This is a genomic window from Mesorhizobium sp. P160219 (genome assembly GCF_057786095.1).
The window spans coordinates 6608430-6664332 of sequence record NZ_JBYNWG010000001.1 but is presented as its reverse complement, the minus strand read 5'-3'; the positions used below and the strand labels follow the sequence as shown (position 1 = coordinate 6664332).

At 63.5% G+C, this 55903-nt stretch carries 55 protein-coding genes and 1 pseudogene (1 of these 56 running past the window's edge); 24 read left to right on the top strand and 32 right to left on the bottom strand.

All coding sequences use genetic code 11. From position 1 onward, the window contains the following. Positions 1–122: 122 nt before the first annotated feature. Positions 123–662 carry an invasion associated locus B family protein gene (locus AC3EMP_RS32295; RefSeq protein ID WP_023672953.1) on the top strand — a complete coding sequence of 180 codons (540 nt, stop codon included), beginning with the start codon at positions 123–125 and terminating at the stop codon, positions 660–662. A 55-nt stretch (positions 663–717) separates the two neighbouring features. On the opposite strand, the gene AC3EMP_RS32290 is transcribed toward AC3EMP_RS32295, so the two are convergent. The 9 genes from AC3EMP_RS32290 to AC3EMP_RS32250 all read right to left on the bottom strand — a co-directional run bounded on the left by AC3EMP_RS32290 (position 718) and on the right by AC3EMP_RS32250 (position 8799). Next, positions 718–2226, bottom strand: coding sequence for an aldehyde dehydrogenase family protein (locus tag AC3EMP_RS32290; protein ID WP_023686659.1), 1509 nt, complete (start codon positions 2224–2226; stop codon positions 718–720). A gap of 20 nt (positions 2227–2246) precedes the next feature. Further along, a complete protein-coding gene (locus AC3EMP_RS32285) occupies positions 2247–2591 on the bottom strand; it encodes a cupin domain-containing protein (RefSeq protein ID WP_023672951.1) in 345 nt (114 codons plus the stop codon). Positions 2592–2614: 23 nt separating this feature from the next. Further along, a complete protein-coding gene (locus AC3EMP_RS32280; protein ID WP_023672950.1) occupies positions 2615–2956 on the bottom strand; it encodes a cupin domain-containing protein in 342 nt (113 codons plus the stop codon). Between the two features lie 21 nt (positions 2957–2977). Beyond that, on the bottom strand, positions 2978–3328 hold the full coding sequence (locus tag AC3EMP_RS32275) for a cupin domain-containing protein (protein WP_023672949.1): 351 nt from the start codon (positions 3326–3328) through the stop codon (positions 2978–2980). Then, positions 3325–4599 (bottom strand): glycosyltransferase, encoded by a 1275-nt coding sequence (locus AC3EMP_RS32270; RefSeq protein ID WP_023704269.1) that lies wholly within the window; start codon positions 4597–4599, stop codon positions 3325–3327. Before AC3EMP_RS32270 ends, AC3EMP_RS32275 begins: the two co-directional genes overlap by 4 nt. A 9-nt stretch (positions 4600–4608) precedes the next feature. Beyond that, on the bottom strand, positions 4609–5682 hold the full coding sequence (locus AC3EMP_RS32265) for an ABC transporter ATP-binding protein (protein ID WP_023707561.1): 1074 nt from the start codon (positions 5680–5682) through the stop codon (positions 4609–4611). Then, complete coding sequence (locus tag AC3EMP_RS32260) at positions 5679–6470, bottom strand: ABC transporter permease (RefSeq protein WP_352597419.1); 792 nt, start codon at positions 6468–6470, stop codon at positions 5679–5681. Before AC3EMP_RS32260 ends, AC3EMP_RS32265 begins: the two co-directional genes overlap by 4 nt. A gap of 186 nt (positions 6471–6656) precedes the next feature. Next, entirely contained in the window at positions 6657–7499 is an 843-nt protein-coding gene (locus AC3EMP_RS32255) for an ABC transporter permease (protein WP_031244712.1), read from the bottom strand. A 235-nt stretch (positions 7500–7734) separates the two neighbouring features. After that, complete coding sequence (locus AC3EMP_RS32250; RefSeq protein WP_352711790.1) at positions 7735–8799, bottom strand: polyamine ABC transporter substrate-binding protein; 1065 nt, start codon at positions 8797–8799, stop codon at positions 7735–7737. Between the two features lie 235 nt (positions 8800–9034). Between AC3EMP_RS32250 and AC3EMP_RS32245 the strand changes: the two genes are divergently transcribed. From AC3EMP_RS32245 to ggt, 5 genes are read left to right on the top strand one after another with little or no spacing between them, the layout of a single operon-like run. Beyond that, on the top strand, positions 9035–9973 hold the full coding sequence (locus tag AC3EMP_RS32245; RefSeq protein ID WP_023685712.1) for a GntR family transcriptional regulator: 939 nt from the start codon (positions 9035–9037) through the stop codon (positions 9971–9973). A 10-nt stretch (positions 9974–9983) separates the two neighbouring features. Further along, positions 9984–11267, top strand: coding sequence for a glycosyltransferase (locus tag AC3EMP_RS32240; protein ID WP_023685713.1), 1284 nt, complete (start codon positions 9984–9986; stop codon positions 11265–11267). A 6-nt stretch (positions 11268–11273) separates the two neighbouring features. After that, positions 11274–12656, top strand: a complete 1383-nt coding sequence (locus AC3EMP_RS32235; protein WP_023686654.1) for a glutamine synthetase family protein — start codon at positions 11274–11276, stop codon at positions 12654–12656. A 2-nt stretch (positions 12657–12658) separates the two neighbouring features. Next, entirely contained in the window at positions 12659–13960 is a 1302-nt protein-coding gene (locus tag AC3EMP_RS32230) for an NAD(P)/FAD-dependent oxidoreductase (RefSeq protein ID WP_352711786.1), read from the top strand. A 41-nt stretch (positions 13961–14001) separates the two neighbouring features. Further along, positions 14002–15588: a gamma-glutamyltransferase gene (ggt, locus tag AC3EMP_RS32225; RefSeq protein ID WP_352711784.1), complete on the top strand. Its 1587-nt coding sequence runs from the start codon at positions 14002–14004 to the stop codon at positions 15586–15588. A gap of 22 nt (positions 15589–15610) precedes the next feature. Here the strand turns inward: ggt and AC3EMP_RS32220 are convergent, their stop codons facing one another. From AC3EMP_RS32220 to AC3EMP_RS32200, 5 genes are all read right to left on the bottom strand, one after another. Then, positions 15611–15775 carry a hypothetical protein gene (locus AC3EMP_RS32220; RefSeq protein ID WP_023672938.1) on the bottom strand — a complete coding sequence of 55 codons (165 nt, stop codon included), beginning with the start codon at positions 15773–15775 and terminating at the stop codon, positions 15611–15613. Continuing rightward, complete coding sequence (locus AC3EMP_RS32215) at positions 15772–16827, bottom strand: ABC transporter ATP-binding protein (RefSeq protein ID WP_352498261.1); 1056 nt, start codon at positions 16825–16827, stop codon at positions 15772–15774. The genes AC3EMP_RS32220 and AC3EMP_RS32215 overlap by 4 nt, the downstream gene beginning before the upstream one ends. 12 nt (positions 16828–16839) lie before the next feature. Beyond that, entirely contained in the window at positions 16840–17673 is an 834-nt protein-coding gene (locus AC3EMP_RS32210) for a carbohydrate ABC transporter permease (protein WP_352521611.1), read from the bottom strand. Between the two features lie 10 nt (positions 17674–17683). After that, positions 17684–18613: a carbohydrate ABC transporter permease gene (locus AC3EMP_RS32205; protein WP_155921510.1), complete on the bottom strand. Its 930-nt coding sequence runs from the start codon at positions 18611–18613 to the stop codon at positions 17684–17686. A 67-nt stretch (positions 18614–18680) separates the two neighbouring features. After that, on the bottom strand, positions 18681–19994 hold the full coding sequence (locus AC3EMP_RS32200; RefSeq protein ID WP_352711780.1) for an ABC transporter substrate-binding protein: 1314 nt from the start codon (positions 19992–19994) through the stop codon (positions 18681–18683). Between the two features lie 237 nt (positions 19995–20231). Between AC3EMP_RS32200 and AC3EMP_RS32195 the strand changes: the two genes are divergently transcribed. The 5 genes from AC3EMP_RS32195 to AC3EMP_RS32175 are packed head-to-tail and all read left to right on the top strand — an operon-like array spanning position 20232 to position 25269. Further along, entirely contained in the window at positions 20232–20909 is a 678-nt protein-coding gene (locus AC3EMP_RS32195) for a beta/alpha barrel domain-containing protein (protein WP_352711778.1), read from the top strand. Further along, the gene (locus AC3EMP_RS32190) at positions 20909–22366 is read left to right on the top strand and encodes a xylulokinase (protein WP_352711776.1); all 1458 of its coding nucleotides are present in this window, start codon (positions 20909–20911) and stop codon (positions 22364–22366) included. The genes AC3EMP_RS32195 and AC3EMP_RS32190 overlap by 1 nt, the downstream gene beginning before the upstream one ends. 14 nt (positions 22367–22380) lie before the next feature. After that, complete coding sequence (locus tag AC3EMP_RS32185) at positions 22381–23673, top strand: iron-containing alcohol dehydrogenase (RefSeq protein WP_352711773.1); 1293 nt, start codon at positions 22381–22383, stop codon at positions 23671–23673. Between the two features lie 7 nt (positions 23674–23680). Then, a complete protein-coding gene (locus tag AC3EMP_RS32180) occupies positions 23681–24484 on the top strand; it encodes an HAD-IIB family hydrolase (protein ID WP_352711823.1) in 804 nt (267 codons plus the stop codon). Positions 24485–24486: 2 nt separating this feature from the next. Beyond that, positions 24487–25269: a DeoR/GlpR family DNA-binding transcription regulator gene (locus AC3EMP_RS32175; protein WP_023686645.1), complete on the top strand. Its 783-nt coding sequence runs from the start codon at positions 24487–24489 to the stop codon at positions 25267–25269. A gap of 10 nt (positions 25270–25279) precedes the next feature. Here AC3EMP_RS32175 and AC3EMP_RS32170 read toward each other — a convergent pair whose 3' ends face one another. The 6 genes from AC3EMP_RS32170 to AC3EMP_RS32145 all read right to left on the bottom strand — a co-directional run bounded on the left by AC3EMP_RS32170 (position 25280) and on the right by AC3EMP_RS32145 (position 31087). Next, entirely contained in the window at positions 25280–25789 is a 510-nt protein-coding gene (locus AC3EMP_RS32170) for an L-2-amino-thiazoline-4-carboxylic acid hydrolase (protein ID WP_023686644.1), read from the bottom strand. Continuing rightward, positions 25786–26571, bottom strand: coding sequence for an ATP-binding cassette domain-containing protein (locus tag AC3EMP_RS32165; RefSeq protein ID WP_023832985.1), 786 nt, complete (start codon positions 26569–26571; stop codon positions 25786–25788). Before AC3EMP_RS32165 ends, AC3EMP_RS32170 begins: the two co-directional genes overlap by 4 nt. Continuing rightward, on the bottom strand, positions 26568–27563 hold the full coding sequence (locus tag AC3EMP_RS32160) for an ABC transporter ATP-binding protein (protein ID WP_352711769.1): 996 nt from the start codon (positions 27561–27563) through the stop codon (positions 26568–26570). The genes AC3EMP_RS32165 and AC3EMP_RS32160 overlap by 4 nt, the downstream gene beginning before the upstream one ends. Further along, on the bottom strand, positions 27560–28390 hold the full coding sequence (locus AC3EMP_RS32155) for an ABC transporter permease (protein WP_023735154.1): 831 nt from the start codon (positions 28388–28390) through the stop codon (positions 27560–27562). Before AC3EMP_RS32155 ends, AC3EMP_RS32160 begins: the two co-directional genes overlap by 4 nt. After that, positions 28387–29373: an ABC transporter permease gene (locus AC3EMP_RS32150; protein WP_352711820.1), complete on the bottom strand. Its 987-nt coding sequence runs from the start codon at positions 29371–29373 to the stop codon at positions 28387–28389. The genes AC3EMP_RS32155 and AC3EMP_RS32150 overlap by 4 nt, the downstream gene beginning before the upstream one ends. Positions 29374–29482: 109 nt before the next feature. After that, the gene (locus tag AC3EMP_RS32145; RefSeq protein ID WP_488494718.1) at positions 29483–31087 is read right to left on the bottom strand and encodes an ABC transporter substrate-binding protein; all 1605 of its coding nucleotides are present in this window, start codon (positions 31085–31087) and stop codon (positions 29483–29485) included. A gap of 364 nt (positions 31088–31451) precedes the next feature. Between AC3EMP_RS32145 and AC3EMP_RS32140 the strand changes: the two genes are divergently transcribed. Continuing rightward, positions 31452–32642, top strand: coding sequence for a M24 family metallopeptidase (locus tag AC3EMP_RS32140; protein ID WP_352597411.1), 1191 nt, complete (start codon positions 31452–31454; stop codon positions 32640–32642). A gap of 171 nt (positions 32643–32813) precedes the next feature. Here AC3EMP_RS32140 and AC3EMP_RS32135 read toward each other — a convergent pair whose 3' ends face one another. From AC3EMP_RS32135 to AC3EMP_RS32125, 3 genes are read right to left on the bottom strand one after another with little or no spacing between them, the layout of a single operon-like run. Continuing rightward, positions 32814–33230, bottom strand: coding sequence for a cupin domain-containing protein (locus tag AC3EMP_RS32135; RefSeq protein WP_023698983.1), 417 nt, complete (start codon positions 33228–33230; stop codon positions 32814–32816). A 4-nt stretch (positions 33231–33234) separates the two neighbouring features. Then, on the bottom strand, positions 33235–34089 hold the full coding sequence (locus AC3EMP_RS32130; RefSeq protein ID WP_023712290.1) for a phosphoenolpyruvate hydrolase family protein: 855 nt from the start codon (positions 34087–34089) through the stop codon (positions 33235–33237). Positions 34090–34102: 13 nt separating this feature from the next. Beyond that, the gene (locus AC3EMP_RS32125) at positions 34103–35296 is read right to left on the bottom strand and encodes a Tm-1-like ATP-binding domain-containing protein (RefSeq protein WP_352597410.1); all 1194 of its coding nucleotides are present in this window, start codon (positions 35294–35296) and stop codon (positions 34103–34105) included. A 111-nt stretch (positions 35297–35407) separates the two neighbouring features. Here AC3EMP_RS32125 and AC3EMP_RS32120 point away from each other — a divergent pair, with 111 nt between their 5' ends. The 8 genes and pseudogenes from AC3EMP_RS32120 to AC3EMP_RS32085 form a co-directional block, all read left to right on the top strand. Further along, positions 35408–36091: a TetR/AcrR family transcriptional regulator gene (locus AC3EMP_RS32120; RefSeq protein ID WP_023828301.1), complete on the top strand. Its 684-nt coding sequence runs from the start codon at positions 35408–35410 to the stop codon at positions 36089–36091. A gap of 302 nt (positions 36092–36393) precedes the next feature. Continuing rightward, positions 36394–37506 (top strand): ABC transporter ATP-binding protein, encoded by a 1113-nt coding sequence (locus tag AC3EMP_RS32115; RefSeq protein WP_031237758.1) that lies wholly within the window; start codon positions 36394–36396, stop codon positions 37504–37506. 46 nt (positions 37507–37552) lie between these two features. Beyond that, positions 37553–38986: an ABC transporter substrate-binding protein gene (locus tag AC3EMP_RS32110; RefSeq protein WP_023728574.1), complete on the top strand. Its 1434-nt coding sequence runs from the start codon at positions 37553–37555 to the stop codon at positions 38984–38986. A gap of 80 nt (positions 38987–39066) precedes the next feature. Further along, positions 39067–40128, top strand: a complete 1062-nt coding sequence (locus tag AC3EMP_RS32105; protein ID WP_023835039.1) for a carbohydrate ABC transporter permease — start codon at positions 39067–39069, stop codon at positions 40126–40128. A 3-nt stretch (positions 40129–40131) separates the two neighbouring features. After that, entirely contained in the window at positions 40132–41070 is a 939-nt protein-coding gene (locus AC3EMP_RS32100) for a carbohydrate ABC transporter permease (RefSeq protein WP_023728572.1), read from the top strand. Between the two features lies 1 nt (position 41071). Then, the gene (locus tag AC3EMP_RS32095; RefSeq protein WP_023733630.1) at positions 41072–42160 is read left to right on the top strand and encodes an ABC transporter ATP-binding protein; all 1089 of its coding nucleotides are present in this window, start codon (positions 41072–41074) and stop codon (positions 42158–42160) included. Continuing rightward, positions 42157–42597 carry a hypothetical protein gene (locus AC3EMP_RS32090; RefSeq protein WP_023728570.1) on the top strand — a complete coding sequence of 147 codons (441 nt, stop codon included), beginning with the start codon at positions 42157–42159 and terminating at the stop codon, positions 42595–42597. The genes AC3EMP_RS32095 and AC3EMP_RS32090 overlap by 4 nt, the downstream gene beginning before the upstream one ends. A gap of 113 nt (positions 42598–42710) precedes the next feature. After that, a pseudogene (locus AC3EMP_RS32085) lies at positions 42711–43468 on the top strand (ABC transporter ATP-binding protein); the annotation flags it as partial. A 27-nt stretch (positions 43469–43495) separates the two neighbouring features. Here AC3EMP_RS32085 and AC3EMP_RS32080 read toward each other — a convergent pair. Together AC3EMP_RS32080 and AC3EMP_RS32075 are read right to left on the bottom strand one after the other, a co-directional pair. Then, entirely contained in the window at positions 43496–43906 is a 411-nt protein-coding gene (locus tag AC3EMP_RS32080) for a DUF4437 domain-containing protein (RefSeq protein ID WP_352711818.1), read from the bottom strand. Between the two features lie 217 nt (positions 43907–44123). After that, a complete protein-coding gene (locus AC3EMP_RS32075; RefSeq protein WP_023669842.1) occupies positions 44124–44471 on the bottom strand; it encodes a GFA family protein in 348 nt (115 codons plus the stop codon). Between the two features lie 116 nt (positions 44472–44587). Between AC3EMP_RS32075 and AC3EMP_RS32070 the strand changes: the two genes are divergently transcribed. Then, positions 44588–45883, top strand: a complete 1296-nt coding sequence (locus AC3EMP_RS32070) for an amidase (RefSeq protein WP_023728568.1) — start codon at positions 44588–44590, stop codon at positions 45881–45883. Positions 45884–45905: 22 nt separating this feature from the next. Here AC3EMP_RS32070 and AC3EMP_RS32065 read toward each other — a convergent pair whose 3' ends face one another. The 5 genes from AC3EMP_RS32065 to AC3EMP_RS32045 form a co-directional block, all read right to left on the bottom strand. Next, complete coding sequence (locus AC3EMP_RS32065) at positions 45906–46283, bottom strand: hypothetical protein (protein WP_023692018.1); 378 nt, start codon at positions 46281–46283, stop codon at positions 45906–45908. 3 nt (positions 46284–46286) lie between these two features. Next, complete coding sequence (locus AC3EMP_RS32060) at positions 46287–47267, bottom strand: NAD(P)-dependent oxidoreductase (protein WP_023737511.1); 981 nt, start codon at positions 47265–47267, stop codon at positions 46287–46289. Between the two features lie 79 nt (positions 47268–47346). Further along, on the bottom strand, positions 47347–48063 hold the full coding sequence (locus AC3EMP_RS32055; protein ID WP_023683008.1) for a FadR/GntR family transcriptional regulator: 717 nt from the start codon (positions 48061–48063) through the stop codon (positions 47347–47349). A gap of 2 nt (positions 48064–48065) precedes the next feature. Beyond that, positions 48066–49235, bottom strand: a complete 1170-nt coding sequence (locus AC3EMP_RS32050; RefSeq protein WP_023747013.1) for a mandelate racemase/muconate lactonizing enzyme family protein — start codon at positions 49233–49235, stop codon at positions 48066–48068. A gap of 9 nt (positions 49236–49244) precedes the next feature. Beyond that, positions 49245–50132: a sugar phosphate isomerase/epimerase family protein gene (locus tag AC3EMP_RS32045; RefSeq protein WP_352711762.1), complete on the bottom strand. Its 888-nt coding sequence runs from the start codon at positions 50130–50132 to the stop codon at positions 49245–49247. A 399-nt stretch (positions 50133–50531) separates the two neighbouring features. On the opposite strand from AC3EMP_RS32045, the gene AC3EMP_RS32040 reads away from it, so the two are divergent. From AC3EMP_RS32040 to AC3EMP_RS32030, 3 genes are all read left to right on the top strand, one after another. Further along, positions 50532–51587: a sugar phosphate isomerase/epimerase family protein gene (locus AC3EMP_RS32040; protein WP_023747014.1), complete on the top strand. Its 1056-nt coding sequence runs from the start codon at positions 50532–50534 to the stop codon at positions 51585–51587. 18 nt (positions 51588–51605) lie between these two features. Further along, entirely contained in the window at positions 51606–52793 is a 1188-nt protein-coding gene (locus AC3EMP_RS32035; protein WP_023747015.1) for a Gfo/Idh/MocA family protein, read from the top strand. A 123-nt stretch (positions 52794–52916) separates the two neighbouring features. Then, positions 52917–53768, top strand: coding sequence for a sugar phosphate isomerase/epimerase family protein (locus AC3EMP_RS32030; protein ID WP_023669833.1), 852 nt, complete (start codon positions 52917–52919; stop codon positions 53766–53768). A gap of 80 nt (positions 53769–53848) precedes the next feature. Here the strand turns inward: AC3EMP_RS32030 and phnE (AC3EMP_RS32025) are convergent, their stop codons facing one another. Both phnE (AC3EMP_RS32025) and phnE (AC3EMP_RS32020) read right to left on the bottom strand, forming a co-directional pair. Further along, positions 53849–55216: a phosphonate ABC transporter, permease protein PhnE gene (phnE, locus tag AC3EMP_RS32025; RefSeq protein WP_352711758.1), complete on the bottom strand. Its 1368-nt coding sequence runs from the start codon at positions 55214–55216 to the stop codon at positions 53849–53851. After that, positions 55217–55903: the 3' portion of a phosphonate ABC transporter, permease protein PhnE gene (phnE, locus tag AC3EMP_RS32020; RefSeq protein WP_023669831.1), read on the bottom strand. Its footprint extends 270 nt past the window's final position; 687 of the gene's 957 nt are visible here — the last part of the coding sequence; its start codon lies beyond the right edge, outside the window — the gene reads right to left on this strand; its stop codon occupies positions 55217–55219. It abuts the gene before it with no gap.

Sequence of the window (55903 nt, the reverse complement as noted above, 5' to 3'; positions counted from 1 at the left end):
TGACAATTCAGCAACAGTAATTTAGCCCGAGCTCATGTACCGTATTGGCTTCCCCGCCAGGCTCGGCTGTTGTATCAACGCGCTCGGCGAAACCCTGACACGACGAGGATCGGGTGGCTTCATTGCTGAGAACCGTTTGTGGCCGGGCCGCCTGGGTCGGCGCGCTATGGCTGGTCGTGACGGCAGGGTCGGCGCTTGCCGAAGAGCCGAAGTCAACCACATCTGCCGAGACCAAGCCTGCAGAAGGCAATCCGTGGGCGCTAAACTGCGCCAGCGGATCGGCCGGCATCGAGCTTCAATGCCAGGTCTCCCAAAACCTTACCGAGGCCAAGACGGGGCAGCGCGTTCTTACCGTTACGGTTCGCCGCGACAACGGCAATGGCAACCTCGCCATGCTGCTGGCCTTGCCGCACGGGCTGTTCCTGCCTTCCGGCGCCTCGTACCAGATCGACCAGGGGCAGAAGACGACCATCGCCATCCAGACCAGCGACCAGAACGGCGCCTATGCCGCGACCCCTTTGTCGGCGGACCTCGTCAAGGCGATGAAATCGGGAACCAACCTGAACATCGGCATGGAGTCGGTGACGCGCAAGCCGGTGACCATTCCGGTCTCGCTTGCCGGATTCACTGCCGCGATCGACAAGCTTCAAGCGTTGAAATAGCCGGCCTATCTCGGCAGATGCGTAAGCATCAGCTTACGTTATGGACTGGCCGGGCTCACACGTGCTTGCGGCCGCCTGTCTCGCGGAACCAGCTGTCGGGGTAAGGATACCACCAGTCCTGGATCGCCGGTCTGTGGTCGATGATGACCATCTTGGAGCGTCGGAAGGCGTCGAGTCCCTGGCGTCCCAGCTCGCGGCCAAGGCCTGATGCCTTCCAGCCGCCGAAGGGCAAGGCGTCATTGTCGATCAGCGGGTTGTTGACCCAGACCATGCCGGCCTCGAGCCGCTCGGCCGCCTCATGCGCCTCGGCGAGGTCGGTGGTGAACACCGAGGCGCCGAGGCCGAACGGGCTGTCATTGGCAAGCCGGATCGCCTCGTCGAAATCCTTGACGCGGCAGATCGCGGCGACCGGTCCGAAACACTCTTCGCGCACGATCGCCATATCGGGGGTGACGCCGGTCAGGATCGTTGGCTCGTAGAACCAGCCAGTGTTGTGCGCCGGCGGAATGCGCCCGCCGGCAACGGCTATAGCGCCGTTGCTGATAGCATCATCGACCAGCCGCATCACTTTCGCCCGGGCGGCTTCGCTGACCAGCGGGCCGATCTCGGTCTTGTCCATGCCATTGCCGATGCGCAGCGCCCGCGTCTTCTCGGCGAACAGCTCGACGAAGCGATCGTGAACCGAGTCGACGACAAAGAAGCGTTCGGCCGAGGTGCAGACCTGGCCGGTCAGGTGGAAGGCGGCGGTGACGCTGCCGGCTGCCGCCACGTCGAGCGGCGCGTGCTCGCTGATGATCAGCGGATCGCTGCCGCCGGCTTCGATGACGCAAGGCTTCATGCGCTCGGCGCAGGCGACTGCCACGGCTTTGCCGGCGGCGACCGAGCCGGTGAAGGCGACAGCGTGGGTGCGCTCGGAGGCGATCAGCGCCTGCGCGGTGGCGGCCGTGCCAGGCAGGCAGGCGACCAGCCCTTCCGGCAGTGAACGGAACACCGTCATGTAGTCCAGCGTCGACAGCGTCGTCGCTTCGGCCGGCTTGATGACGCAGCCGTTGCCGGCGGCAAGCGAGGCCGCAACGGTCCAGCACATCAGCAGGATCGGGAAGTTGTAAGGCATGATGTGCACGGAGACGCCATACGGCTCGTAGCGCGCATACTGGAACGACCCGGCCTGCGTCGTACCGGCGATCTTGCCGGCGTCGTCGCGCGCCATCTCGGCATAGTAGCGGAAGATCGGCGCGCAATTGGCGATCTCGCCGATCGCTTCGGGATAGGGCTTGCCCATCTCGCGCACCATCAGCTCGGCGCAGCGCGTGAAGTCCGCCGCCTCGATGGCGTTGGCGACCGCATGCAGATGCTTTGCCCGGCTCTTGGCATCGAGCTGCTTCCAGGCGGCTTGTGCCGTGGTTGCGGCACACAGCACCGCATCGACCTCACCGTCCGTTGCGGCGGAGATCGAGCCGACGGTCTCCAGCGTCGCCGGATCGATCACCGGTTTTGCCGTGCCGGTCATCGGCCGGTAGTCCGGATTGACGAAGAAAGCCGGCCGTTCAGCGGAGAATTGCATGGTCGTCCTTTCAGGTCCGCTCAGCGGATCATGTAGACCTTCTTGATGGTCTCATGGACGGTGCAGACGCCTTTCCAATTCTGAGGAAAGAACGCCGCCGTGTCCGGCTCGATCTGGATGACCTCGCCCGATTCGTGCACATAGGTGCAGCGGCCCTCGAGGAAGTGGCAGAACTCGTCGCGGGTGACATGGCAGTGCCATTTGCCGGGGGTGCAGACCCACAGGCCGCATTCCGAACGGCCCTCCGGCCCCTTGTAGAGCAGCTTGCCCGAGGTGTGGGACACGCCCTCGATCATGGTCGGGATGACGCCCCAGTCGACGAGGTCGGTGATGGCAAGCGGGGATTGCATGATGGGCGTGGTCATGGCGATTTCCTTTAAAAAAGTGCTCAGCGGCACATGAAGGCCTTGGTCAGTGTTTGCGTGATGGTGGAGGTGCCGGCCCAGCCGGCGGGGAAGAACACCAGCATGCCGGCCTCGACCGGGATCTCTTCGCCATTCTCGCGGACATAGGTCCCGCGGCCCGACAGGAAATGGCAGAACTCGTCGGCGGCAAAGGTAACCTTGCGGCTGCCTGGCGTGCACGACCACAGGCCGCATTCGCTTGAGCCGTCCGGGTTCTGCGAGAGGATCCTGCCCGAGGCGCGCGGCGAGCCGGCAAGCGTGTTGCTGCCCCCGCCCCAGTCCTCCAGTTTCACGGTCGAGGCCTTTGGCCAGTGCGGTGTCGGCATATTGGGAAGCTCCGTTGCTGTTCAAGCCAGCATGTAGACGTTGCGCATGGTCTCATGCACGGTGCATTCGCCTGTCCAGCCGGCAGGGAACATGACCACGGTCCCGGCTGCGACTTCTACCACCTCCCCGGCATCCGACCGGTACGTCGCGCGGCCGGCGACGAAATGGCACAATTCGTCGCGCGGAATCGAGAGCCGCCAGCGGCCGGGCGTGCACACCCAGATGCCGGATTCCGGCTGGTTGTTGGGTCCTTTGTGGACAAGCCTGCCGGTCGAGTGCGACGCGCCGTCCAGCGCGTCGGACTGGGCGCCCCAGTCGACGAGGTCGGTGCGGGTGGAGGCTTGGTAGAGATGCGGGGCGGAGGAGGTCACAGCAGCGCCTCCAGCAGCCCGGCTGCCTTCTCAGGCCCGTTCTGGGCCTGCATCTGCGCCGAGGTCTTCGCCAGCCTGATCTTCATCTTGGGGTCAGTCAGGCAGGCTTCGATCCTGCTGATCAGCTGGGCGTCGCTCCAGTCGTAGCGCGGCATGCCGAAGCCGTGGCCGGTTTCCTGGACGCGGGTGGCGTTGTCGTGGCCGTCCCAGACATAGGGCATGATGATGGCCGGCTTGCCGAAATAGAGGCACTCTGTGAACGAGTTGTTGCCGCCATGGTGGATTACGGCATCGACCTGCGGGATAACTGAAGGCTGCGGAAACCAGCTCTCCACGATGACGTTGTCCGGCACATCCGTGTACTGGTCCTTGTAGCCGCCGACATTGACCAGCGCGCGGTAACGGGTCTTGCCCAGTGTTGCGATTATGCGCTTCAACAAATCGACATCGCCGGCGCCGAGGCTGCCGAAGGAGACATAGAGCAGCGGCCCGTCATTGTTCTCGGGGAAGGTTGGCACGGTATAGGGCTTTTCCTGCCGCACGCAGCCTTCCAGATACTGGAACTTTGCCGGGTCGAGCGGATGGCGGCGCTTGAACTTTGCCGCTTCGGGATAGAGCAGCAGATTGAGATAGGGCGAGGCCTCGAAGAATTGGCCGACGGGGTAGGGCGCTTCATTGTTTGCGGTGAGGAAGGCGTTGAAGTCGTCGTGGATCGGCTTGATCACCGCATTGAAATGATCGCGATAGCGCTGGTGGCCGACATGGTCGTTCTCGCCGCAACCGGAGAGATGCGGCGGGATGTCCTCATCCTCGATCTCGTTTTCCGAGCAGGAGATGACGCGCACCCAAGGCTTGCCGAACTGTTTGATGGCCGGAAACAGGATCACATTGTCGACGCAAATGACATCAGGCTTGATGGCGGCCAGGACTCGCGGCAAATCCTTCTGCGCCCATTTGGCGCTGTCGACGATCGCGGTCCAGCAATCCTTCACGTAATTGTCGACCTGATCGTAGGGCGATTTGCGGAAGTTCGGGATGTGGCCGTTGATGAAGTCTTCCCAGAATTTCGCCATCTGCTCGGGCGGCATCGGCTCCGACAGGTTCACCGGATGCGCTTCGAAGCCGTAACCCTTGTAGACATCGACAAAGCCGGGGTCGGACAGGAACACTGCCTTATGGCCGCGCGCCTCGACGGCTTGCGCGATGCCGACCGAATTGAGCGCCGGGCCGTAGGCCGCTTCGGGAAAAAACGCGATCGTCTTCTGCGCCATCAAGCTCTCCTATTCCTGAAAAATTCTGACATCGGCGGCGTCCCAGCCGAGTTCGACCTGATCGCCCGACGAGACCGGCCGGCGGTCGGCGGCATCGGCGGTGACGCGCACCAGAAATGGTTTTGGCGACAGAGGCGTGCGGACATGCAGCTGCAGGTCGAGCCCGTGATAGGCCAGCGCCTCAACCGTGCCGGCGGTGCGGTTGGCGGTCTCGGCTGACGGGAACAGCCGGATGCGCTCGGGTCGCACCGAAGCGACAGCGGAAGCGCCGGGTGTGAGCTTGGCGGGAACCTTGCCGGTGATGCGCGCGCCGTTCGCGGCGATCACGCCATCCGCAGACACCTTGCCCGGTACGAAATTCATCACGCCGATGAAGTCGGCGACGAAACGGTCGGCGGGATGCTCGTAGATCGCATGCGGCGCGTCGCATTGCAGCAACTGGCCGTCCTTGAGCACCGCCATGCGGTCGGCCATGACGAGTGACTCTTCCTGGTCGTGGGTGACGATGACGAAGGTGATGCCGACTTCGTGCTGCAGGCGCTTCAGCTCCAACTGCATGGCGCCGCGCAGTTTCTTGTCGAGCGCCCCGAGCGGTTCGTCGAGCAGCAGCAACCGAGGCCGTTTGACCAGCGCGCGGGCGAGCGCGACGCGCTGCTTCTGGCCACCCGACAATTGCTCAGGCTTACGGTCGGCGAAGGGGACAAGCTCGGTGGTGGCCAGAATGGCCTCGACGCGGGAACGGATTTCAGCTTTCGGCAAGCGCTCCATCTCCAACCCGTAGGAGACATTGGCGCGCACGCTCATATGCGGGAACAGCGCGTAGGACTGGAACATCAGATTGACCGGCCGCTTGTTGGGCGGGGTCCGGGCGATGTCCTTGCCATCGAGCAGTATGCGGCCGTCGGTTGGCGTCTCGAAGCCGGCCAGCATGCGCAGCAGCGTGGTCTTGCCGCAGCCGGAGGGTCCAAGCAGCGCGAAGAACTCGTTTTCGCGGATGTCGAGCGAGATGCCGTCGACGGCGGTGACCCGGCCGAACTTCTTCGAAACGTTATCAATGGCCAGCAGCGTGCGCGGTTCGCTCATTGGCCGATGATCCCACGGTTGAGCCGCTGCGACAGGGTCAGCGCGGTGATGGATACCGCCATGACGATCGTCGCCAGCACGTTGATCTCCGGCGTGATGCCGAAGCGGATCATGGCGTAGATCTGCATCGGCAGCGTCGTCGAGGCGCGGCCGGCACCGGCGGTGAAGAAGGCGATGATGAACTCGTCGACCGAGAGCGTGAAGGCAAGCAGAGCGCCGGCGACCACTGCCGGCGCGATGACCGGCAATGTCACACGCCGGAAGGTGGTCAGAGCCGAGGCGCCGAGGTCGGCGGAGGCCTCGACGATCGACCAGTCGAAACTCTTTAGCCTTGCGCGCACCACCGAGCAGACGAAGGCGAGGTTGAAGACGACATGGGCGAGGATGATGGTGTGCAGGCCCATGGTCAGGTTTAGCATGGAGAAGAACGACAGCAGAGCGATCGCCAGGACGATGTCGGGGATGATCATCGGTGCGAAGATCAGCGCCTCGAGACCCCTGCCGTATTGCCGGCGCATCTCGATGCCGATGGCCAGCAGCGTGCCGAGCAGCGTGGCGATGGCCGTGGAGACCAACGCCACGATCAGCGTGTTGAGCGCAGCGGAAAGGATGGCGGAATTGCCGGCCAGCGAGGCATACCATTTCAGCGAAAAGCCCGACCATGCCGTCGGCAATCCGCCTTCGTTGAAGGACAGCGCCACCAGCACGGCGATCGGGATGTAGAGGAAGGCGAAGACGAGGGTGAGGATCGTCCGCATGCCGAGCGTACGGGTGAAGGAATGGGTCATCGCCGGCCTCCGACAATTGGAACGCAAGCGAACGACCAGAGTCCTTCTTCCCGTTCACGGGGAGAAGATGCCGGCAGGCAGATGAGGGGCAGCGCTGAGCGTCGCAAAGGTTGACGCCGCCCCTCATCCGCCCCTTCGGGGCACCTTCTCCCGGTGAACGGGGAGAAGGCAAGAATTGCGCAGCGCTCAGCCATCGGCGTCGCCCCTTGCCTCAGTCGCACGCCCCGCGGCGCGGTCGGCGGCGAGCGCCTGCGCCATCAGCACCAGAAGCATGATGGCGATCAGCGCCATGGCGAGCGCTGCGCCGAACGGCCAGTCATTAGCAGTCAGGAACTGGTCGTAGACCAGGTTGCCGATCATCTGGAAGCGGCCGCCACCGAGCAGCGCCGGGGTGACAAAATTGCCGATCGACAGCACGAAGACGAAGACAGCACCCGCAGCGATGCCGGGCACGGTCAGCGGCAGGATGACACGTCGGAAGGTGGTGGCAGCGGAGGCGCCGAGATCGCGCGATGCCTCGGCCAGTTCCGGGTTGAGGCGCGACAGCGGCGCGTAGCAGGCGAGGATGACGAAGGGCAGATAGTTGTAGACGAGGCCTGCGATGACCGCGCCTTCGGTATAGAGCATCGAGGGCGACTCGCCGGTGTAGCCGAACCAGCGCAAGAGCTGGGTGATCAGCCCTTCGCGGTTCAGCAGCACGATCCAGGCATAGGTGCGGATCAGGTAATTGGACCAGAACGGCAGCACGGCGAAGAACAGGAACACCGGCTGCCACCGGCGTGGTGCGGCGGCAATTGCATAGGCCGCGGCATAGCCGATCACGACTGCGATGAGCGTCGCGGTACCGGCGGTACGTGCTGAGTTGAGGAAGATGCCGGCATAGAGTGGGTCGAAGACCAGCCCGAAATTCTCCAGCGTGAAGGTGTAGTCGATGCCGCCATAGATGCCGCGCCGGAAGAAGGCGAGCGCCAGCACCAGCGCGCATGGCACCACCATCAGCGCGGTCAGCCAGACCAGCGCCGGGGCCATCAGCAGAGAGGAACGGGAGGTCCGCGTCACGCCGCACCCCCCTCTGCCCTGCCGGGCATCTCCCCCTCAAGGGGGGAGATTAGCAGTTCCAACCTCTCGCTTGCTTTCAAACATCGAAGATCGGCGAAAGCGACGCCACAGCCGATCTCCCCCCTTGAGGGGGAGATGACCGGCAGGCCAGAGGGGGGCGTGAAGGAACGCAAGCTTGCTTCCAGCAATCGAAGTGGCAGGCCGCTTACTGCGCGGCCTTGATCTCGCTGACGATCTTGGAATAGTCGCGCTGGGCTTCGCCGACGTCACGCAACTGCTCGAACTTGACGAGATCGGCCACCGGCATCGCCATGTTGGGGAATTTGGCCAGGAAGTCGGCCGGCAGGCTTTCCATCGCCGGCTTGTTCGGCACCTTGTAGTCGATGTTCTGCGCCGCCCAGGCGTGGTTCTTGGCGTCGAGCATGAAGTTGATGAACTTGAAGGCGTCGTCCTTGTGCTCGGACGCCTTCATCACCACCATCGTGTCGACCCACAGGTCCGAACCTTCTTTAGGGATGACGTATTTGATCTCCGGCTTGTCGGCGATGCCGTAATTGCACCAGCCGTCCCAGGCCTGCGCCATCAGCGCCTCGCCGGAAACCAGCTTGGAATAGAAGGTGGTGTCGTCATAGGCGAGCAGGGTCTTCTTGGCGGAGATCAAGAGGTCCTTGACCTCGGCCATCTTGGCCGGGTCGGTCTCGTTGACCGAATAGCCCTTGTCGAGCTGCCCGGCGGCCAGCAGCCAGCGATCGGTCGCCAGCATGGTGGTCTTGCCCTTCATCTCGTCGGAAGGGGCGAGCAGGTCGCTCCAGCTCGTGGGCGCCGTCTTGACAAGGTCAGAGCGGTAGCAGAGGCCCGTCGTGCCCCAGGTGTAGGGCACGGAGAAAGCGTTGCCGGCATCGTGCGGCAGCTTGGTCGCTTCGGGATAGAGGTTGGCGAGGTTGGGGATCTTGGTATGGTCGATCGGCTCGGTCAGGCCAAGTTTGTTTAATACTTCGGCGAAGGGCGAGGAGACGAAGACCACGTCATAGCCCTTGCCGCCGGCGGCAATCAGCTTGCCCATGATCTCTTCATTGGTGGCGTGCACCACCACTTCGCCGGCAACGCCGGAGGCGGTCTTGAAAGCGGCCATGGCGTCGGGTGCCATGTACCCATCCCAGTTCGAAATAACGAGGTCGGCTGCGGCAGCCGGCACCGAGAGCGTCAGGGCGAGACCGAGAGCGATTGAGGATGTATTGAGCGCACGGCGCCGCAGGCTGGTAGCGGTCATGGCAGTCTCCCATTCGGTTTGATCGTCGAAATCATTTGCCGGACCAAGGCCGGCGACGCGCGCGCCTGCCTCGATCCTGTTCCCTCGGTCTTTTCTCGCCGATTGTACCGACAGTACTATTGCAGAAAAAAGTACGTCAATCCATAATCTGTCAACCGACGGAGGAATTTGGCCGATTGTCCCTGTTCCGGCGATCAGCCAGACCAATGCGCCACATTCGCATTCGAGAAAAGTCATGCAAGCCGTAGCCAGACGACCTCGCACCAACCATCTCGATCTGGCGCAACGCATCCTGGATGTGGCGCGGCAGCGTGGCTTCGAGCCTGGCGCCCGCCTGCCCGAACAGCAGATCGCCTCGCTGTGCAATGTCTCGCGCACGCCCGTACGCGCGGCACTCGGCCTGCTCGCGGAACGGGGCGTGGTGCGCTGGGAGGCCGACAGCGGTTATCATCTGACGGTCGACCTCGCCGCCCAGCCCGCCATTGCCGCCGAACTACCCAGTGCGGAGGAAGACGAGCTCGCCGAAGCCATCCTGCGCGACCGCTCGGCGCGACGGTTGGACCAGACGGTGACCATCGCGGGGCTGATGCGACGCTACGACGCTGATCGCAAGACGGTACTAAAAGCACTTAACAAACTGACCGACGAGAATCTTCTGGATCGTGCGCCTGGGCAATCCTGGTTGTTTCGCCGCGCGCCGGACGATCCGGAGGCGCAAGGCGAAAGCTACGAGTTCCGCCTGGTGCTGGAGCCGGCGGCCATCCTGACGCCAGGCTTTCGGCTGGACGGGGCGCGGGCAGCAATGTTGCGGCAAGGCATGGAAGCGCTTGCAGCGCTGCCGGACGAGACATTCGACACGCGCGAGTTCCAGCGGCTGGACATGGATTTTCATGGCATGATCGCCGAGGGCTGCGCCAACCGTTTTGTGTCGGATGCATTGGCCGATCATCTCCGCCTGCGCCGGCTGCCGGGCATCTATTCCGGCGTCAACGTGTTTCGGCTGCGGCAATCGTTGCGCGAACACTCGGGCATACTCGACTATCTTGAAAGCCGGCAGTATGAGGTGGCTGCCGATCTGCTTCGCATCCACCTGCGGCTCTCCCGCAGCCAGCGACCGCAAGCAGCCAGCCGCGGAGCTCCCGCACTGTTCGGCATGATCAGCCGGCCGGATTGAAGAGGAATAATTGACGCGTAAAGCCAGCCCGACCATCGCGCTGTTTCCCGAAGCCAGTTTCGGCGCCGCGTTGAATTGCGTCGGTATCGCACAGGCATTGCGCGCACGGGGCGCTCGCCCCGTCTTCATCTGCCATGCCGGCTTCTCCGGCGTCTTTACCGACTATGGCTTCCAGGAATACCATCTGCCGACGGATGAGCCGCTGAGCGACAGCGAGCGGCAGAGCTATTGGCAGGCCTTCGTGCGCCGGCACCTGCCGCATTTCCGGCTGAGCCCGATCGACCAGCTCGAGACCTATGTCGCGCCGACCTGGCAAGCGATCGTCGACACCGCCGTCAACGCCGAGGCGCCGCTGCGCCAATTGCTGGCGCGGCTGAAGCCGGATGTGGTGGTGCTCGACAACGTCATCATGTTCCCGGCGATCGCCGCCGCCGGCTGCCCGTGGGTGCGCGTCGTCTCCTGTGCCGAGACGGAACTGCCGGATGCCGAGGTGCCGCCCTATCTCTCGGGGATGGGTGCCGACGACCCGCAACGTGCGGCGTTCGAAGCGCGCTATCTCGCGGCCTCCGCACCCGCGCATGAGCGCTTCAACCGTTTTCGCGCGGATGCCGGCCTGGCGCCGTTGCCCAAGGGCCTGTTCCTCGAGACATCACCCGACCTCAATCTGCTGCTGACGCCAGCGATCGTACGGCGTGAGCGGGCCGAGCCGCTCGACCCCAAACGCTTCGTTTATCTCGAAGGCTGCGTGCGCTCGGAAGGGCCGTTCGAGGTGCCGGTGTTTCCGCGCAATGGCGGGCCGCTGGTCTATGTCAGCTTCGGCAGTCTCGGCGCGATGGATGTCGGGCTGATCGAACGCATGCTCGCCGTCTTCGACCGGCTGCCGGCGCGCTTCATCGTCAATGCCGGCGGCCTGCGCGACGCCTATCGCGCGGTGCCGGACAATGTCTATCTCGACGCCTGGTTTCCGCAGCCTTCGGTGGTGGCGAAGTCGGACCTGTTCATCCACCATGGCGGCAACAACAGCTTTTGCGAGGCGCTGCGCTTCGGCGTGCCGTCGCTGATCATGCCCTATTGCTGGGACGGTCACGACAATGCGCAACGCGCGGGAGAGACAGGTGTCGGCGACCATATCGGCCGCGACGCCTGGACGGAAGGGGGATTGGAGAGAGCCATTCTCGGCCTGCTGGCCGACGATGCGATGCGCGCCCGCCTCAGGGACAATGCTGCCAAGATGGCGCTGACCCCTGGAACGGATGTGGCCGCGCAAGCCATACTCTCTCTCATAGGTACGTGAACCAAAATGCAGGACAAAAATACCAACACCGCTCTCTTCACCGGCAACGATCCCAAGGCCTGGCTCGCCCAGCACGGCATCACGGAGGTCGAGTGCCTGGTGCCCGACATGAATGGCGTGCTGCGCGGCAAGGCGCTGCCGACGGTGAAATTCCTCAAGGCGCTGGAAGACCGCGCACTCTACCTGCCGAGCAGCGCTTTCCTGGTCAGCATCGATGGCCGCTACTCCGGTTCCATCGACGAAGGCTTTGCCTATCAAGACCCGGATATGCGCATGGTGCCTGATATGTCGACGCTGTGCCTGGCGCCGGGCGGTGGCGTCGGCAAAGCCTATGTCTTCGCCGACGCCTTCCACATGCAAGGCAAGCCCTGGATGGCCTCGCCACGACATGTGCTGCGCGCCGTGCTCGATCTCTACCGGAAGCGCGGTTGGCGCGCGGTGGTGGCGCCGGAAATCGAATTCTATCTGACCGCGCCCAATCCGAATCCCGACCAGCCGCTGACGGCACCGGTTGGCGCCAATGGCCGCGCCGAGGGCTCGCAGCATCCCTATGACATGGTGGCGCTGGAAGAATTCGAGCCGGTGATAAGGCGCGTCTATGATTATGCCGCAGCCGCCGGCCTGCCGCTCGACACGCTGATCCATGAGTCCGGCACCGCGCAGCTGGAGATCAATCTCTTGCACGGCGACGCGGTGCCGCTCGCCGACCAGGTGCTGCTGTTCAAGCGGCTGACTCGCCAGGCGGCGCAGCAGAGCGGCATGCACGCGACCTTCATGGCCAAGCCGATCGCGGCGCAGGCGGGAAGCTCGATGCATCTGCACATGTCTGTCGTCGATGAAACGACAGGCGCCGAGCTGTTTGCCGACAGAGATGATGCAGACACCGAAATGTTCGGCCATTTCATCGGCGGCCTGCAGAGATATGTGCCCGAGATCATGCCGCTGTTCGCACCCAACGTGAACTCGTTCCGCCGCATCCGGCCGAACCACAGCGCACCGGCCAACATCGAATGGTCGCATGACAACCGCTCTTGCGGCCTGCGCGTGCCGGCAGGTGGCCGCGCCGCCCGGCGGGTAGAGAACCGCTTGCCGGGAGCGGATTGCAATCCCTATCTGGCGATCGCCGGTTCGCTGCTTGCCGGCTATCTCGGCGTCGAGCAGAAGCTGGCGCGCTCGGCTGAGGCCTCGGGCAATGCCTACAGGATCAAAAGCACGCTGCCGAAAACGATGGAGGAGGCGCTTGATCGTTTCATTGCTTGCGAGCCGGTGCGGGCATTGCTCGGCGAGGATTTTTTCCAGACCTATCTGCGCGTCAAGAGCGTCGAACTCGACCTGTTCCAGAGCGTGGTGACGAGCTGGGAACGCGACCATTTGCTGCTGAAGGTGTGATCATGGCCTCCGGCTCAACAGGTTTCAATTCGAGCCTCGATATCGGCAATTCCTATTATGTCGCCACCGCCAATCCGGCGCCGGACCATCCGGCGCTGGTGGGAGATGTCGGCGCCGATCTGGTGGTGGTCGGCGGCGGCTGCACCGGCCTGTCGGCCGCCCTTCATGCCGCCGAGCGCGGCCTGAAGGTGGTGCTGCTCGAAGGCGGCAAGATCGGCTGGGGCGCGTCGGGCCGCAATGGCGGCCAGATGATCCCTGGCCTGCGCAAAGGCGCCAAGGGGTTGGTCAAGCTTTACGGCCCCGAGCGGGCGAAGGCGCTGTTCGACCTCGCCTTCGAGGCGCGGGGCCTGGTGCTCGACATCATCGAGCGCCACGCCATCGATTGCGATCTGCGGCTGACCGGCCATCTCGTCGGTGCCGTTAATGGCTCCGACCTCAGGGATCTCGAAGACGAGGCCAAATGCCTCGAGAGCGTGATGAAGTTCCGCGACGTCGAGATCCTGTCGGCGGCGCAGGCACGCGGCAAGGTGGACACGCCCTATCATGGCGCGATGTATGAGCCGCTTGGCGGCCATATGCATCCGCTGAACTACACGCTCGGCCTTGCCCGTGCCGCCGTGGCGGCCGGTGTCGTCATCCATGAAAATTCCGTCGCGGTAAAGCTGGAGCGCGAGCCTTCGATCCGGGTCTCGACGGCGCAGGGGTCGGTAAGGGCCAAACATGTCGTGCTGGCCGGCGACGCGTTGCTGCATGGGCTGGAGCCGCGCGTCAACAGCCGCATCATGCCGGTCGGCAACTACATCGTCGCCACCGAACCGCTGGAGGGCAAACACAATGTCATCCCGGCCAATGTCGCGGTGTCCGACACGCCCTTCGTCGTCAACTACTACCGCATGTCGGCGGACGGTCGGCTGCTGTTCGGCGGCGGCGAGCGCTACACGCCATCGCCGCCGGCCGACATCGCCGGCTTCGTGCGGCCGCACATGGAGGCCACCTTCCCGCAACTGAAGGGCTGCCGCATCGATCATGCCTGGGGCGGTCTGGTGTCGGTGACCACGTCGCGGCTGCCGCATGTCGGGCACTATGGCGAGGTCTATTTCGCGCATGGCTATTCCGGCAAGGGCGTCATCCTGTCAACGCTGTCGGGCAAGCTCTTGGCCGAAGCGATTACGGGCGACGCCTCGCGGCTGGACCTGTTCTCGACGCTGACGCCGATGCCGTTCCCGGGCGGTACAGCGCTGCGGGGCCCGCTCTATGTGCTGGGGATGTTGTGGTACGCCATGCGCGACCGCATCAAGCATTGAAGGCTGCGGCCGGCGGGCGCGAAATCATTGGAGGCGATTGCATGCGTGATTTTCAGTTCCCCGGCCGCTCGCCAGTTCGCGCGACAGAAGCGATGGCGGCGACATCGCATCCGCTGGCGACGCTGGCCGCCATCGACATGCTGCGCTCCGGCGGCAATGCCATGGATGCCGCTGTCTGCGCTGCGGCGGTGCAAGGCGTCGTCGAGCCGCAATCGACCGGCATCGGCGGCGACTGTTTTGTGCTCTACAGTCCCAAAGGCGAGGGCGATGTTCTCGCTTTCAACGGCTCGGGGCGTTCGCCCGCTGCGGCAACCGCCGAATGGTATCTGGAGCGGGGGCATAGCGAACTGCCTGCGGCCGGACCGCATGCCGTCACCATACCAGGCGCCATCGATGCATGGTGCCGGCTACTCGAGGACCACGGAAAAAAGGGCATCGACGCCGCGCTGGCGCCAGCCATTCGCTATGCCGAACAAGGCTGTGTCGTTTATGATCGCGTCGCCTTCGACTGGGCCGACGAGGTCGCCCTGCTCTCAGCCGATGAACACGCCGCGCGCATATTCCTGCCCGAGGGAAGGGCGCCGCAAGCCGGCGATGTGCATCGGCAGCCGCACTTGGCGGACACCTTGCGCATCATCGCCAACGGAGGCCGTGCAGGGTTTTATGAAGGTGAGGTCGCGGACGATCTGGTGGAACGTCTTCGCGCGCTGGGCGGGCTGCATGCATTGGAGGATTTCGCCGAGACCCAAGGCGACTACGTTACGTCGGTGAATACGTCCTATCGCGGCTACGATATCCATCAGATGCCACCGAACAACCAGGGCATGACGGCGCTGATCATGCTGAATGTGCTTTCGGGCTTCAGCCTTGGTTCGTTGGAGCCGAACAGTGCCCAGCGGCTGCATCTCGAGATCGAAGCCGGCCGGCTTGCCTACCAGGACCGCGATACTTTCATCGGCGACCAGGATTTCGTCCAGGTCCCCGTCGAACAACTGCTGTCGGCAGCTTATGCGGAGCGGCTGCGCGCCGCCATCGATCCGGCCCTCGCCATGACGCATCTGCCGCGGCTTGAGCTGCCGCGCAGCGACACCGTCTATATCTCCGTGGTCGACCGCGACCGCAATGCAGTCAGCTTCATCAACTCGACCTTCGGTTCCTTCGGCAGCGGCGTCGTCGGTCCCAAGACAGGCGTCGTGCTGCAGAATCGCGGCAGCAGTTTTCGCCTCACGGAAGGCCATCCAAATCGTATCGCGCCGCGAAAGCGCCCGATGCACACCATCATGCCTGGCATGGCGACGCGAGGGGGTAAGGTGGTGATGCCGTTCGGGGTGATGGGCGGCGGCTACCAGCCGTTCGGCCATGTCCATCTGTTGACCAACATGATCGATTTCGGGATGGACCCGCAGCAGGCACTGGATGCGCCACGGGTGTTCTACAAGGACAATGCCGCGCTGGCCGAGCGCGGGATTCCGGCTGAGGCGATCGCCGGCCTGCGTCAGCGCGGCCATCAGGTTTCGATCGCCGAGGAGCCGCATGGCGGCGGCCAGCTGGTGCTGATCGATTGGGAAAAGGGCACGCTCACCGGTGCCTCCGATCCGCGCAAGGACGGTTGTGCGCTGGGCTACTGATCTGCGTTACTGGAACGCGCATTCAGAACCAGATCAGCCAGACAAGCTGCAGGATTACCAGTGCAATGGCGTCCCAGAAGATGAGTTCCCCCATCGAGAACCAGCGCCGCGACCGGTTGAAGCTGTAGAACAGCCGCCAGACAAGTGCCGCGGCGGCGAGCGGCACCAAAGCGAGCAGCGTGCTCACGGCAGTCGCGCTCCCGACACAGCATCGAAGGTGTGCAGCGCCGCCGGCGGAAAGTGTAGATAAAGCGGCTGGCCGGGATCGAAAGCGCGATCGACATTCACGGTCCTGACGATCAGCGCGTTGGCCTCGCTCGTGGCGAAGATCAGCACGTCCGGCTCGACCGGTTCGACGACGTCGACGGCAAACAGGATGGCATAGCCGGCAGTCGCGTCGACAAGCTGGATCTGCTCGGGGCGAATGCCGAGCACGATGGGACCATCAGGCTTTCCCGGAAGCGGGCAAGTGAAACCGCTGGCGTGGAAGACGCCGGCGCGGACATCGCCATCGAACGTGTTCATCGCTGGACGGCCGATGAATTCAGCGATGAAGCGATTGGCAGGCCGCCGATAAATCTCGCGCGGGTCGTCGTACTGGATCAGTGCGCCTTCGCGCAACACCGCGACCCTGGTCGCCAGCGTCATCGCCTCTTCCTGGTCGTGTGTGACGAAGACGAAGGTCTTTTTCAGCTCGCGATGCAGACGCTTCAGCTCGGTGCGCATGTGGAGCCGCAACAAGGCGTCGAGATTGGACAGCGGCTCATCCATCAGACAGAGGCTAGGTTGCCAGACCAGGGCGCGGGCCACAGCGACGCGCTGCGCCTGGCCGCCCGACAATTGCGAAGGGCGGCGGTCGAGGTAACGGGTGATTTCGAGCAGCTCGGCCATGGCGCGGACGCAGCGGTCGAGCTCGGCAGCCGGCATCTTTCGGATGCGCAAGGGATAGGCGATGTTCTCGTAGACGCTCTTATGGCTGTAGAGCGCATAGTTCTGGAACACCATGCCCATGCCGCGCAGGCGCGGCGGCAGGTCGGTGACATCGAGGCCCTCGACCATGATGCGCCCGGCCGTGGGACGTTCAAGGCCGGCAAGCAGCCGGCAGGCTGTCGTCTTGCCGGAACCAGAGGGCCCGAGCAGAACCAGGAATTCGCCGGGCTCGAAAGCAAGGTCGAGCGCCTGCAGCGCCACCGTCCCGTCCGGGAAGGCCTTGGTGACGCCGTCGAAAACAATTGCCATGCAAGGATCCCTTCAACCCTTGACCGCGCCGAAGGTGAGGCCGCGCACGAGCTGTTTCTGGACAAGGAAAGTGAAAAGCACGATCGGCAGCGTCGCCACGATGGCGACCGCCGCGACTTGGCCCCATAGCGTGCCATGCGGCGTCACCAGTCCGGGTATGCCGACGGTCAGCGGCCGCCCGTCGAAAGCGACGAGGATGAAGGCATAGAGGAACTCGTTCCACGACAGGATGAAGCAGAGCACGGCCGTCGCGCCGATGCCGGGCGCGGCCAGCGGCGCGACGACGAAAAAGAATGCGCCGAGCCGCGAGCGGCCGTCCATCATCGCGGCTTCGTCGATCTCCCTGGGGATTTCGGCGAAGAAGCCGCGCATCATCCAGACGACGAGCGACAGGTTGAAGGAGGTGTGGGCGATCACCACGGCGTAGATGGTGTCGATCAGGCCAAGCGAGGTGAAGAACAGGAACAGCGGCACGGCGATCGAGATCGGCGGTGCCATGCGCGTGGTCAGGAAGAAGAAGAACAGGTCTTCCTTGCCGGGGAAATTGGAGCGGGCAAAGCCGTAGGCAGCCGGCGCGCCGATGACGATGCAGAGCACCGTAGACGACACCGAGATCAGCACCGAGTTGATTGCCAGCGGCCAGTATTCCTTGTCGATGAAGACGGCGGGATAGTTGGCAAGCGTCGGCGAAAAAATCCATTTCGGCACAGAAGACAGAAGATCGACGCGGTTCTTGAACGACGCCAGCACCATCCAGACATAAGGCGTCAGCGCCACCACGACGGCGACGAGCAACACCGCCCAGGCAAAGCTTTTCCAGGCGCGGTTGGTGGATTGATCGATCATCGCCGCGCCCTCAAAACGCCGCCGCCTGCTTGCGGCTCGACCAGTAGACGGCCTTGTAAAAGACGGAGCACAGGATCAGCACGACGAGATAGATCATGAAGGCGACCGCGGCGCCGTAGCCGAGGTCCCAGTTGCGGAAGTTGACGCGGTAGGCGTAGATCGACACCAGTTCGGTCAGCGTTCCCGGACCGCCGCCGGTCATCAGGAAAACCTTGTCGAACTCCTTGAAGGCATCGATGCCGCGCAGCAATAGCACCAGCGCGATGACGGGCCGCAGCAGCGGCAGCATGACATCGCGAAAGATCTGAAACGGTTTTGCGCCATCCATCATCGCCGCCTCGAACGGCGCGCGCGGCAGGCTCATCATGCCGGCGAGCATGATCAGGGTGACGAAAGGCGTCCACTGCCAGACATCGATGGCGACGATGGTCGGAAACACCAGGTCGGGTGCCGAAAGCACCGCCGAATTCTGCGCCAGCAGGCCGACCTTGCGCATGTAGAAGGTGAGCATGCCGAAATCGCCCTGCAACAGCAGCCGCCAGATCAGCCCGACGGCGACCGGCGCGATCATCATCGGGATGAGCAGCAGTGTGGTGAGAAGCCGCTGGCTGGCGACGAAGCGGAAGATCAGGAAGGCCAGCGCAAAGCCGAGCAGGAATTCCAGGCCGACGGCGATGATGACGAATTTCAGCGTCAGCAGGAACGATGCCCAGAAGAATGGGTCGTTGCGCATCAGCTTGCGGAAATTGTCGAAACCGACGAAGGCGCCGGCATGGCTGGCGTCGGCGAAGCTGAGGTCGGTCAGCGCGGTGTAGGCCATGTAGTAGAACGGGCCGACCAGGAAGACGACGACGAGCAGCGTCGCCGGCAGCATCAAGAGCGGCCCCACCCCACGGTCGAGAAGCGGCATTCCGCGCGGCGATGGAGTGCGGTTCGTCACGGGCGTTTCCTGCGGACAAGAACGGCTACCCGCTTGTGCGGGTAGCCTCTGCGCGACATCTCAAGGCCTATCGTGCCGGATAGGTCATGGGTGCGCAAGAACCGAGCAATGTCGAGATGTCGGTGGCGGCGGTGTCGAGGGCGGCCTGCGCCTCCTTTTCGCCGGCGAGGTAGGATGACAGTTCGCGCACCAGTATGTCGGTCATCTCGGCCGATTGCGGCAGCGTCGCCTTCGGCACCGCATGCTCGTTGGCCTCCATCGAGGCCTTGGCGTAGGGCAGTTTCTGCACCTCCGCCGAGGCATAGACATCGGGCCGGCCCGAGGCGCCGCCATTGAGATGCTGCTCGAGCTGGCGGTCATAGCCCATCATCCACTGGACGAAGAGGAAGGCGGCCTGTGGGTTCCTCGAATAGATAGGGATGAGATAGGTCCAGCCTTCGACCTGGCCGATCTTGCCGCCTTCGCCTTGCGGCACGAGATCGAAGCCGACCTTGCCGACGACGGTGGAGGCGGTTGTGTCGACCGACACGGCATAGGTGGCGTCGTTCCACATGATCAGCTCGGCGACCTTGGCTTGCTGCATCAGCGCCATGACGTCGTCCCAGAAATAGTTGAGGCTGTCCGGCGGCGAGAATTGCAGCAGGCTCTTGTAATATTCGAGCGAGGCGACGGCCTTGGGGCTGTTGACGATGACCGGGCCGCAGGCCGAGCCGCTCTTCACGTCGAGCACGTCGCCGCCGAAGGAATAAAGGAAATTGAGCCACTCATACCACAGTGCCTCATGGCGCTTGCCCTGCAGGGCGGTGCCGTAAAAACCCTGGTCGGGGCGATAGAACCATTCGGCGATATCGCGGTATTGCTTCCAGTCCTTGGCGGGAGCGAGGTCGTAGCCATACTTGGCCTTGAAGCCTGCCTGCTCCTTGGGATCGGCGAGCAGGTCCGAGCGATACCACATGAACATGTTGAGCACTGTGAAGGGGAAGCCGTACTCCTTGCCGTCATACCAGGAGATTTCGTGCCAGGCGGTCTGGTAGAGCTGCTTCTCCGGCTCGAAGCTCGGATCGCGCAAAGCCGGGTCGGCCATCATCTTGGCGATTTCGACCAGATGGTTGTTGGTGGCGAACTTGCCGAGTTCGCGATGCGGCTGGATGATGACGTCGTAGCGGCCGCGGTGCGAGTTGAGATCGAGCTGCACCTTGTTGACGGCTTCCGAGTGCTCGTACATCTCGACTTCGACATGGATGCCGGTCTGTTTTTCAAACTCCGGCGCCATCTTCTTCAGCGCTTCGAGCGGCGGCAGCGCCTCGCCGACCATGCGGATGGTCTGGCCGCTATAGGGTTTCGACGCCTCTTTCAGATCCCACGCGGCCGCTTGTGTCACTTGCCACGTCAGGGGCCACACAAATACGGCTGCGACGAGCAGTCTGGACGCGGTACGTCTCAGCGGCTTGAGCATTCTTCCCTCTCCCTAGAAGTCGTGCCTGGCGGGCCGGCGCCCGTTCTGTCATAAAATGTGTGGTACTGCAAATCAAAATGTGGCACCTTGCAACAAATGGTTGGGGGGTGTTAACAGACCGGCAGCAAACCGGCTTTCCCGACCAGGCGAGGGACCTTTCGGATGGACTTCATCTTTATGCTGACGCGTAACGATCGCACGGTCGAGGACTGTCTCGACCTGGTCGAGTTGATCGAGCCGGTCGGCCTGAAGCATGTCGGCTTCAAGGATATCGGCGTCGCGCCGGATGTGCTGCGAAAGCTTGCTAGCGCCATTGGGCGGACAGGCGCCACTACTTACATGGAAGTTGTCTCGACGACGGCGGAGGCCTGCCTCAATTCTGCACGCATCGCCAGGGATCTCGGCATCCAGCGCCTGCTCGGTGGTACTCAGGTCGACGAGATCATGGCGTTGCTGGAGGGGAGCGGCACCGAATACTACCCTTTTCCCGGGCGGCCGGTCGGCCATCCGACCAAGCTCGGCGGTTCGGCCGAGGATGTCGAGGCCGACTGCCGCGCCTTCGCCGAGAAGGGTTGTGCGGGATGCGACATCCTCGCCTATCGCGCCACCGAGGCCGACCCGGCCGAACTGGTGCGCGCAGCCCGGCGCGGGCTTGGTCCGTCGCGGCATCTGATCGTCGCCGGCGCTGTGGCATCAGCCGATCGGATCAAGGCAATCAAGCTGGCCGGCGCCAACGCTTTTACCATTGGCACAGCGGTTTTCGATGGCTCCTATTCGCCGACGAAAGGTTCTATCCTCTCGCAACTGCGGGATGTTCTCGCGGATTGCGAGCGTGTCTAATGCCAGTCATCGGCATCGATCTCGGCACACAAAGCCTAAAGGCGATCGTTGTCGATGACGAATTGCGGCTGCGTGGCGAGGCCGCTGTGTTGTACCAGCCGGCCTTCCCGGCGCCCGGCTGGGCCGAACAGAACCCGGCGCTGTGGCTGGCGGCGCTCAAGCCGGCCATTGCCGGCGCGCTCGACAAGGCTGGGCTTGCACCGTCCGACATCAAGGGCATTGCCATTGCCGGCCAACTCGACGGCTGTGTTGCGGTCGACAGCAGCGGCCAGGCCCTGGCGCCGTGCATCATCTGGATGGATCGGCGCGCGGCGGCAGAGATCGCCGGCATCGATCCGGACTTCATCCGCGAGCGCACCGGTCTTGTCCTCGATGCCACGCATATGGCGGCGAAAATCCGCTGGGCAGCGCGCAACCTGCCCGAAGCGCGCCGGGTGGCGCTCTGGCATCAACCGGTATCATTCGTGGTCGCGGCGCTGTGCGGTCGTGCCGTCATCGATCACGCGCTGGCCTCGACGACCATGCTCTATGGGCTGAAGGAGCACAACTATGCCGGCGATCTCCTGGCGGCCTTCGACATCGATGCAGATAAATTGCCCGGCATCGACGATGCATCTGAGATCGCCGGCGCCTTGACCCACGCCGGCGCCGAGCTCACCGGTTTGCCTGTGGGCACGCCGCTGGCGGTCGGCACCGGCGATGATTTTTCGGCCGCCATAGGCGCCGGGGTTGTCGTGCCCGGTGTCGTCGCCTGCAATCTCGGCACGGCCGAAGTGGTCGGCGCGGTGTCCGGCACGCTTCGCCTCGACCCCGGCGGCCTGGTCGAGACCCATGGCTTTCTCGGCGACGGCTATTTCATCTCCAATCCCGGATGGCTCTCGGGCGGCGCGGTGACGTGGTTTCTAACAACCTTCGGCGTCGATTCGCCGGCGGCGATGTCGGAACTGGCGGCGACGGTGGTTGCCGGCAGCGACGATTTGCTGTTCTTGCCCGCGTTGTCCGGTGCCATGGCGCCGCGCTGGATCGCCGAAGCGCGTGCCGCTTTCTACGGCCTGACATCCTTCCACGGCAAAGCCGCTTGTGCCCGTGCCGTGCTGGAGGGCTGTGCCTTTGCCATGCGCGACGTGGTCGACCGGCTGGACGATCTCGATATCGCGACGCATCGCATCCGGCTCTCAGGCGGTGGCGCGCGCAGCCAGGTATGGGCGCAAATCCGGGCCGATGTCAGCGGCAGGCCGGTCGAGATCGCGGGTGCGGCCGATGCCTCGCCGATCGGTGCGGCAATCCTTGCCGCCGCAGCCATCAGCCTTACCTCCTCAGTGCAGCAGGCGGCTGAAAGGCTGGCCGGCCACATCGAGACGATCGACCCTGATCCTTCCGCCAAGGCCGCCTACGACAGAAGTTACCGCCGGTATCGCACCTTGTTCGATGCCCTGACCCCGCTTCATGCTGACTGACCGGACTGCATCCTATGTCCAGACAAATGCTCGATCGCCTTATTGCCGGCACGCTGCCTGACCCGGATAGCCAGGGAATGCTGTCGGTGCCGCTGAAGACCATCGTCATAGGGCGCGGTCTCGGCGACGAAGCCGATGCGCTGGTCGAGCCACTGCCGCTCGGCCGCAGGCTCGCCGTTGTCATGGATCCCGACACAAGGCTGGCGCTCGGCGAGAGAGTGTCGATTGCGCTGCGCGGCTCCAGCGATGTCGACAAGATCATCCTGCCGCGCCATCCGCATCCGGACATGGACGCGGTGCGATCGGTGATCGCACGCACGAAAGACGCCAGCGGCCTAGTCGCGGTCGGATCTGGCTCGATCAACGACATCACCAAATATGCTGCCCATCTCACCCAAAAACCTTATGCGGTGTTCGGCACCGCGCCATCGATGAACGGCTACACCTCGGTGTCGGCGGCAATCACCGAGGACGGCCTCAAGAAATCGCTGACGGCCAGCCTGCCGGTCGGCGTCTTCCTCGATCTCGATGTCATGGCGCGGGCGCCGCACCGTCTGATCGCTGCCGGCTTCGGCGATTCGATGGCGCGGCCGACCGCGCAGACCGATTGGCTGATGGCGCATCTGTTGCTCGGCACGCCCTACAGGCAGGCGCCGTTCATGCTTCTGGCCGAGGACGAGAAGGCGCTCATCGCCAATGCCGGCGAACTCGGGACCGGCGACCTTGAGGCGATGGAAGTGCTGGTGCGCACGCTGGTCATGTCCGGTCTCGGCATGACGCTGTGCGGCGGCTCTTATCCGGCCAGCCAGGGCGAACATCTGATCGCCCACTATATCGACATGCGGGGCCAGGGATTGCCTGAGGCGCATCACGGCGAACACATAGCGGTGACGACGTTGACGATGGCGCGGCTGCAAGAGCGCGTGCTGGCACTGCCGGAGCTGCAGCTCGCGCCGTCCGCGGATACGCCAGAACGCTTCATCGAGATCTTCGGCGAAACGCTCGGACGTTCCTGCTGGGCGGCATTCAAGCCCAAGCTGCTGGACCGCGAACGGGCAAACGCCATCAACACCATGCTGGCCAAGCAATGGCGCTCGCATCGTGAAAGGCTGGTGCGGGTGGCACGCCCGGCGCGCGAGATCGCGGCAGCACTGCGCGCCGCCGGCGCGCCGACCACGCCGCAGGAGGTTGCCATACCGGCTGGCTTCTACGACGAGGCGGTCGCCAATGCCCGGCTGATCCGCGACAGGTTCACCATGCTCGACGTCGCGGCTGCCTCGCTCGAAACGGTTGCGGCGGGAGCCTGAGCGGGTGCTGCGTCCGCTTGCCGACTTCACCGCGCTGGACCGGCGCAACATCGCCGTCGTTCTGACCGATATCGACGACACCTTGACCGACAAGGGACGGCTGCCGGCAAAAGCCTATGCGGCGCTCGAGCGGCTGAAGCAGGCCGGCTTTCTTGTCGCGCCGGTGACCGGCCGCCCTGCCGGCTGGTGCGACCTGATCGCGCGGCAATGGCCGGTCGATGGCGTGATCGGCGAGAACGGCGCCTTCTATTTCCGCTATGACGACGCCAAAAAGCGGATTGTTCGCCACTACGCCAAGAGCGCTGCCGAACGGCAGGCCGATGCCGCGCGCCTCAAGGAGATCGAGCAAACCGTTCTGCGCGAAGTTCCGGGTGCGGCGGTCGCGGCCGACCAGGCCTATCGCGAGGCCGATCTGGCGATCGATTTTTGCGAGGACGTGGCGCCGCTGCCCAAAACCGAGGTTCTGAAGATCGTCGGCATCTTCCAGCGCTATGGAGCGGCGGCGAAAATCTCGTCCATCCATGTCAATGGCTGGTTCGGCAAATACGACAAACTGTCAACAAGCCGGCTATTCTTGCGCGACTGTTTTGGTATAGACATAGACCACGACAAGGACAGCATTGTCTTCGTCGGCGATAGTCCAAACGATGCGCCAATGTTCAGCTTCTTCCCCAACAGCGTCGGTGTCGCTAATGTGCTGGACTTCGCCGGCGAACTTCCGGCATCTCCTGCCTTCGTCACAAGCGGGCGCGGCGCGCAAGGGTTTGCCGAGCTTGCCGACGCACTGATTGCTGCAAAGGGAATGGAATAATCATGGATCAGGGCCGACTGACGAAGAAGGAGCGGCACGCGCTTATCCTTTCGGAAGTGCGCCGGTCGGCGTCCATCCGCATCTCCAAACTTGCACGGCGCATCGGCGTCGCCGGCGAGACCATCCGCCGCGATCTTATCGAACTCGGCGATGCCGGGCTGATCAACCGCACCTATGGCGGTGCGACGATCTCGCTGGTGACATCAGAGCCGGTGATTTCGGAGCGCGGCCTGACCCTGGTCGAGGAGCGCGCCCGCATCGGCCGCGGCGCAGCGGGCCTGGTCCAGAAGGGCCAGATCGTGATGATCGATGGCGGTTCGACCACTTATGAGGTGGCGCGCAACCTTTCGCAGCTGAAGCGCGACCTGACCATCATCACCAATTCCACCGGCGTGGCCTCGGTGGCCGGCGCCAATCCGACCTTCCGCGTGCTGCTTTGCCCCGGGACCTATGACAGCCGCGAAGGCAGCGTGCTTGGCGAAGACACCGTCGAGTTCCTGCGCCGCTACAATGCCGACGTCGCCATTATCGGGGCATCGGGGATAAGCGCCGATGGTCCGAGCGACATGATCTCGGGCGCCGCAGCCGTTAAACGCGCAATGATATCGCGTTCACTGTCGACGGTGCTGGTGGTGACCCACGACAAGTTTGGCCGCAGCAGTCTGGAACGCATCTGCGGGCTCGATGACATTGCCGATATCGTCACCGACAGCGAACCGAAGGCCGACCTGCGCACTGCTGCCGAACAGGCGGGCACGGAGCTGCATGTGTTTGCCGCCGACTGATCAGCATTGGCTATCCGGCGGCATCCCGGTTGGTCAGCGCGATGTGGCAGCAGCCGGAGCCGTGGCCCGGCGTCCAGGTGACATTGTCGAAGCGCACGCCCGTTGCCTTGAACAGACCACGGTCGAAAGCGCCGGCGATGCGGCAGAGCGTGGCGAGTTTTTCATCACCGACACCGGCCTCGACCCAGGCGTCCTTCAGCGGACAACGCTTCACCTTGAAGGCGATGTGGTCCGGCCCGCGCTCGACATCGGTCGGATACATCAGGCCGCCATCCGGGCTGACGGCCAAAAATGCCTCGCCGATGGCCGGCGCGTCGTTAGGTCCGAAACGGGCGAAGGCGGCCGCCGCCACCTCCTTGCCGCGCTGCTCGATGGTGCGGATCATGATCGCCTCGGCCTTTTCCGCGCCGAGTTCGCCGGTCAGCTCGTCGAGAAACAGACGGTAGAGATCGGCGCGGTTACGGAAGGCGGAATCGAGTTCGCGCGAGAGTTTTTCGGCTCTGGCTTCTGGTTCGGTCATGGTACTTGCCTGCTGCTTCTGTCCAATCTTGGCGCCGCCGCAACCAGCGCCTTGCCGATTGCCGATTGCGGCGCGTCGACTACGTTGCGGGCGTCGCCGCTCTCGGCGATCCGCCCGGCGTCGAGAAGAACGACGCGGTGGGCCATGGCCCGTACGACGCCGAGATCATGCGAAATGAAGAGATAGGCGATCCGTTCCCTGGCTTGCAGGTCGAGCAGCAACTCAAGGATTTGTCCGCGCACCGAAACGTCGAGCGCCGACACCGCTTCGTCGAGCACGATCAGCGACGGTTTGGTCGCGATGGCTCGGGCGATGGCGACGCGCTGGCGCTGGCCGCCGGAGATTTCGTGAATGGCGCGCGGGGCGAGATCGGCTGCCAGCCCGACGCGATCCAGCAAGGCAGCAATGCGGGCCGGCCTCTCGGCGCGGGAAGCGATGGCATGGATGCGCAAGGGATCGTCAAGCACGCGAGCCACCGTGGCGCGCGGGTTGAACGCGGCGAGCGGATCCTGGAACACCATTTGCAGGCGCGCGCGCTTGGTGCGCAGGGCCGCACCCTTCAAGAGCAGAAAGTCATCGCCTTCGAACTGGACGGTGCCGGCGTCGGGCTCGATCAACCTAAGCACCAGCCGCGCGATCGTCGACTTGCCGCTGCCGGAGGGCCCGGCCAGCGCCAGCGTCTCGCCGGGTTCGATGGCGAAGGAGACACCGTCGACGGCCGCGATGGCCTTGCCGCCGCGGTGGTAATGCCTGGTGAGGCCGGAGACAGCGAGCACGCTCATGCCGGCGCCCGTCGTAGCAGCGGATCGGCGTCGAGGCCGAGATGGGCGTCGAGCAGCGTTCGCGTATAGGCATGGCGCGGGGCGTTTATGATTTGCTCCGTCGGGCCGAGTTCGATCAGTTCGGCGTTCCGGAATACAGCGATACGCTCTGCGAGTTCGGCGGCCAGCGCGATGTCGTGGCTGATGAACAGCAGCGTCATGCCGTCCTCCGCCACCAGTTGCCGAATGAGGCTGACGATTTCGGCTTGCACAATGGTGTCCAGCGCGCTGGTCGCCTCATCGGCGATCAGCAGTTTCGGACCGGCTGCAATGGCCGCGGCAACAGCAACGCGCTGCTTCTGGCCGCCGGAGAGCTGGTGCGGGAAAGCACGCATGGCGGTTTGTGGGTCGGGCAGCCGGACACGTTGGAGCAGGGTTTTGGCTTTGGCGTAAGCTTGTGGCCAGTCGAGGCCGAGGTGGGTGCGGGCGACTTCGGCGATCTGTTTGCCGACGGTCATGACGGGGTCGAGGCTGGCGGAGGGGTCCTGGAAGACGAAACCAATGTCGCGACCGGGAAGGGGGCTTGCGACGGATAGTTTGCGCTCTACGGCGCCCCCCTCTGTCCTGCCGGACATCTCCCCCTCAAGGGGGGAGATTGGCAGCTTTGCGGCCAGCGCTCTTCCTGCAATGCCAGTGATTGGCGAAAGCGCAGATGAGAGCTTAATCTCCCCCCTTGAGGGGGAGATGTCCGGCAGGACAGAGGGGGGTGCCTTGACGCCTGCCTCTCCTGTCGATCTCAGGAACCAATCGATCCTTCCCGTAACCTTGGCTGACCCGGGCAGCAGTCCAGCCACCGCCAGCACCAGCGTGCTCTTGCCCGAACCGCTTTCGCCGATAATCGCCAGCCGCTCGCCGGCAATAACATCCAGGCTGACCCCCTTCAGCGCCGTCACCTCGCTGCCATCGCTGAAATAGCGCACCGACAGGTCGCGTATCTCAGCCAGTGCGGTCATGACAGGCTCCTCCGCACCGCCGTCGTTTCGACCACGCCTTCGCCGGTGAGATAGACGCCAAGCACGGTCAGCACCAAGGCGATGCCCGGAACGATCGACAGAAAGGGCGCGGTGCGCAGCACAGTGCGGCCCTCGGCGATCATGCCGCCCCAAGTGACGCGATTGGGGTCGCCGAGACCGAGGAAGGACAGCGCTGCCTCGGTGAGGATCGCGGCGGCCACGATCACCGAGGACAAGGCCAGCACCGGCGGCAACGCGTTGGGCAACACCTCGCGAAAAGCGATCTCAAGCGGATGCATGCCGATGACGCGAGCGCCGGCGACGTAATCGCGCTCGCGGATCGACAGCACTTCGGCGCGCGCTACACGCGCCGGTCCGGTCCAGGCGCCAAGCGCTATTGCCGTGACGACGACGCCGAGCGACGGCCCGACGACGCTGACGAAGGCCAGCGCCAGGAGAAAACTCGGCACGGTCTGGAAGGCATCGGTGATGCGCATCAGCCCCTCGTCCACAAGGCCGCCGGCAAAACCGGCCAGCGTGCCGACGACCGCGCCGATGAAGAGTGCCGCCGCTGCCGCCGCCAGGCCGACCGCCAGCGAGGTGCGGGCGCCGTGGAACAGTTCGGCCAGCACGTCACGGCCGAGCCGGTCGGTGCCGAGCGGCAGCGACCAGTCCTGGAAGGGCGGCAGCAGTGCTGGTCCGGCAATGGCCTGCGGGTCGCCGGGGAAGAGCAGCGACGCAAACAGCGCCATGGCGAACAGAAGCGCCAGGATGATCGCGCCGGCGACCGCTTCCGGCCGGCGCAGGAACCGCGGCAGCGCGCTCACGCGCTGGCCTCGCCGGCGCCGACGCGCGGGTCGAGGAAGGCGTAGGCGATGTCGACGGCAAGGTTGACGGCAATGACGAGGACGGCGCTGGTGAGGATGATGCCGAGCAGCAGCGGCGTGTCGCGCGAAGCGACCGCTTCCTGCGCCAGCCGGCCGAGCCCGGGCACGGCAAAGACGCTTTCGATGACGACGCTGCCGCCCAGCATCTGCGCCGATTGCAGGCCGAGCATGGTGACCAGCGGCAAGAGCGCGTTGCGGGCGACATGGGCGAGCACGATGCGGCGGCGTGACAGCCCCCTGGCGCGGGCGGCGAGCACAAAATCCTGCCGCCACGCCTCGGCCATGCCGGCGCGCATCATGCGCAGATAGAGCGCGAGATAGATGAAGCCGAGCGCGGAAACCGGCAGGACGAGGTGGACGGCGATGTCGGTGGCGCGGTCAAAACCGGTCTTGTCCGAGGCCAGGCTCTCGATGCCGCCGATCGGCAGCCAGCGCAGGTCGACGGCAAAGACGACGATCAGCACCAGGCCAAGCCAGAAACCCGGCACGGCATAAAGCGCCAGCGAGCCGATCGACAGGAAGCAGTCGCGAAAGCTGCCGGGTCTGGCGCCGGCGTAGATGCCGAGCGCCGAGCCCAAACCGAAGGAGAGCGCGGTGGCGGTCACCATCAAGAGCAGTGTCGTCGGCAGGCGTTCCAGGATGACATCGCGAATTGGCCGCGAGAAGGTAACGGACTGGCCGAGGTCGAAATGCAGCAGCGCCCAGAGATAGTTCGCGAGCCGTGTCAGCTCGGACTGGTCGAGGCCCCAGCGATGACGCAGCAATTCGATCATGCCGGCGTCGCCGCCGGTCGAGACGATGTAGGCGTCGACCGCGTCACCGGGGGCGGCTTCCAGGAGGAGGAATGTGCCGATGATGACGATCAGCAGCACGAAGATGCTGCCGACGAGGCGACGGCGGATGAGGGTGAGGGCGCGGATCATGGGAAAGGCATAGCGCTGCGCCAGTCGGGAGAGGGGGGTGTGACGAAACGCGGCCCTACGCCATGCCTTCACACCAATTTCTTTGCGAACTTTCATCCGCGCAAATGTGTCACGATTCCAGATAGGTGTCCGCCCAGTTCGACACCGCCCATCGCGGGTTGTTGGCGATGTTGCCCACGGTATCGCGCGCGACGCTGATGAAGCTCCATTCGGCGACGTTGATCAGCGGCAGGTCCGCCGCGACCTGTTTCTGGAATTCCTTGTAGAGGTCGGTGCGCGCTGACGTATCCAGCGTCTCCGAAGCCTTGGCGATCAGCGCGTCGAGCGCGGCGTTCTTGTAGTCGCCCTGGTTGGAGAACGGCACGCCGTCGGGAATGCCGCTCTGCACCAGGATGGTGGTCGAGATCGCCGGGTCGCCGCGGAACACCGGCGGGCCGACGGCGAGGTCGAAGGTGTGGTCGGTGTAGACGGCCTTGATGTGCGCGGCCGAGTCGTTGTTGACGATCACGGCGTCGATGCCGATTGCCGCCAGCGCCTGGCGCAGATAGTCGCCGAACTGCTTCGTCTCGTTGAAATAGGGTGCCGGCAGGAGTTTCAGCGCAAAACGCTTGCCGTCATCGGCGCGCTTGTACCCCGCGTCGTCGAGCAAGGCGTTGGCCTTGGCGACGTCGAATGGATAGATCGGCACGTCGGCAGTGTAGAATTGCGGGTCGTTCTTCGGCACCGGACCGGTAGCGGTGGCGGCATAGCCGAGGAACACCGTCTTGACGACGAAGTCCTTGTCGATGGCATGCGCGATCGCCTGGCGGACCTTCACGTCGGCCAGTTCCTTGCGGCGATGGTTGATCTCGACGACGAGCTGATAGGTCAGCCCCTCATAGCCCTTGGAGATCACCTTCAGGCCCGGCACCTTGGAGATGCGGTCGAGGTCGGCCAGGGGCACGGCGGAGAAGGCGGCGAGCTGGATCTCTTCGGCCTCGAGCGCCGCTGCAGCCGACGTGCGGTCGGGTAGCACCTGGTAGATGATCTCGTCGAGATACGGCTCGTCCTTGGCCCAGTAATCCGCATTCCTGGTCAGCTTGTAATACTGGCCGGCCTTGTATTCGCCGAACTTGAACGGCCCGGTGCCGATGGGTGCATTGTTGGCCGGGTTGTCCTCGATCTTGCCGACCTCGTAGATGTGCTTCGGCACCACGCTTGACAGCGCCGGCAGCGCGTTGCGGATCAGCTGGAACGGCGTTGGCTTGGCGAATTTGAAGACGGCGGTCAGATCGTCAGGGGTGTCGACGCTGGCCAGATCCTTGAACACGGTGCGGCCGAGATTTTGCAGCGGCTTCCAGATCTGCAGCGCGGAGAAGGCGACGTCGGCCGAGGTGAACGGCTCGCCGTCATGCCACTTGACGCCGTCGCGCAGTTTGAAGGTCACCGACAGCCCATCGGCAGCACCTTCCCAGGAGAGCGCAAGACGGGGTTCCAGTCCGTCCTTGCCTTCGAACGAGGCTTCGGCCAGCGTTTCGACGATCTTGCTGGAGATGAAGAAGACGCCGTTGGAGGCGACGATGGCCGGATTGAGGTTGCGCGGCTCGGAATCGGCGGCAAGCACGAGGCGGCCGCCCTTCTTCGGCGTCTGCGCCCAGCTGAATGTGGGCATGGCGGTGGAGGCCAGCAGTAAAACTGAGCCGCCAAGCAGCGTGCGCCTGGAAATATCCGACATGATCAACCTCCGTCCTCTCCGCGACCAGATGGGCGCACCCCTCGAAGCTGGCGGCACCCGCCAGCATCCTCGCGGCGATTTATGGCCCTTGCCAAGGGTTTCGCCAGAGACGGAATTGGCGCATCTTTGCTTGGCTTTGAAATTTTCGTCCTCTGGACCAGTTTTAGAGGTGGCCCTTTCATTCTGGTATTCTGGTAGGACCAGATTGCCGCAGTGTGCAGCAATGACGAGTGGTGACAGCCTGCCGAAGCAATCTAACCTGTTTCTGGCTGGACCAGAGTTAACGAAATGGTGCAGATTTGATCGAAGCCAAGGGATTGGACGCAGTACGGCCGGCGATCCCACTGATATCAGGGAGAGAAAGATGAACATCGCCCCGGGCAAGAGCGCCGTCAGCAATATCCCGTTCGATCAGGCGAGGGTCGACCGGCTGATGGAAGAGGCCGGCATCGATGTTCTGCTCGCGACCTCCAAGCACAACACGCAGTATCTGCTTGGCGGCTACAAGTTCATCTTCTTTGCCGCCATGGATGCGATCGGCCATAGCCGTTACCTGCCTATCGTCCTCTACGAAAAGGGCGGGCCCGGTCATGCCGCCTATATCGGCAACCGCATGGAAGGCGCCGAGCACCAGAACAGCCCGTTCTGGACGCCGACGCTGCATGCCGCCTGCTGGGGCACGCTCGATGCTGCCAATCTTGCGGTCGAGCACATCAGCAAGATCGGCAAGGCCGGCGCCCGCCTCGGCATCGAGCCGGCCTTCCTGCCGTCGGACGCCTATGCGCTGATCCGCAAGGCGTTGCCGGATGCCAGGCTGATCGACGCGACCGGCATGCTGGAGAGCATGCGCGCCATCAAGACGGACGCCGAGCTGGAAAAGCTGCGTATTGCCTCCGAGCTGATCACGGATTCCATGCTGGCGACCATCCAGTGGGCGCATGAAGGCACGACCAAGGCCGAGATGATCGAGCAGCTGCGGCGCGAAGAAACTAATCGCGGCGCGCATTTCGAATATTGCCTGCTGACGTTGGGCGCCAGCCACAACCGCGCGGCGTCACCGCAGGCGTGGAAAAAGGGCGAAGTGCTGTCGATCGATTCCGGCGGCAATTATCACGGCTATATCGGCGATCTCTGCCGCATGGGCATTCTGGGCGAACCGGATGCCGAGCTGGAAGATCTGTTGGCCGAGGTCGAGACGGTGCAGCAGGCGGCGTTCTCGAAGGTGAGGGCAGGCACCATCGGCGGCGATATGATTTCGCACGCGGAGGGCGTGCTGAAGGCGTCGAAGGTCGCGCCCTATACGGATTTCTTCGCCCATGGCATGGGCCTGATCACCCATGAAGCGCCGTTCCTGATGACCAACCACCCGGTCACCTATGAAGGCACTTATTCGGCCAAGCCGCTGGAGACGAACATGGTGCTGTCGGTGGAGACGACCATGCTTCACCCGACGCGGGGGTTCATCAAGCTGGAGGATACACTGGCGGTGACGGATGCGGGGTATGTGATGTTTGGGGATCGGGCACGGGGGTGGAATAGAGGTGGGATAGCCTAGCTCGGCGCTACCCCCTCACCCGGATTGCCATCCGAATTGCGAAGGGCAATTCGGGGCTATCCGACCTCTCCCCGAGGGGAGAGGAGTTTGCGCCGGCGCTGGCTTCTGCCTCTTCTCCCCCTCGGGGAGAAAGTGGCCGCGAAGCGGCCGGATGAAGGGGGCCTTTCGCGATTACTTCCCCGCCGGGATCAACCTGAAATCCGGCAACTCCCGCAGCACCAGTTCGGGTCCGGCCGGCGAATAGACGACGAAGAGCTGCATCGGCCCATCGCCCGTGTTCAGTGTCGAATGGAAACGGCTTTCCGGCACATAGATGGTGCAGCCGGGGCCGACCTTGGCGACGACCGGATTGCCCTCCTCGTCCTCCACCATCTGCTCGCCATTGCCTGAGATGACGAAGATGATCTCTTCCGCGCCGGGATGGTTGTGGCGCGTGTGGCCCTTGCCTGACGGCAGGTCGACGACGCCGCCGGAAAAGCGCGTCGCGCCATTTACTTCCGGCGCGACTGTCAGCGACAGCTTGCCCCAGTCAAAGCCGAAGGCGCTCACGTCCTTCGGGTATACGAACACCTTGCTCTTGTCGGTCATGATCTCATCCCTTCTTTTTCTTCTGGTCGTGCAGCGTGACGGCCTTGAAATCCGCCGTCTGCCTGGCGATCGCGGCTTCAGCCGGCAGCCGTTCCATCGAACTCGCGCCATAAAAGCCATGCAGGCCCTTGCAGCGGTCGAGGATGTAGCGGGCATCATCCGGCATCGAGATCGGCCCGCCATGGCAAAGCAGGATGACATCCTTGCGCACCGAGCGCGCCGCGTTGGCGATGGCGTCGATCTCGACCACGCAGTCGTCGAGCGACTTGGCCGACGTGGCTCCGATCGAGCCGCCGGTCGTCACCCCCATATGGGCAACGACGATGTCGGCGCCGGCTTTTGTCATGGCGCGCGCCTCGTCGGGGTTGAAGACATAGGGCGTGGTCAGAAGATCGAGCTTGTGCGCCTCGGCGATCATGTCGACCTCCAGCCCGAAGCCCATGCCGGTTTCCTCAAAACTCTGGCGCATGCTGCCATCGAACAGGCCGATGGTCGGGAAATTCTGCACGCCGGAAAAGCCCATCGTCTTCAGCTCGGCAAGCAGCAGCGGCATGATGACGAAGGGATCGGTGCCGTTGACACCGGCCAGCACCGGCGTCTTTTTGACCACCGGCAGCACCTCGTAGGCCATTTCCTTGACGATCTCGTTGGCGTTGCCATAGGCGAGCAGGCCGGCAGCCGAGCCGCGCCCGGCCATGCGGTAGCGGCCGGAATTGTAGATGATGATGAGGTCGATGCCGCCGGCTTCCTCGGCCTTGGCCGACAGGCCGGTGCCGGCGCCGCCCCCGACGATGGGCACGCCGTCGGCGATCATCGCCTTGAACTTCTTCAATATGTCTTTGCGCGGTATTGCGGGCATTTGTTGGCTCTCACTATCTGGCGATGTCGAGGAAGGCCGCGGTTGCGGCTTTGGCAAATTCCGGATCGTTGATGTGCAACGGCAGGCGTGTGACGCGGCGCGTGGCGCTCGGCCTGATGGTGCGCTCGATGGCATCGAACAGCACGGCGTCGGCTTCGAGGTCGAAGAAGGCGCCGCCCTCGATGTCGAGTGCCGAGACGCCTTTTTCGGGGATCAGGAAATGCACAGGGCCCTCGCAGCGAGCGAGCCTGGTGCCGATCCACTCGCCTATACCGCGGCATTCATCCACCGTGGTGCGCATCAGCGTGACGTTGGGATTGTGCTCGTAGAACAGCCGGCCCCTAAACTTCTCGGGAATGGTCGGCGGCGCCCAGAAATTGACCATGTCCAGCGCGCCGACCGAGCCTACATAGGGCAGCTTGGTGCGGGCGATGGCGCCGAAGCGGTCCTCCGTCGCAGGCAGCACGCCGCCGAGCAGCAGGTCGCAGACTTCCGTCGTGGTGATGTCGATGACGCCGGCGAGCAGGCCCGAGTCCGCGAGCTTCTCCATCGAGCGGCCGCCGGTGCCGGTGGCGTGGAAAACCATGCAGTCATAGTTGGCGCGCAACTGATCCGCGATGGCGGTCACGCAAGGCGTGGTGACGCCGAACATGGTGAGCCCGAGTGCCGGCTTGCCGGCGGCAGTCGGCGCCGGCTTTGCGGCCATGCCGGCGATCGCTTGCGCCGCGTTGTGCAGCACCGTGCGGGAGAGCCGGTTCAGTCCCGCCATATCGGTGACCGATGGCATCATGATGATGTCGGAGACGTCGACATAGGGCGCGGTGTCGCCGGAGGCGAGCGTCGAGACCATGATCTTGGGCAGCCCAAGCGGCAGCGCGCGCATGCCAGCAGTGATGATCGACGTGCCGCCGCCGCCGCCAATGCCGATCACGCCTGATATGTCGTCGCGCGACTGAATGAAACCGGTGAAGGCGGCGCCCATGCCGGCCACTGCCGTGCCGCGATCATCGATGCCGAGCACGTCACTGGCTCCACCCGGATGATGCGCCGCGACCTCGCTGGCCGGGATATCGACCGGCACCGTGGCACCGCGCGTTCCGATGTCGACGCGGGCAACCGAACTGCCCGTGGCGGCAATAGCATCGGCCAGGAAGGCAAGTTCCTCGCCCTTGGTGTCGGCTGTGCCCACCACGTAGATGCGCTTCATCGCGTTTCTCCCGTCATCGGCCGACCGGCGCCGGACCGCCTGTCGCCCTTTGCCGGCCTTTCGGTGGGCAAAGGTCATTGCAATTTTTTGAGACGCGCGTATCGTATTGACATGGATGTCTCACGTCAACAAGCCGCTGGGAGCGACGACGCCAACGAGGCTGCCGAACGCGGCCCACGGGCCCGCACAAAACGGCTGATGCTGAAGACGGCGACTCGGCTGATGCAGGCGGGCGTCACCCCGTCGGTCAGCGAAGTCGCGGAGGCGGCGCAAGTGTCGCGCGCCACCGCCTATCGCTATTTCCCCAGCCAGGCAGCCCTGGTGCAGGCGGTGGTCGACGAGGGGCTTGGGCCGATCCTGACCTGGCAATCGACGTCCACCGATGCCGGGCGGCGCGTTGCCGAATTGTTCGATACCGCCATGCCGCGCATCGAAGCTTTCGAGGCAACTTTCAAGGCAGCGCTGAAACTGTCGCTCGACCAATGGGCGCAGCGGCAGGCGGGCACGCTGGGCGGCGAGCCGCAATTCACGCGCGGACATCGCGTCCAGCTGCTGAAGGATGCCATCGCACCGCTCAAGGGCCGGCTGCCGCCGCGCGAGTTCAAGCGCCTGGCGCAGGCGCTGTCGATGATGTTCGGCGTCGAAGTGCTGATCGTGCTGAAGGATATATGGGGGCTCGATAGCCGCGGCATGCGGTCGGTCGCGCAATGGGCGGCGGGCGCCCTTGTGCGCGCCGCGGTGGCGGAATCAACGGCTGAAATCGATGCGGCCCCGACAGCGGCATTGGCGAAATAGCGCCAATCTGGTTCGACCAGATTTGGATGCCCACTATTGATGTTAACCGGGATGGCAGTGCCGAAACAAGGCTCTCCTATATGAACGAGTAGGAAAATTCAGGGAAAACAGTCGGATACATGAAAAATCCGGTTATACAAGGTCCGGTGGTGATCCAAGAAAGAGCTTGACGGCTATCCAAAATTGGTAATACCAGATCAGGAAAGAAAAGGCGGATCGAGAATGACAGCCGCAGTCCATTTCGGCAGGGCGAGGAGAATCATACGGATGGCGCGTGTTCCGTCCGCACGAGGTGGCGCATCGTGACGCAGACGTCGCCTCGCGCCAGTGACGGCAAGGGGATTGCGCTGCGCCTCGATGGGCTCAGCAAGGCCTATGGATCCGTGCGCGCCATCAACGACCTGAGCTTCGCCGTCGACGAAGGCCGCTTCTTCGTACTCTTCGGGCCGAGCTCCGTTGGCAAGACGACGACGCTGCGCACTATCGCCGGCCTCGTCCAGGCCGACTCCGGCACGCTTGAGATCGGCGGCCGCGACATGGCCCATGCGCCGATCGCCGGCCGAGGCATCTCGATGGTCTTCCAGTCTTTCGCGCTTTACCCCCACCTCACGGTCTATGACAATCTCGCCTACCCGCTGCGCGAGGAGAAAGCCGCGCGCGCCGAGATTGACAAGCGGGTGAAAGAGACCGCCGAGATCCTGAAGCTGACACACCGCCTGAAGGCCAAGCCGGCAACCCTGTCCGGCGGAGAGCAGCAGCGCGTCGCGCTCGGCCGCTCCCTGATCCGCCGGCCAAAGATTCTTCTGCTCGATGAGCCGCTCACCAATCTCGACGCCAAGCTTCGGCACGAGACGCGCGCCGAGCTGAAGCGGCTGCACCGCCAGTTCGGCATGACCGTGATCTATGCCACGCCCGACGAGCTCGAGGCTCTCTCGATGGGCGAGACGATCGCCGTCATGCGCGATGGGGGCATCGTCCAGATCGGCACGCCAGACGAGCTTTACGAGCAGCCGATCAATACCTATGTCGCCAGCAAGATCGGCTCGCCGCACATGAATCTGTTCACGGCCTCGGTGCGCGCCGACACCAGATCTTTCGACACGCCGCTCGGGACTCTGGTTCCGGCGACGGCGCCAAAGACTGCCGATGCCAACGAGGCCGCGCTGATCGGCATTCGCCCGAGCGACATTCGGCTCGCCGCCAAGGGCGAAGCCGGGGTTGCCTCGAAGGTGCATCTGGTCGAACCGCTCGGCGACATAACGATCGTCTCGGTCGAGGCCGGCGGCGAGATGTTGCGCATGGTGCTGCCGGAAGCGATCGCCGCCAGCATCAGGACCGGCGATTCGGCATCGATCGCCATCGATAACAGGAAAATCCACGTCTTCCGCGCCGCGAGCGGCCAGGCAATGACCTGACTCGAACGGCGAGAAGCAATCCGGTTAACCAAGGGAGGAAACGCGAATGACGGCGATGACCAAACTGAAAGGGCTAGCGACAGCCGCAAGCTTCGCTGCCACACTACTGGTGGGAGGCGTGACCTATGCCTCTGCCGAAGAAGTGACGTTGACGATGGCGGTGCCGGATTGGCCCCCGACCCGCATTATGAAGAAGTTCTTCGACGAGCAGTACAAGCCGAAGTCTGGCAATACTGTGAAGCTCGATGTGGACTTCATTCCGTGGCCGGATTTCTACACCCGCGTCAACGCCTCGTTGACCTCGGGCGAAAAGAAGTACAACTTCATCGTGTCGGACTCGCAGTGGCTGGGCGCCTTCGTCGAAGGCGGCTACTTCCGCAAGATCAACGATCTCATCGATGCCGACCCGGAACTCAAGGCGACGATGGAGTCGATGCATCCCGCCGTGCTCAACGCCTACTCGACCTATCCCAACAGCACGCCGAACTACTACGGCTTCCCGCAGTTCCCGGACGTGCTGGTCACCTACGGCCGCAAGGACGTGCTCTGCAACAACGACGAGCAGGCCGCCTACAAGGCGAAGTACAATGAGAAGCTGCCCTGCACCGGCGAAGAAATCGACGCCATGGACTGGAACACGTTCGAGCATGTTGGCGAATTCTTCCAGCGCAAGAAGGGCGACAAGCTCGCCGGCCAGGTGCTGGATGACGATTTCTATGGCATCGCCTATCAGGCAGGCAAAGGCTACGACTTCTCGACGAGCTCGGTCCACACGTTCGTCTGGGAGCATGGCGGCGGCATCTGGGATGAAACCAAGGCCCCGACCGGACATGCCGAAGGCGTCGTAAACTCCCCGAAGTCCATCGAGGGCATGGAGCATTTCCTCAAATTGCTGAAGTTCATGCCGCCGGTGGTCAAGACCGGCACCATGGACATCTTCGTCTCGGACCAGTTGTTCCGTGAAGGCAAGGTGGCCATGAACATCGACTGGATCGGTCTCGCCGAAGCCTCGCTCGATCCCAAGACGTCGAAGGTTGCCGACAAGCTGGTGTTCGGATTGGCGCCAGGCCTGCGCGGTGCCGACGGCAAGGTGAATCGTACGTCACAGATCGGCGGACAGCCTTTCGTTCTCACCACCTGGACGACGCCTGAGCAAATCAAGGAAGCGGTTGGCTTCGTGAAGTGGTGGCTCTCGCCTGATATCCAGCACCAGTTCGCCGCCGGCGGCGGCCAGTCCGCGATCAAGTCGGTCTACAGCGATCCGAAGTATGTGACCTATCGTCCGTGGGACCGCGCCTGGGCGAACTCGCTCGACTGGCAGAAGGACATGTGGCACGTGCCGCAGTTCTTCGAACTGCTCACCCAGCAGCAGGACCAGTACGACCTAGCCATCACTGGCAAGCAGGACGCCAAGACCACCTTGGATAACATCGCCAAGTTCCAGGAGGACCTCCTGAAGAACGATGGTCTTATCCAGTAACCTTCCGACATAGCTGCGGGGAGCGGGCAAAAGCCGCTCCCCGTCATTGCCACTTCAGGCGCTCCATATTTCGGACTCCCATGACCGCTGTTTCAAGCACGCTGCTGACACCACGCCTTACCGCGGTTGTTGCCCACAACTGGAAACTCGCCATCGCTGTCGCTGTCGTCGTGTCGGCCATATCAATGGCGGGCTTGCCTGCGGCTGTCTCCTTCTGGGTGGTGGGCGCCGCGGTGGCGTTGGTCGCGGCCGCATTTACCGTCAACGCGTATCGCCGCCACTACTTCGGCGCCTTGCTGGTCGCTCCGGCAATCGCCGTTCTGTTTGTGATGAATATCTTCCCCCTGCTGTGGTCGCTGGGCCTTTCGTTCTTCGCCTACCAGGCAAACCAGCAGACGATCCGCTTCGTCGGACTCGGGAACTACATCCGGATCCTTACCAACGATCTCGCTGCTCACGCGACTTGGGGCGCGCTGATCAATACCGCCATGTTCGTCGTGTTCACCGTCTCCGCGCAGATGATCGTCGGCTTTCTGCTGGCCATCCTGTTCGCCAAGCAATTTCCGCTGCGCAAGTATTTGTTGATCCTGGTGCTGACACCGATGATGCTTTCGGTTGTCGCCTCTGGCGTGTTCTTCACCTACTACTATGACCCGACATTCGGGATTCTCAGCTACGTCATCAATTCCATCTCCGGCAACCAGTTCATCCTGATGAGCAACAAAGTCGGTGCCGTGGCGGGAATCGTTTTCGCCGACGCATGGATGTGGTCGCCCTTCGTCATGCTCCTTGTGCTGGCGGGCCTCGTCTCGGTGCCGAAATACCTTTACGAGGCCGCTGCCATCGACCGTATTTCCAGCTGGCGGCAATTCTGGATGATCACCTTCCCCTACATCCGCGGCCTTCTGATGTTGGCCCTTCTCTTCCGCACCATCGAGGCATTCAAGCTGGCGGATCTCGTCATCCTCCTCACCAAGGGCGGCAACGACACGCTGACGATCTCCTATCACTTGATCCGCATCGCCAACGAGCAGAACAAGACGAGTGAGGGCGCGTCGATCTCCTATCTGATGCTGTTCATGGTGATCGTTCTCACCAACCTCTACCTGTACCTCGCAAACCGCCGTACGCAGGGAGCCTAACCCGTGACCGAATCGATATTGGGAAAGCTCGGCTTCCGCAGGGCCAGCGGAGTAGACGAGGCCGGCTGGGGGCGGACGCTCGCCGTGGCCGTCGTCGCCTTTATCTATTTTCTGCCGGTGCTGTTCATCATATTCACCGCCTTCAAACCGCAGGGCGACGCGCTTCTGGTGCCTCCGACGCTGTCGCCCACGTCGCTGTTCGGCTTGATTCCGGATCATTTTGTGTTCAAGCCCACGCTCGAAAATTTTGGGTCCGTCTTTTCTCGCTCGATGACGTCGGGCGGTGCCCCGGAAGCGACAGGATTCGACCGTTATTTCTTCAACTCGATCTTCATCGCCTCGGCTTCGGTGCTGCTGGCGCTGGTCATCGGCACCCTGGCGGCCTTCGGCTTCTCGCGCTATCCGCTGAAAGGCAATGACACCTACCTGTTCATCATCCTGACCACGCGCATGCTGCCGGCGATTGTGGTGATCATTCCGGTGATCCTGATGTTCCGCGTAGTGGGCCTGTCGGGCTCGTATCTCGGCATCATCATGCTCTACACCGCCTTCAACCTGGCCTTCACCATCTGGATGATGAAGAGCTTCTTCGATGAATTGTCGCCAGACGTCGAGGATGCCGCCCGCCTCGACGGATCGTCCGGAATGCGGGTGTTCTTCAAGATTTGCCTGCCCCAGGTCATTGCCGGGCTCGCCGCCACGTTCGTGTTCGGCCTGATCCTCACCTGGAACGAGTTCCTCTTCGCCCTCTTGCTCTCGGGGCCCGACACGAGGACGGTCCCGGTCGCCATGAACCAGGCCGTGTCGTCGGGTGGACGCGGCACCGACTGGACTTTGCTTGCCGCCATCGAAACCCTGTTCCTCGTCCCAGTCTTCCTGGTCACCTTCTTCTTGCAAAACCATCTGTTGCGCGGTGTTACCTTCGGCACGGTGAAGCGCTGAGATGTCAACCATCGAACTCCGCAAAGTCACCAAGCGCTTCGGCTCCTTCACCGCGGTCAAGGACGTTGACCTGTCGGTGGCCGCCGGTGAGGTCGTCTGCCTTCTCGGCCCGTCCGGCTGTGGCAAGACGACGACCTTACGCGTCATCGCCGGGCTGGAAAGCGTCACTGACGGCGAGGTCGTCGTCGCCGGCAAGGTGATGAACAAACTGCCGCCCGAAAAGCGCGACATCGCCATGGTGTTCCAGTTCTACGCGCTCTACCCGTCGGCATCGATCGCCGAGAACATCGCCTTCCCGCTCTATCATGACGGCATTTCCGGGGCTGAGCGGACTGCCCGCGTCAACCGCGTCGCCGCGATCCTTCACTTGGAGCACGTTCTCGACCGGCTGCCGAACCAGATATCCGAGGGCGAAAAGCAGCGCGCCGCCATGGCCCGCGCCATCGTCCGCGACCCCAATTGCTTCCTCTTCGACGAGCCCTTGTCGCGTCTCGATGTCGAACTGCGCCAAACCATGCGTGGCCAGATCAAGGAAGTGCTGCAGGGCCTCTCCAAAGCGACCGTGATCGTGACCCATGACCAGCTCGAAGCGCTCACCATGGCCAACCGCATCGCCATCATGAAGGACGGCCTGATCGAGCAAGTCGGCTCACCGCACGAGGTATTTGCCAAGCCCGCCAATGCTTTCGTGGCGAGCTTCATCGGCACGCCGCAGATGAATCTTCTCGAGGCCGACCTCAAGGCCTTCGCCGATGGCACGGCGGACATGACCGTGGCCGGCATTAGTCTGGCGATCCGCACGGACGCGGCGGTCGCGCGCCTGCAGCCCGGCAAGGTGACGATCGGTGTCCGCCCCCGTGCTTTCACCGTGACCGATACGGGGGACCGTGGCACCATCTCCGCCAGAGCCGAGCTCATCGAGCCCATGGGCGCCGAAACCCTTATTCATGCCCGCACGGCGGCAGGCGCCGACATCCGCGTCGTGGTGACGAGAAGCCAGTGGGTCAAGGTCGGCGAGGCGCTGAATCTACGCCCCGATCCCAGGCAAACCCATGTCTTCGATGGCGCCGGAAAGGCGGTGCGGTCATGAGCGACAGTTCTTCCGGCATGAGCCGCGCCGGCGCGTTCCGCCTCGAGCTCTTCATCATTGGCCTCGGCGTCTTGGCGCTGGTGCTGATCTTTCAACCCTTTTCCATCGGCCTGTACGCGGTCGGCAGCGGTCTCGTGGTGCTTGCCGGGCTCATCAACAACCTGCTGCCGTTGGCCCAGCCGGGCGTCAAGGTGCGCAGTGTGGTGACCGTAGCGCTGGTCGTGGCGCTGGTCTTCTGCATTGCGCTGCTGGTATCGATCACGGCGGCGCATCTCTACGGCGTCTTCTTCCTCAATCCACCGGACCCCAACACTCTCGCCGGCAAGGCGCAGCTCGCCACGCCGCCTTTCTACAAGCAGGCTTTCGTGTGGGAAATCGCCGCCGCGGCGGTGATTCTCGCGCTGATCGTCACCGCTCTCAACAAGACAGCGCGATGATCAGCAGCTGACGCTATCCGGCAGGTCGCGCTCGCGCCCGTCCGCGACGGTCGGTGTGCGTCGCCCTCTCAACTCTCACGCCGTCATCCTCCGGCTTGACCGGAGGACCCGACGCCGAGATCAAGGATCGTGTCGACCGCGCCGCCAAAACACTCAGGATCGAACATCTGCTCGACCGCAAGACCGACCGCCTTTCAGGCGGCGAAATGCAGCGCGTTTCGATCGGGCGCGCCATCGTGCGCAAGCCGCGCGTGTTCCTGATGGACGAACCGCTGTCGGCGCTCGACGCCAAGCTGCGCGAGGCGCTGCGCACGGAACTGAAGAACCTGCAGATCCAGCTCGGCGCCACCTTTCTGTTCGTCACTCACGACCAGATCGAGGCGATGTCGATGGGCGACAAGGTGGGCGTGCTCAACCATGGCCGCATCATCCAGACCGGCACGCCGCACGAGATCTACAACAATCCGCGCGATACCTATGTGGCCAGCTTCGTCGGCTCGCCGCCGATGAACCTGATCGATGGCAAGCTGGTCAACGGCCGCGCGGTGATGGCGCCGCTGAATTTCGAACTGCCTTTCTCTGGGGGTGCCAAGGCGGGCGGTGCGACCGACGGTCGCCCGCTCGTCTTCGGTATTCGACCTGAGGATGTGTATCTTGAAAGCGGTGCACCGGTCGAGGCACGCGTCCACGATGTCGAGAACCATGGCGTGGAAAAGATCCTGACTCTGCGGGTCGGCGACACGACGCTGCGCGCCACGGTGCCGGCCAGAACCGATGTCCAGATGAGCAGCCGGTGCGCTTTGCCTGGAATCAGGACAAGGTGGTGCTGTTCGACAAGGGCAGCGACGTGAGCTTGCGGCACGCCAGCTAGTTGCGGTCGAACGACGGCGCCGCCTGACTATTTCTGGAAGTAGGTCTCGTAAGGCGTATCGTTGATCAGCAGGATCACGCACTCCGTCTCTGAGAGGCAGGCGTCGTCGTGCATCTCGTTGGCCTTCTGGGTCCAGTAGGATCCCGGCGGCAATTCGACCTTCGTCGCTTCGCCGCCGTCCATTTGCCAATGCGCCCACAGTCCCTTGATGACCACCGCGCGATAGTCGGCGGTGTGCGCATGAACCGACGCGCGCCAGTTGCCGGGAACTTTCAGCAAGGTGCCCGCCGGGCCTTTGGCCCGGTCACCCCACAACGGGCCAAGGCGATGCGGCTGGTCTGGCACTTCGGCGACATAGGGGATCTTGTCGGCCGGGAGATAGCTGTCCTCGAGGGCAAAGGCGCGAGCGGGAAAGACGCAAGAAACGGCGAGCGCCAGAAACGCGCCGTCTTCGGCGGCCTGGTGGTCGACAATGCCGGTGTGGCCAGCGCCTTCGCCTATTGTGGCGCTGCGACCTTGCTGGCGGCGATCGTTGTGTTCGCGCGCGGCCCTAAGCGCGTCGAATAGCCGATAGCCATCCTTGGCTGAAGCAGCGGGCCCGAGAACTATCAAGGTTTTCGGGGCGTTGCTTTTGTGGTGAGAGGCCACCGTAGGGTCAGACCGCGCGGCCGTCGAAGTCGAAGACCGGCAGGCCGGTGGGATCGAAATCGGCGACGCAGTTGAGGTTGATGTAGGCGCTGCGTTCGCTGCCCTGACTGACATCCTCGGCAAAGGGATGGATGCCGCAGGTGCGGCAGAAGCGATGCGCCATTGCATGATTGCCGAATGTGTAGGTGCCTAGATCGTCGCCCCACGCCAGCACCGTCAGGCTGTCATGCGGGATGGCGGCCAACAGCGCGCCCTTGCGCGAGCAGATCGAACAATTGCACCGCACGGCGCCGGTCAGCTGCGCCTTGAATTCGAACGCAACCTTGCCGCAGTGGCAGCTGCCTTTGTACAGCATCAGTCCCTTCCTATCGCTGGCAGGTGCAAAGGCACGCTGTCCGGGCTATTCCTTCCGCTGACCTAGCGGCCCATATGCCTTAAAGACGCTCCACCTTGACGGAATCCGACATCGACATGCAATCAATCCGCGATCGTCTCGAGATCATCCTGTCACGTCTTGCCAGTTGCGCGGCAGGCGAGAAGGTGTTCACCAAACTCTATGCCGAGGCGGCGCGCGCAGCGGCCGAGGCCACCGATGCGCGCAAGAAGGCCGGCGTATCGCTCGGGCCGCTCGACGGCACCATCGTGTCGATCAAGGATCTGTTCGATGTCGCCGGCGAGCCGACCACGGCCGGGTCGCTGATGCTGAGGGACACCGCGCCCCGTCGGCACGACGCTGCGGTCGTCAGCCGTCTGCGCCAGGCCGGCGCCGTCATCATCGGCAAGACCAACATGACCGAATTCGCCTTCACCGCTATCGGCGACAACATGCACTACGGCACACCGGGCAATGCCGCCGACACCAGCCGCATTCCAGGCGGTTCGTCGTCGGGCGCCGCCGTGTCCGTTGGCGAGGGGACGAGCGACATTTCCATCGGCTCCGACACCGGCGGTTCGGTGCGCATCCCGGCATCGCTGAACGGCGTCGTCGGTTTCAAGCCGACGGCGCGGCGCGTGCCGCTGACTGGTGCCTATCCCCTTTCCGCGACGCTGGATTCGATCGGGCCGCTGGCGCTGAGTGTTGCTGCGTGTGCCCTGGCTGACGCCGCGATGACGGGCGAGCAGATGCCGCAACTGCCCCTGCCGTTAGCGCTTGCCGGGCTTCGTGTCGGCATTCCGCGCGGCCTGCTTTTCGAAGACACGGAAACGGAGATTGCCGCCGCGTTCGATCGCAGCCTTGCCGGGATCGAGCAGGCAGGCGCGTGGCTCACGGACATTTCGATCGACGACCTCATTGCCGATCTGCGCCTGGCCACCAAACGCGGCTCGATCGCGGCCATGGAAGGTGCTGAAATCCATGCCGACTGGCTGGCGACGGGCGCATCGGTGCCGGTCGATCCCCATGTCAGCGGGCCGCTGTCGCGGGCGGCGGCCATACCGACGCCGGTTTATATCAGGGCAATGCGTCGTCGCGCGGCACTGTGCATAGCCATGGACGAGCGGTTGGGTTCGGTCGATGTGCTGGCTCTGCCGACCACGCCGGTGACAGCGCCGACTATCGTTTCGATGGCCGAGGATACGGCTCTGCGTGAACGCACCGAAGGTCTGCTGCTGCGCAATACCCAGGTCGCCAACCAGTTCGACCTCTGCGCGATCTCGCTGCCGATGCCCGGCATGACGCTGCCGGCCGGACTGATGCTGGTGGCGCGCAATGGCCACGACCACCATCTGCTGCGCATCGCGGCTGAAGTCGAGCGGCTGCTCCGATAGGCAGCGAGCCGTAGGTCGGCAGTCAACGTGCCGCGCAGCGCTTGCGCTCGCTTTTCTTGGAGGAGCGTTCGATTTTGGTAACGACCAGCATCGGCGGATCGTTCGGCTGGCCGCGATGCTGGATCGATCCTCGGACGACGAGTTTTCCAGCATAAAGCTTGTCGGAGAGGTCAGGTGCCGATCTGTCCAGCGGCGGCAATTCCGTAGTGTTGAGCTCCACGCCTTTAACGACATTGCCGGTGGTCAGATCCAGCGCATTGCCTGACGGGCAGGGCGCCATCATGCAGACGATCCCATTGCTGCAATAGACATAATCGCTGCTTTGTGCCGCCGCGAGCGAAGGTAAGGCCACGATCGACGACACTGCGAGAACCAGAGATGCGAAGCGAAAACCGGACATGGTTCACGCGTCCGCCGGGAACCGTCTGCGGTAATGCTCGACCACGTCGGGATTGCGCAGATTGACAGGCAGCCGGTTGGCCAGCACCAGCAAGGTCTCGCCGGCCGCGCCCACGCCCATGCGCATCATCGATTGCTCGGTAATCCCCGCCATATGCGGGGTGACGATAACATTGTCGAAACCGAAATAGGGATGGTTTGCCGGCAGCGGCTGCGTGGCAAAGACGTCGAGTGCGGCGCCGCCGATCCGGTCTTGGCGCAAGGCCTCGATCAGCGCCTCGTCGTCGATCACCGGTCCGCGCGAAATGTTGATCAAAAGCGCGTCCGGCTTCATGCGGGCAATGCGTTCGCGGCTGATCAGGCCGCGCGTTTCCGGCGTCAGCGGGCAGCAGAGCACGATGATGTCGCTCTGTTCGATCAGCGCATCGATCGACAGGAAGCCGATCCTGTCGGGTGCCGGCTGCATGCTGCGGGTCGTCGCCACGACGTCGAGGCCGAAGCCGTGCGCGGCGATATGGGCGACCGCCTGACCGATGGCGCCGAAGCCGATGATGCCGATGGTCTTGCCGGCAAGCTCGCTGGCATGGCTGGCGTGGTCGCGGCCGGCATTCCAGCCCTTGGCGCGCAAGTCGCGGTCGACCGAACGGAAGCGCCGAAGCAGGGCAAGGGCCGCGAACATCACATATTCAGCGACCGAACGCGCATTGACCGCCGGCACGTTGGCGACCAGCACGCCGGCCACGGCCGCGGCCTCCATGGGCACCATGTCGAGCCCGGCACCGTGGCGGACCGCTGCTCTGAGTTTCGTGGCGTTTTCGAACAGCGACGGCGGCAGCGGTGCGCGAACGATGATGACGTCGGCATGCTTCGCCTCGGCGGTCAGCGTTGCCGCATCGAGCGCTGAGGCGACGACGAGTTCACCGGCGCCCGCCAGCATTGCGGAGGCACGCGGATGCAGCGTGTGCGTCGACAGGATTCTGGGCATGGGGCTCTCGTGTTTGTCGCAAGCGAAAGCGCTGCGCGCTTTCCCGGGAAAACCGTTTCACACTTTTCCTGGAATTGCTCTAGGCTTTCTCAAATGCCAGGCTTTGCGCTTGCGCCTCGCGGCCCTCGATGATCCCCTTCCAGTAGCTTTCCGCGCCTTGCAGGTGGGCGCTCATCAGCGCCTGGGCGAGATTGCCGTCGCGACGCAGCAGCGCCTCGTAGATCTGGATATGCTCGGCATGCGAGCGCACTGAGCGCTCGGGATCGTTGAAGTAGATCGGCAGCCGCTGCTCGCCCATCAGGTAATAGACGCTGCAGATATTGTGGAAGACGCCGTTCTTGGTCGCCCGCACGATTTCGAGGTGGAATTCGCGGTCTTCCTTGGCGAGGCCTTCGCCGGCGGCGATGCACTCCTCCGAGGCTTTCAGGATCTCCCGCAGGCGTTCGAAATTCTCTTCGGTGGCACGCGAACAGGCAAGTTCGGCGGCCTTGATCTCGTGGATCTTGCGCAGTTCGACGGTCTCGTAGATCTGCACCGGATCGAGCGGCAGGCCCGCGCGGGCGAAAAGAGCCAAGGCTTCTACACTGGCCTGCCTGGTGTCGACATAGATGCCGGATTTGGCGCGGCGCTCGACGATGCGCATGGCCTCCAGAATGGCCAGCGCCTCGCGGATCTGGCCGCGGCTGACACCGAAATGCTCCGCCAGCTCGCGCTCCGAGGGCGTGCGGCCGCTCTCCTTGTCCGAATGGGCGAACAGATAGGCGGCGAGTTCGGCGAGAAGGTTCTTTTCTTTCATCGTCAACCGCGTTGCGCGTGCGCCTCCAGGAACCGCTCCGAAATGGTGAATCCCAGACCCGGCTTTTCAGGGATCGCTATCATACCGTCCCTTGCTTCGACAGTCTCTTCGATAAGATCGTGGATCATGGGGTTGGCGCCGAGCGAATATTCGACGGTAAAACTGGCAGGCGAGGCCGCACAAACATGCAGGCCGGCGAAGAAGCATGGCGCGCCGGCCCACAGATGCGGGGCAAAGCGCAGATTGAAGGCACTGGCGATGGTGCCGATCTTCATCGCCTCGCTGATACCGCCGCAAAAGGCCGGATCCGGCTGGAAGATGTCGGCGGATTTCAGCACCGCGAGATCGCGGAAGGCGTAGCGCGTCGCTTCGCTTTCGCCGGTGGCGATCGGGATCGAACCCGAGGCGCGCACCTCGGCCATACCAGCCTTGTCGTCGGCGATAACAGGCTCCTCGAACCAGGCGAGGTCGAGATCGCTGGCCAGGCTGATGAAGCGCTTGGCCTCGGCCACCGTATAGGTGCCGTGCGCGTCGACCATCAACTCGACGTCAGGACCGAGCGCCTGCCGTGCGGCGCGGACGCGGGCGGCGGAAATGTGCGGGGCGCCGTCCATGGCGCCGACGCGCATCTTCAGCGCCTTGAAGCCGCCTTTGGCGATGTAGGATTTGAGCTGCTCGCCGATAGCGTCGGCGGCAGCCCAGCCGCCGGAGGCGTAGGCCGGCATGCGGTCGAGCTTGCGGCCGCCGATGAGCCGCCACACCGGCTGTCCCAACGACTTGCCCAGAATATCCCAGAGCGCGATATCGACGGCGCTGATTGCCGCAATGCTCATGCCGCGCCGCGCCAGCTGCGGCATGGCATGGCCGGCGCGCGCGGCACTGTCATGGCGCACGCCGTTGTAGAGCAACTCCCAGATCATGCCGATGTCGGCGGGGTCGCGGCCGATCAGCTGCGGCCCGACCTCGTGATTCAGCATGTAGACCAGCGCACCATAGCTGCCGGCGCTGCCGGCGGCGTTCTTGCCCTCGCCCCAGCCGATCAGCCCGTCGTCAGTCTCAATGCGCAGGATGGCGGCGTCGAACGTCGTCACCTGGCCAAAGTCGCTGCGATGCTGCTTCGCGGCCTCAATCGGCACGCGGACCCACCACGCCTGGACCGTTTTGATGCGCATCCCGATCGGCTACTTGATCAGCGGCAGCAGCGTTTCGGCCGTGATGCGCATCTGGTCGGTGTAGAATTTCTCCGTCAGCACGCTGGAGCCGTGATCCTGGATGAACTTCAGCTGTTCGGGAGAAATGTCGACCGGATTGCGCTCGACCATGTCGGGATAGGGCGCGGCGGGTGTGCGGTCGACTGGCGCGACAAATTCGTTCGTCAGCGCGCCGTCATAGCCGACTTCCTTCAGCGTCTGCACGATCCGTGGCCAATCAATCTGGCCAAGGCCGGCGGCAAAGCGGTTGTTGTCGGCAACGTGGAAGTCGAACAGCCGTTTGCCGACCTGACGGATCGCGTCATGGACGTTAAATTCTTCCATATGGATGTGATAGGCGTCGAGGCAGACGCCGCATTCGGGGCTGACCGCATCGGCCAGGGCCAACGCCTGCGCGCCGCGGTTGAACAGATAGGTCTCGAAGCGGTTGAGCGGCTCGACCGCGATCTTGACGCCGACCTTCTTGGCATGGGTGAAGCATTCGCGGGTGGCGTCGACCACCCACTTCCATTCCTCTTCCTCGGTGCCGTCCGGTACCACTTTGCCGACGGTCGCGGGCACCAGCGTTATGATCTCGCCATCAAGTTCGCTGACCATGGTCAGCACGTCATTGACGTACTGCACCGAGCGTTCGCGCTGGCCCTGGTCCCTGGCGGCAAGGTTGCGTTCGCCCAGCATCAGCGTCACCGACCCCCAGCAGCGGATGCCGTACTCTTTCAGCAGCGCGCGGGTCTCCTTGGTCTTGTATTGCTCGGGCTCGCCGGAAATCTCGATCGACTCGTAGCCGAATTTCTTGATGCGCTTCAGCGTCACCTCCAACGGTTCCGCGCGCATCCAGTTGTGCGTCGAAAGATGCATGGTCTATCCTTCCCAGAATTCGTCTGTGCCAGTTCGCCTGCGATGCGCCCCACAAGGCGCGTCGCGTGTTTCCTCCCCAAGGCGCTCCAGCGTTTTTGCGCAACTGGTTCGACCAATTGGGCCCTAATGGAGGTCTACAGCAATTTTTGTCGCGCGGCAAGAACCGCCGCCATGCGATACCGGCATCTGTGTACCGTATTGATTATGCTGGTATATATCGCCAAAAATGGAATGCCCTGGCAGCTTTGCGCGCGAGTCAAATGGCTTGACCCATTTTCGGTATTTGGTAATACCAGAATGCCGATACGAGAATGCACATCGCAAGAGACCAAAGAGGCTGGCCCTGCTTTCATCAGGCGCTATGCTTGGTCCTTGGAAAAATGAATTGGGAGGATGCCGATGCCGTCGACAATGAAGGGTCCGGGGCTGTTTCTGGCGCAGTTCGCGGGGGATACCGCGCCGTTCAATTCGCTGGGCTCGATCACCAAATGGGCGGCCGGTCTCGGTTACAAGGGCGTGCAGATCCCGACCTGGGATGCACGCCTGTTCGACCTCAAGAAGGCGGCATCTTCCAAGACCTATTGCGACGAGGTGAAAGGCATCTGCGCGGATGCCGGCGTCGAGATCACCGAACTGTCGACGCATCTTCAAGGGCAGCTGGTGGCGGTGCACCCGGCCTATGATGCCCAGTTCGACGGCTTTGCACCGCCTGCGGTGCACAACAACCCCAAGGCCAGGCAGAAATGGGCGGTCGAACAGATGGAGTTCGGCGCCAAGGCCTCGAAGAATCTTGGCCTGAAAACCTCGGTGACGTTTTCCGGCGCTCTGGCCTTCCCGTATCTCTATCCCTGGCCACAGCGGCCGGCCGGGCTGATCGAGGAGGCCTTTGCCGAACTCGGCAAGCGCTGGAAGCCGATCCTCGACGTCTATGACGAGAACGGCGTCGACGTCGGCTATGAGATCCATCCCGGCGAGGACATCTTCGACGGCGCCACCTTCGAAATGTTCCTCGATGCGGTTGGCGGCCACAAGCGCTGCAACATCAACTACGACCCATCGCATTTCCTTTTGCAGCAGCTCGACTATCTCGAATTCATCGACATCTATCACGAGCGGATCAAGGCCTTCCATGCCAAGGATGCCGAGTTCAATCCGACGGGGCGGCAAGGCGTCTATTCCGGCTATCAGAGCTGGACCAATCGCGCGGGGCGATTCCGCTCGCTTGGCGACGGGCAGGTCGATTTCGGCGGCATCTTCTCCAAGCTTACCCAGTATGGCTACGATTCCTGGGCGGTGCTGGAGTGGGAGTGTTGCCTCAAGCATCCGGAGGACGGCGCGGCCGAAGGCGCGCCCTTCATCCAGCACCACATTATCCGGGTGACGGAAAAGGCCTTTGATGATTTCGCCGGCGGCACCACCGACAAGAAGATGCTGCGCGCCATGATGGGTATTTGAGACAAGCAGGAGAAAGACATGGTCGGCGCATCGAAGTCGGAAGCGGGAGGCGGCCCGATCCGCTATGGCATGGTTGGCGGCGGCCAAGGCGCCTTCATCGGCGCGGTGCACCGGATCGCGGCGCGCATGGACAATGACTTCGTGCTGGTGGCCGGCGCCCTGTCGGCCAATCCCGAGCGCGCCAAGGCTTCCGCCGCCGAACTCGGTCTCGACCCGGCGCGCAGCTACGCCTCCTATGCCGAGATGGCCAAGGCCGAGGCCACGCGCCCGGACGGCATCGAAGCGGTGGCGATCGTCACCCCCAACAATGTGCACGTGCCGGCGGCCAAAGCGTTTCTCGAGGCCGGCATCCACGTCATCTGCGACAAGCCGCTGGCGACGACTTTGGCCGAGGCCAAGAAGCTCGCGGCCGTGGTTGAAAAGACCGGCAAGGTGTTCGTGCTGACGCACAATTACACTGCCTATCCGATGATCCGGCAGGCGCGCGAGATGGTGGCCAAGGGGCAGCTTGGCGACATCCGCATCGTTCAGTCCGAGTACCCGCAGGACTGGCTGACCGAGGATCTTGCCGCCACCGGCCAGAAGCAGGCGGCGTGGCGCTCCGACCCCAAGCAGGCGGGCGCGGGCGGCGCGCTCGGCGACATCGGCACGCATGCCTACAATCTGGCGCGCTTCGTCTCGGGTCTGGAGCTCGATTCCCTGTCGGCCGATCTCGACGCTTTCGTGCCGGGGCGGCTGCTCGACGACAATGTCAACGTCATGCTGCGCTTCAAGCCGGTCGGCAAGGTGCATCCGGCCAAGGGCATGATCTGGGCGAGCCAGGTGGCGCCGGGCCACGAGAACGGGCTGAAGCTGCGCATCTATGGCTCTAAAGGCGGGCTGGAATGGGTGCAGGCCGATCCGAACTATCTCTGGTACACGCCGTTCGGCCAGCCCAAGCAGCTGCTCACCCGCAACGGCGCCGGCGCGCTGCCGGTTGCGGGACGCGTCAGCCGCGTTCCGTCTGGCCATCCGGAAGGCTATCTCGAAGGCTTCGCCAACATCTACCAGGAGGCGGCGCGCGCGATCCGCGCGGCACGCAAGAAGGGCGGCAGACCGGGCAAGGACGTGGTGTTCCCGACCATCCAGGACGGCGTCGAAGGTATGGCGTTCATCGAGGCCTGCGTGAAGTCGTCGAAGAAGAACGGGGCGTGGACGAAACTTTAGGTAGCGCCGGCGCCAAGTCTCTTCTCCCTTCGGGGAGAAGGTGGCCGCTAAGCGGCCGAATGAGGGCGCATGGTGCGAGGTGCGAAAGAAACCAGCGCGCCGTCAAATGGGGAGGGGCTGTCGATGAAAATCGGCATGTGCATGTTTTTGTGGACGACTTCCGTGTCTAAGAAACACGAGCCGTTGCTGCGCGACATCAAGGCGACCGGCTTCGACGGCGTCGAGATACCGATCTTCTCAGGCACGCCAGAGGACTACAAGAAGCTTGGCGATTTGCTCGACCGCATCGGGTTGGAGCGCACGGCTGTTACGGCGATGGGCGACCCGGCGATGAATCTGATTTCGCCGGATGCCGTGACCCGCAAGGCCGGCATCGGCTACATGAAATGGGCGATCGATTGCGCCCAGGCGCTCGGCGCGAGTACGCTGAGCGGGCCGCTGCATTCGACGCTCGGCGCCTTCTCCGGCAGCGGGCCGACCGCTGCCGAGAAGAAGCGCTCGATCGCCTCGCAGCGCGCCATTGGCGATCATGCCGGCAAGCGGAACGTTACCATCGGGTTGGAGGCGCTCAACCGTTTCGAGTGCTATCTGCTGAACACGATGGCCGATCTGTCCGAGCACGTCGATGCCATCGACCGGCCGCACATCAAGGCGATGTACGACACCTTCCACGCCAATATCGAGGAAGCCGACCCGATCGGCGCCTATACGAAGCACCGCAGGAATGTCGTGCACATCCACATTTCGGAGAACGATCGCGGCGTGCCGGGACGCGGGAACATTCCGTGGAAAGAGACTTTCGCGGCCATCCGCAAGAGCGGCTATGACGACTGGCTGACGATCGAGGCGTTTGGCAGGTCGCTGAAGGATCTGGCGGCGGCGACCAAGGTGTGGCGGGATTTTTCCGAGACGCCGGAAGCGGTTTATCGCGAGGGATACAGGCATATCAGGGATGGGTGGAAGCGGGCGGCTTAGCCGCGCCGCCCAAGGAGTGCTGCGTTCCTTCACACCCCCCACTGTCCGGCAGGACAGAGGGGGGTGCTGTCCCTCGCACGTCACCCCTCCTCGGCCTGCATCCTGTTGTAATCATGGATGGTCCGGCTGAGCCGGCGCCTCAGGAAATTCGAGATGTTGTCGAACACAAACACGACGAGCAGGATCAGCAGCACCATGTAGAAGACGTTGGCCCAGTTGGAATTGGTGCGCATGGCTTCCCAGAGTTTCAGGCCGATGCCGCCAGCGCCGACGGCGCCGATGATGGTGGCGCCTCTTGTGTTGGATTCCCACTGGTAGAGCGTCTGGCTGATGAAGACCGGGATCACTTCCGGCATGACCCCATAGCGCTGCACCAGCAGGCCGTTGGCGCCGGTCGACTTGATGCCCTCGCGCGGTTTGTCGTCGATGTTTTCCAGGCTTTCCGAATAGATTTTGCCGAGCGTGCCTATTTCGGTGAAGAAGATCGCGGCGCTGCCGGCGAGCGGTCCCGGGCCGAAGGCGCGGGTGAAGAACAGCGCCCAGATCAGCATGTCGACCGATCGCATGAAATCGAAGAAGCGCTTGAGCACCTGGCCGAACAATCCGCTCGGCGTGATGTTGCGGGCGGCGAAGAAGGCGAGCGGGAAGGCGACGAGGCCGCCGAGCAACGTGCCGAGAAAGGCCATGACGATGGTCTGCAGCAGTTTCGTCCAGACGTCGCCATGCTGCCACTGCGCATTGTTCCAGATGTTGTCGCCGGCGAGCGCGAGGTTCGAGGTGCCAGGCTTAAGTTCCGGTCCGGACCAGATCAGCGAGATCACTTCACTGGCCGATTTGCCGAAGAAGGGCGAGCGCGTGTCGAAGACGAAATTTGCCCAGCCGAGGAAGCGCTTGCGGACCTTGACGCGATCGACGGTGACGCGCACTTCGCCGACAAAGCCCATCCTGGCGACGATCTCGTCGTCATGCGCGGTGATCCAGCCAGGCACCGGACCTGTAATTACCGGCTTACCGCTGGTCAGCGCCACCGGCACCATCTCGCCATTGGCGACGATCGTCGCTTTGGTCTTGTCGAAGGTGACGGACCTGGCCGCGCCATCGATCAGGACGGTGAAGGTGCCATCCGCGTTCTTGACAACCCAGTCGGGATCTGGGTTCTCGCCGAGTGCTGAAAACCGCGGGTATTTCGGCGTGATTTCAGGCTGGTCGAGGCGGAATTCAGGCTGCAGATCGTAGCTGATCCATTGCGTCAGGAAGAGCGGCAGGCGCTCCCAATGCGAGTCGCGCATCACCTGCGGCAGGTTGAAAAACCACAAGGCGTAAACGAGGTAGAGCAGGATGCCGCCGAACAGGAACAGCGGCGCGAATCGCTTGTAGGCCGGCCGCCGAAAGATTTGCGGATAGCGTTCCGCGATCGACTGGACCTGATCAGTGGTCAAAGCGGTCATTTAAGCGCTCATCAGAAAAGCTTGCTCGCCGACCAGCTTGCGGCGCAGCCAGGCGGAGAACTGGTCGACGATGAAGATCGTCGTGAACAACAGCAGCACCAACGCCACCGTCTTGGCGCCGAAACCGCGCGATATCGAGAGCTTCAGTTCCTCGCCGATACCGCCGCCGCCGACGGCGCCGATAATGGTCGAGGCCCGCACGTTGATCTCGACGCGCAGCAATGTGTAGGACATGAAATTGGGCAGCACCTGCGGCAGGTCGGCGAAGCGCACGCGCTCGAACCAGTTGCCGCCGACCGCTCTCAGGCCCTCTTCGGCGCGCATGTCGATGTTCTCGTTGATTTCATAGAACAGCTTGCCGAGCGCGCCGATCGAATGCAGGCCGATGGCGATGATGGCTGCGATCGGCCCGGTCGAGACAATGGCGGCGAACAGGCCGGCAATGACGATTTCGGGAAAGGCGCGCAGCAATTCCATGAAGCGCTTGACGACGAGCCGCAGCGCCGGATGCGGCGTCAGGTTGCGCGCGGCGATGAACGAAAACGGCACGGCGAAGATGAAACCGATGAAAGTCGAGACCAGCGCCACGTTGAGTGTGGTCAGCATCAGCTCGAAATATTCGGGGATGTAGAAGCCGCCCCAGACATAGACGCGGCCGAGCGGGAAGTTGAACTCCTGGGTGCCGGT

Bases quoted from the DNA above. Each gene is read 5' to 3' on its own strand.
- AC3EMP_RS32290 (WP_023686659.1), bottom strand. From the start codon at position 2,226: ATGCAATTCTCCGCTGAACGGCCGGCTTTCTTCGTCAATCCGGACTAC.
- AC3EMP_RS32285 (WP_023672951.1), bottom strand. From the start codon at position 2,591: ATGACCACGCCCATCATGCAATCCCCGCTTGCCATCACCGACCTCGTC.
- AC3EMP_RS32280 (WP_023672950.1), bottom strand. From the start codon at position 2,956: ATGCCGACACCGCACTGGCCAAAGGCCTCGACCGTGAAACTGGAGGAC.
- AC3EMP_RS32270 (WP_023704269.1), bottom strand. From the start codon at position 4,599: ATGGCGCAGAAGACGATCGCGTTTTTTCCCGAAGCGGCCTACGGCCCG.
- AC3EMP_RS32265 (WP_023707561.1), bottom strand. From the start codon at position 5,682: ATGAGCGAACCGCGCACGCTGCTGGCCATTGATAACGTTTCGAAGAAG.
- AC3EMP_RS32260 (WP_352597419.1), bottom strand. From the start codon at position 6,470: ATGACCCATTCCTTCACCCGTACGCTCGGCATGCGGACGATCCTCACC.
- AC3EMP_RS32255 (WP_031244712.1), bottom strand. From the start codon at position 7,499: ATGGCCCCGGCGCTGGTCTGGCTGACCGCGCTGATGGTGGTGCCATGC.
- AC3EMP_RS32250 (WP_352711790.1), bottom strand. From the start codon at position 8,799: ATGACCGCTACCAGCCTGCGGCGCCGTGCGCTCAATACATCCTCAATC.
- AC3EMP_RS32245 (WP_023685712.1), top strand. From the start codon at position 9,035: ATGCAAGCCGTAGCCAGACGACCTCGCACCAACCATCTCGATCTGGCG.
- AC3EMP_RS32235 (WP_023686654.1), top strand. From the start codon at position 11,274: ATGCAGGACAAAAATACCAACACCGCTCTCTTCACCGGCAACGATCCC.
- AC3EMP_RS32230 (WP_352711786.1), top strand. From the start codon at position 12,659: ATGGCCTCCGGCTCAACAGGTTTCAATTCGAGCCTCGATATCGGCAAT.
- ggt (WP_352711784.1), top strand. From the start codon at position 14,002: ATGCGTGATTTTCAGTTCCCCGGCCGCTCGCCAGTTCGCGCGACAGAA.
- AC3EMP_RS32215 (WP_352498261.1), bottom strand. From the start codon at position 16,827: ATGGCAATTGTTTTCGACGGCGTCACCAAGGCCTTCCCGGACGGGACG.
- AC3EMP_RS32210 (WP_352521611.1), bottom strand. From the start codon at position 17,673: ATGATCGATCAATCCACCAACCGCGCCTGGAAAAGCTTTGCCTGGGCG.
- AC3EMP_RS32195 (WP_352711778.1), top strand. From the start codon at position 20,232: ATGGACTTCATCTTTATGCTGACGCGTAACGATCGCACGGTCGAGGAC.
- AC3EMP_RS32190 (WP_352711776.1), top strand. From the start codon at position 20,909: ATGCCAGTCATCGGCATCGATCTCGGCACACAAAGCCTAAAGGCGATC.
- AC3EMP_RS32185 (WP_352711773.1), top strand. From the start codon at position 22,381: ATGTCCAGACAAATGCTCGATCGCCTTATTGCCGGCACGCTGCCTGAC.
- AC3EMP_RS32175 (WP_023686645.1), top strand. From the start codon at position 24,487: ATGGATCAGGGCCGACTGACGAAGAAGGAGCGGCACGCGCTTATCCTT.
- AC3EMP_RS32170 (WP_023686644.1), bottom strand. From the start codon at position 25,789: ATGACCGAACCAGAAGCCAGAGCCGAAAAACTCTCGCGCGAACTCGAT.
- AC3EMP_RS32165 (WP_023832985.1), bottom strand. From the start codon at position 26,571: ATGAGCGTGCTCGCTGTCTCCGGCCTCACCAGGCATTACCACCGCGGC.
- AC3EMP_RS32160 (WP_352711769.1), bottom strand. From the start codon at position 27,563: ATGACCGCACTGGCTGAGATACGCGACCTGTCGGTGCGCTATTTCAGC.
- AC3EMP_RS32150 (WP_352711820.1), bottom strand. From the start codon at position 29,373: ATGATCCGCGCCCTCACCCTCATCCGCCGTCGCCTCGTCGGCAGCATC.
- AC3EMP_RS32145 (WP_488494718.1), bottom strand. From the start codon at position 31,087: ATGTCGGATATTTCCAGGCGCACGCTGCTTGGCGGCTCAGTTTTACTG.
- AC3EMP_RS32140 (WP_352597411.1), top strand. From the start codon at position 31,452: ATGAACATCGCCCCGGGCAAGAGCGCCGTCAGCAATATCCCGTTCGAT.
- AC3EMP_RS32135 (WP_023698983.1), bottom strand. From the start codon at position 33,230: ATGACCGACAAGAGCAAGGTGTTCGTATACCCGAAGGACGTGAGCGCC.
- AC3EMP_RS32130 (WP_023712290.1), bottom strand. From the start codon at position 34,089: ATGCCCGCAATACCGCGCAAAGACATATTGAAGAAGTTCAAGGCGATG.
- AC3EMP_RS32125 (WP_352597410.1), bottom strand. From the start codon at position 35,296: ATGAAGCGCATCTACGTGGTGGGCACAGCCGACACCAAGGGCGAGGAA.
- AC3EMP_RS32120 (WP_023828301.1), top strand. From the start codon at position 35,408: ATGGATGTCTCACGTCAACAAGCCGCTGGGAGCGACGACGCCAACGAG.
- AC3EMP_RS32110 (WP_023728574.1), top strand. From the start codon at position 37,553: ATGACGGCGATGACCAAACTGAAAGGGCTAGCGACAGCCGCAAGCTTC.
- AC3EMP_RS32105 (WP_023835039.1), top strand. From the start codon at position 39,067: ATGACCGCTGTTTCAAGCACGCTGCTGACACCACGCCTTACCGCGGTT.
- AC3EMP_RS32095 (WP_023733630.1), top strand. From the start codon at position 41,072: ATGTCAACCATCGAACTCCGCAAAGTCACCAAGCGCTTCGGCTCCTTC.
- AC3EMP_RS32090 (WP_023728570.1), top strand. From the start codon at position 42,157: ATGAGCGACAGTTCTTCCGGCATGAGCCGCGCCGGCGCGTTCCGCCTC.
- AC3EMP_RS32075 (WP_023669842.1), bottom strand. From the start codon at position 44,471: ATGCTGTACAAAGGCAGCTGCCACTGCGGCAAGGTTGCGTTCGAATTC.
- AC3EMP_RS32070 (WP_023728568.1), top strand. From the start codon at position 44,588: ATGCAATCAATCCGCGATCGTCTCGAGATCATCCTGTCACGTCTTGCC.
- AC3EMP_RS32065 (WP_023692018.1), bottom strand. From the start codon at position 46,283: ATGTCCGGTTTTCGCTTCGCATCTCTGGTTCTCGCAGTGTCGTCGATC.
- AC3EMP_RS32060 (WP_023737511.1), bottom strand. From the start codon at position 47,267: ATGCCCAGAATCCTGTCGACGCACACGCTGCATCCGCGTGCCTCCGCA.
- AC3EMP_RS32055 (WP_023683008.1), bottom strand. From the start codon at position 48,063: ATGAAAGAAAAGAACCTTCTCGCCGAACTCGCCGCCTATCTGTTCGCC.
- AC3EMP_RS32050 (WP_023747013.1), bottom strand. From the start codon at position 49,235: ATGCGCATCAAAACGGTCCAGGCGTGGTGGGTCCGCGTGCCGATTGAG.
- AC3EMP_RS32045 (WP_352711762.1), bottom strand. From the start codon at position 50,132: ATGCATCTTTCGACGCACAACTGGATGCGCGCGGAACCGTTGGAGGTG.
- AC3EMP_RS32040 (WP_023747014.1), top strand. From the start codon at position 50,532: ATGCCGTCGACAATGAAGGGTCCGGGGCTGTTTCTGGCGCAGTTCGCG.
- AC3EMP_RS32035 (WP_023747015.1), top strand. From the start codon at position 51,606: ATGGTCGGCGCATCGAAGTCGGAAGCGGGAGGCGGCCCGATCCGCTAT.
- AC3EMP_RS32030 (WP_023669833.1), top strand. From the start codon at position 52,917: ATGAAAATCGGCATGTGCATGTTTTTGTGGACGACTTCCGTGTCTAAG.
- phnE (WP_352711758.1), bottom strand. From the start codon at position 55,216: ATGACCGCTTTGACCACTGATCAGGTCCAGTCGATCGCGGAACGCTAT.